This window comes from Methylobacterium sp. DB0501 (genome assembly GCF_011043735.1).
Lineage (GTDB): Bacteria > Pseudomonadota > Alphaproteobacteria > Rhizobiales > Beijerinckiaceae > Methylobacterium > Methylobacterium alsaeris.
The window spans coordinates 1-45635 of the sequence record NZ_JAAKGV010000035.1 but is presented as its reverse complement, the minus strand read 5'-3'; the positions used below and the strand labels follow the sequence as shown (position 1 = coordinate 45635).

General features: G+C 72.1%; 41 protein-coding genes, 1 tRNA gene and 3 pseudogenes. 21 read left to right on the top strand and 24 right to left on the bottom strand.

All coding sequences use genetic code 11. From position 1 onward, the window contains the following. A partial coding sequence (locus tag G4G93_RS32690) for an EAL domain-containing protein (protein WP_165091415.1) occupies positions 1–416 on the top strand: 416 nt, incomplete at its 5' end. Here G4G93_RS32690 and G4G93_RS32685 read toward each other — a convergent pair. Next, positions 341–1360, bottom strand: coding sequence for a TRAP transporter substrate-binding protein (locus G4G93_RS32685; RefSeq protein WP_165091414.1), 1020 nt, complete (start codon positions 1358–1360; stop codon positions 341–343). The two genes, G4G93_RS32690 and G4G93_RS32685, sit on opposite strands and share 76 nt — an antisense overlap. A 275-nt stretch (positions 1361–1635) precedes the next feature. Here G4G93_RS32685 and G4G93_RS32680 point away from each other — a divergent pair, with 275 nt between their 5' ends. From G4G93_RS32680 to G4G93_RS32670, 3 genes are all read left to right on the top strand, one after another. Next, positions 1636–2370: a lysophospholipid acyltransferase family protein gene (locus tag G4G93_RS32680; RefSeq protein ID WP_165091420.1), complete on the top strand. Its 735-nt coding sequence runs from the start codon at positions 1636–1638 to the stop codon at positions 2368–2370. A 147-nt stretch (positions 2371–2517) separates the two neighbouring features. Then, complete coding sequence (locus tag G4G93_RS32675; RefSeq protein ID WP_165091413.1) at positions 2518–2889, top strand: GCG_CRPN prefix-to-repeats domain-containing protein; 372 nt, start codon at positions 2518–2520, stop codon at positions 2887–2889. A gap of 378 nt (positions 2890–3267) precedes the next feature. After that, positions 3268–3627: a hypothetical protein gene (locus tag G4G93_RS32670; RefSeq protein WP_395412836.1), complete on the top strand. Its 360-nt coding sequence runs from the start codon at positions 3268–3270 to the stop codon at positions 3625–3627. A 121-nt stretch (positions 3628–3748) separates the two neighbouring features. Here the strand turns inward: G4G93_RS32670 and G4G93_RS32665 are convergent, their stop codons facing one another. Both G4G93_RS32665 and G4G93_RS32660 read right to left on the bottom strand, forming a co-directional pair. Next, positions 3749–4738 carry an extensin family protein gene (locus G4G93_RS32665; protein WP_165091411.1) on the bottom strand — a complete coding sequence of 330 codons (990 nt, stop codon included), beginning with the start codon at positions 4736–4738 and terminating at the stop codon, positions 3749–3751. 101 nt (positions 4739–4839) lie between these two features. Continuing rightward, positions 4840–5700 carry a DMT family transporter gene (locus G4G93_RS32660; protein WP_165091419.1) on the bottom strand — a complete coding sequence of 287 codons (861 nt, stop codon included), beginning with the start codon at positions 5698–5700 and terminating at the stop codon, positions 4840–4842. A 136-nt stretch (positions 5701–5836) separates the two neighbouring features. Here G4G93_RS32660 and G4G93_RS32655 point away from each other — a divergent pair, with 136 nt between their 5' ends. Next, on the top strand, positions 5837–7228 hold the full coding sequence (locus G4G93_RS32655; protein ID WP_165091410.1) for a PLP-dependent aminotransferase family protein: 1392 nt from the start codon (positions 5837–5839) through the stop codon (positions 7226–7228). A 142-nt stretch (positions 7229–7370) separates the two neighbouring features. Here the strand turns inward: G4G93_RS32655 and G4G93_RS32650 are convergent. From G4G93_RS32650 to G4G93_RS32635, 4 genes and pseudogenes are all read right to left on the bottom strand, one after another. Next, positions 7371–7457 (bottom strand) — tRNA-Leu (locus G4G93_RS32650). Positions 7458–7807: 350 nt separating this feature from the next. Next, positions 7808–8695 (bottom strand): annotated as a pseudogene (locus G4G93_RS32645) (efflux RND transporter periplasmic adaptor subunit); the annotation flags it as partial. A gap of 58 nt (positions 8696–8753) precedes the next feature. Beyond that, a complete protein-coding gene (locus G4G93_RS32640) occupies positions 8754–8948 on the bottom strand; it encodes a DUF1656 domain-containing protein (RefSeq protein WP_165091408.1) in 195 nt (64 codons plus the stop codon). After that, complete coding sequence (locus G4G93_RS32635; protein WP_165091406.1) at positions 8938–10962, bottom strand: FUSC family protein; 2025 nt, start codon at positions 10960–10962, stop codon at positions 8938–8940. The genes G4G93_RS32640 and G4G93_RS32635 overlap by 11 nt, the downstream gene beginning before the upstream one ends. Positions 10963–11094: 132 nt before the next feature. Between G4G93_RS32635 and G4G93_RS32630 the strand changes: the two genes are divergently transcribed. Together G4G93_RS32630 and G4G93_RS32625 are read left to right on the top strand one after the other, a co-directional pair. Further along, positions 11095–12252, top strand: a complete 1158-nt coding sequence (locus tag G4G93_RS32630; protein ID WP_165091405.1) for a zinc-binding dehydrogenase — start codon at positions 11095–11097, stop codon at positions 12250–12252. 64 nt (positions 12253–12316) lie between these two features. After that, positions 12317–12736, top strand: a complete 420-nt coding sequence (locus G4G93_RS32625; protein ID WP_395412842.1) for a DUF2147 domain-containing protein — start codon at positions 12317–12319, stop codon at positions 12734–12736. Positions 12737–12809: 73 nt separating this feature from the next. Here the strand turns inward: G4G93_RS32625 and G4G93_RS32620 are convergent, their stop codons facing one another. Then, positions 12810–13211, bottom strand: coding sequence for a DUF4345 domain-containing protein (locus G4G93_RS32620; protein WP_165091417.1), 402 nt, complete (start codon positions 13209–13211; stop codon positions 12810–12812). Positions 13212–13301: 90 nt separating this feature from the next. Then, positions 13302–13760, bottom strand: a complete 459-nt coding sequence (locus tag G4G93_RS32615) for a MaoC family dehydratase (protein ID WP_165091401.1) — start codon at positions 13758–13760, stop codon at positions 13302–13304. A 281-nt stretch (positions 13761–14041) separates the two neighbouring features. On the opposite strand from G4G93_RS32615, the pseudogene G4G93_RS36315 reads away from it, so the two are divergent. Beyond that, a pseudogene (locus tag G4G93_RS36315) lies at positions 14042–14264 on the top strand (inositol-3-phosphate synthase); the annotation flags it as partial. Positions 14265–14312: 48 nt separating this feature from the next. On the opposite strand, the gene ung reads toward G4G93_RS36315, so the two are convergent. Both ung and G4G93_RS32605 read right to left on the bottom strand, forming a co-directional pair. Continuing rightward, positions 14313–15017, bottom strand: coding sequence for a uracil-DNA glycosylase (gene ung, locus G4G93_RS32610; protein WP_165091400.1), 705 nt, complete (start codon positions 15015–15017; stop codon positions 14313–14315). 6 nt (positions 15018–15023) lie between these two features. Continuing rightward, positions 15024–16535 carry a bifunctional metallophosphatase/5'-nucleotidase gene (locus G4G93_RS32605; RefSeq protein ID WP_165091398.1) on the bottom strand — a complete coding sequence of 504 codons (1512 nt, stop codon included), beginning with the start codon at positions 16533–16535 and terminating at the stop codon, positions 15024–15026. Positions 16536–16758: 223 nt separating this feature from the next. On the opposite strand from G4G93_RS32605, the gene hemH reads away from it, so the two are divergent. The 3 genes from hemH to G4G93_RS32590 all read left to right on the top strand — a co-directional run bounded on the left by hemH (position 16759) and on the right by G4G93_RS32590 (position 19461). Continuing rightward, positions 16759–17835: a ferrochelatase gene (gene hemH / locus G4G93_RS32600; RefSeq protein ID WP_165091397.1), complete on the top strand. Its 1077-nt coding sequence runs from the start codon at positions 16759–16761 to the stop codon at positions 17833–17835. Positions 17836–17893: 58 nt separating this feature from the next. Then, positions 17894–18436 (top strand): methylated-DNA--[protein]-cysteine S-methyltransferase, encoded by a 543-nt coding sequence (locus G4G93_RS32595; RefSeq protein ID WP_165091396.1) that lies wholly within the window; start codon positions 17894–17896, stop codon positions 18434–18436. Positions 18437–18681: 245 nt separating this feature from the next. After that, positions 18682–19461 (top strand): SDR family oxidoreductase, encoded by a 780-nt coding sequence (locus G4G93_RS32590; protein WP_165091394.1) that lies wholly within the window; start codon positions 18682–18684, stop codon positions 19459–19461. A gap of 42 nt (positions 19462–19503) precedes the next feature. Here the strand turns inward: G4G93_RS32590 and G4G93_RS32585 are convergent, their stop codons facing one another. The 4 genes from G4G93_RS32585 to groES all read right to left on the bottom strand — a co-directional run bounded on the left by G4G93_RS32585 (position 19504) and on the right by groES (position 22402). Beyond that, positions 19504–19989 (bottom strand): PIN domain-containing protein, encoded by a 486-nt coding sequence (locus G4G93_RS32585; protein ID WP_165091392.1) that lies wholly within the window; start codon positions 19987–19989, stop codon positions 19504–19506. Then, positions 19989–20231 carry a type II toxin-antitoxin system Phd/YefM family antitoxin gene (locus tag G4G93_RS32580; protein WP_165091390.1) on the bottom strand — a complete coding sequence of 81 codons (243 nt, stop codon included), beginning with the start codon at positions 20229–20231 and terminating at the stop codon, positions 19989–19991. The genes G4G93_RS32585 and G4G93_RS32580 overlap by 1 nt, the downstream gene beginning before the upstream one ends. A 137-nt stretch (positions 20232–20368) precedes the next feature. Next, entirely contained in the window at positions 20369–22009 is a 1641-nt protein-coding gene (groL, locus tag G4G93_RS32575; protein ID WP_165091389.1) for a chaperonin GroEL, read from the bottom strand. A 105-nt stretch (positions 22010–22114) separates the two neighbouring features. After that, entirely contained in the window at positions 22115–22402 is a 288-nt protein-coding gene (gene groES, locus G4G93_RS32570; RefSeq protein ID WP_060850025.1) for a co-chaperone GroES, read from the bottom strand. Positions 22403–22595: 193 nt separating this feature from the next. On the opposite strand from groES, the gene G4G93_RS32565 reads away from it, so the two are divergent. Further along, a complete protein-coding gene (locus G4G93_RS32565) occupies positions 22596–23609 on the top strand; it encodes a magnesium transporter CorA family protein (protein ID WP_165091387.1) in 1014 nt (337 codons plus the stop codon). A gap of 130 nt (positions 23610–23739) precedes the next feature. Here G4G93_RS32565 and G4G93_RS32560 read toward each other — a convergent pair whose 3' ends face one another. Next, a complete protein-coding gene (locus tag G4G93_RS32560) occupies positions 23740–24627 on the bottom strand; it encodes a DMT family transporter (RefSeq protein WP_165091386.1) in 888 nt (295 codons plus the stop codon). 156 nt (positions 24628–24783) lie between these two features. Between G4G93_RS32560 and G4G93_RS32555 the strand changes: the two genes are divergently transcribed. Both G4G93_RS32555 and G4G93_RS32550 read left to right on the top strand, forming a co-directional pair. Then, on the top strand, positions 24784–26025 hold the full coding sequence (locus G4G93_RS32555; RefSeq protein ID WP_165091384.1) for a glycosyltransferase family 4 protein: 1242 nt from the start codon (positions 24784–24786) through the stop codon (positions 26023–26025). An 83-nt stretch (positions 26026–26108) separates the two neighbouring features. Beyond that, positions 26109–27542, top strand: coding sequence for a polysaccharide biosynthesis C-terminal domain-containing protein (locus tag G4G93_RS32550; RefSeq protein ID WP_165091382.1), 1434 nt, complete (start codon positions 26109–26111; stop codon positions 27540–27542). A 223-nt stretch (positions 27543–27765) separates the two neighbouring features. Here the strand turns inward: G4G93_RS32550 and G4G93_RS32545 are convergent, their stop codons facing one another. Both G4G93_RS32545 and G4G93_RS32540 read right to left on the bottom strand, forming a co-directional pair. Beyond that, entirely contained in the window at positions 27766–28869 is a 1104-nt protein-coding gene (locus G4G93_RS32545) for a glycosyltransferase family 4 protein (RefSeq protein ID WP_165091380.1), read from the bottom strand. Then, positions 28856–29632 (bottom strand): polysaccharide deacetylase family protein, encoded by a 777-nt coding sequence (locus G4G93_RS32540; protein WP_165091378.1) that lies wholly within the window; start codon positions 29630–29632, stop codon positions 28856–28858. The genes G4G93_RS32545 and G4G93_RS32540 overlap by 14 nt, the downstream gene beginning before the upstream one ends. A gap of 251 nt (positions 29633–29883) precedes the next feature. Here G4G93_RS32540 and G4G93_RS32535 point away from each other — a divergent pair, with 251 nt between their 5' ends. The 5 genes from G4G93_RS32535 (at position 29884) to G4G93_RS32515 (ending at position 37962) form a co-directional block, all read left to right on the top strand. Then, a complete protein-coding gene (locus G4G93_RS32535) occupies positions 29884–30897 on the top strand; it encodes a GNAT family N-acetyltransferase (RefSeq protein ID WP_165091377.1) in 1014 nt (337 codons plus the stop codon). Beyond that, entirely contained in the window at positions 30891–32210 is a 1320-nt protein-coding gene (locus G4G93_RS32530; RefSeq protein ID WP_165091375.1) for a lipopolysaccharide biosynthesis protein, read from the top strand. Before G4G93_RS32535 ends, G4G93_RS32530 begins: the two co-directional genes overlap by 7 nt. Continuing rightward, positions 32204–33586 carry an O-antigen ligase gene (locus G4G93_RS32525; protein WP_165091373.1) on the top strand — a complete coding sequence of 461 codons (1383 nt, stop codon included), beginning with the start codon at positions 32204–32206 and terminating at the stop codon, positions 33584–33586. The genes G4G93_RS32530 and G4G93_RS32525 overlap by 7 nt, the downstream gene beginning before the upstream one ends. Before the next feature lie 97 nt (positions 33587–33683). Further along, the gene (locus G4G93_RS32520; RefSeq protein WP_165091371.1) at positions 33684–35804 is read left to right on the top strand and encodes a GumC family protein; all 2121 of its coding nucleotides are present in this window, start codon (positions 33684–33686) and stop codon (positions 35802–35804) included. Positions 35805–35919: 115 nt separating this feature from the next. After that, the gene (locus G4G93_RS32515; RefSeq protein ID WP_165091369.1) at positions 35920–37962 is read left to right on the top strand and encodes a right-handed parallel beta-helix repeat-containing protein; all 2043 of its coding nucleotides are present in this window, start codon (positions 35920–35922) and stop codon (positions 37960–37962) included. On the opposite strand, the gene G4G93_RS32510 is transcribed toward G4G93_RS32515, so the two are convergent. From G4G93_RS32510 to G4G93_RS32500, 3 genes are all read right to left on the bottom strand, one after another. Further along, positions 37892–38722 carry a WecB/TagA/CpsF family glycosyltransferase gene (locus G4G93_RS32510; protein ID WP_165091368.1) on the bottom strand — a complete coding sequence of 277 codons (831 nt, stop codon included), beginning with the start codon at positions 38720–38722 and terminating at the stop codon, positions 37892–37894. The two genes, G4G93_RS32515 and G4G93_RS32510, sit on opposite strands and share 71 nt — an antisense overlap. A 2-nt stretch (positions 38723–38724) precedes the next feature. Further along, positions 38725–39972 carry a glycosyltransferase gene (locus G4G93_RS32505; protein WP_246737165.1) on the bottom strand — a complete coding sequence of 416 codons (1248 nt, stop codon included), beginning with the start codon at positions 39970–39972 and terminating at the stop codon, positions 38725–38727. A 574-nt stretch (positions 39973–40546) separates the two neighbouring features. Further along, complete coding sequence (locus tag G4G93_RS32500; RefSeq protein ID WP_165091366.1) at positions 40547–41530, bottom strand: Gfo/Idh/MocA family protein; 984 nt, start codon at positions 41528–41530, stop codon at positions 40547–40549. Between the two features lie 197 nt (positions 41531–41727). Here G4G93_RS32500 and G4G93_RS32495 point away from each other — a divergent pair, with 197 nt between their 5' ends. Together G4G93_RS32495 and G4G93_RS32490 are read left to right on the top strand one after the other, a co-directional pair. Next, positions 41728–41973 (top strand): hypothetical protein, encoded by a 246-nt coding sequence (locus G4G93_RS32495; RefSeq protein ID WP_165091365.1) that lies wholly within the window; start codon positions 41728–41730, stop codon positions 41971–41973. 547 nt (positions 41974–42520) lie between these two features. Next, complete coding sequence (locus tag G4G93_RS32490) at positions 42521–44209, top strand: methyl-accepting chemotaxis protein (RefSeq protein ID WP_165091363.1); 1689 nt, start codon at positions 42521–42523, stop codon at positions 44207–44209. Positions 44210–44265: 56 nt separating this feature from the next. Here the strand turns inward: G4G93_RS32490 and G4G93_RS32485 are convergent, their stop codons facing one another. The 3 genes and pseudogenes from G4G93_RS32485 to G4G93_RS32475 form a co-directional block, all read right to left on the bottom strand. Continuing rightward, positions 44266–44850, bottom strand: a complete 585-nt coding sequence (locus tag G4G93_RS32485; protein WP_165091362.1) for a hypothetical protein — start codon at positions 44848–44850, stop codon at positions 44266–44268. Positions 44851–44949: 99 nt separating this feature from the next. Further along, entirely contained in the window at positions 44950–45219 is a 270-nt protein-coding gene (minE, locus tag G4G93_RS32480; protein ID WP_165091360.1) for a cell division topological specificity factor MinE, read from the bottom strand. Next, positions 45216–45635: pseudogene (locus G4G93_RS32475) on the bottom strand (septum site-determining protein MinD); the annotation flags it as partial. The gene minE and the pseudogene G4G93_RS32475, both read right to left, overlap by 4 nt.

Sequence of the window (45635 nt, the reverse complement as noted above, 5' to 3'; positions counted from 1 at the left end):
TCCACGCCATGGGCGTACGGATCTCGCTCGACGATTTCGGCGTCGGCTTCTCGTCGCTCGCCCGGGTCCGCGCCTTCCCGTTCGACCGCATCAAGATCGACGGCTCGTTCGTGCGCGACGCGGTCGAGCGGCCGGATTGCCGGGCGATCGTCGGCATCGTGTCCGAGCTCGGGCGCCGGCTCGGCATCGAGACGGTGGCGGAGGGCGTCGAGACCCCGGCCCAGCTCGCGGTGGTGCGCGAGGAGGGGTTCACCGAGGCGCAGGGCTTCCTGTTCGGCCGCCCCGTGACCGGTCAGGCCGTCGGGAGGGGCGTCAGGCGGTCAGGCCGTCGGGAGGGGCGTCAGGCGATCGGCCCGGTGTGCTTCTCGAGCAGCGCCCAGGCGTCGTCGCCGAACTTGCCCTTCCACTCCTTGTAGAACCCGGCCGATTGCAGCTTGGCCTGGAACGCCTTGGTATCGACGTCCTGGATGGTGAGGCCGCGGGCGCGCAGGTCCTGCTCGGTCGTGCCGCTGCGCTGGGCCATGTCCGCGCGCTGCGCCACGGCTTGCGTATTGAAGTGCTTGGCGATCACGGTCTTCACGTCCTGCGGCAGGCCGCGCCAGATCTTGCCGTTCGACAGCAGCCAGAAACCGTCCCACATGTGGTTGGTCTTCGAGAGGTATTTCTGCACCTCGTAGAGCTTGGCGGTGTCGATCAGGGTCAGCGGGTTCTCCTGGCCCTCGGCGATCTTGGTCTGCAGCGCCGAGTACACCTCCGCGAAGTTGATCGTCATCGGGGCGGCGTCGAAGGCCTTGAACATCGAGGTCCACATCGGGCTCGGCGGGACCCGGATCTTGAAGCCCTTGAAGTCCTCCGGCTTCAGAATCGGCCGGGTCGACGAGGTGGTCTGGCGGAAGCCGTTCTCCCAGATGCGGTCGAAGGCGAAGAGGCCCGACTTCTCGATCTGTCCCCGCACATGGGCGCCGAGATCGCCGTCCATCGCCGGCCACAGCTTGTCGTAGGAACTCCAGGCGAAGCCGACGCCGCTGATCGAGGCCGCCGGCACCAGGGTGGCGAGGATCAGGGGCGAGAGGGTGAAGAATTCCAGCGCGCCGGAGCGCAGCTGGCTCAGCATGTCGGTGTCGCCGCCGAGCTGGTTGTTGGGAAACAGCTTGATGTCGACCTTGCCGCCGGTCTCCTCCCGGATCCCGTCCGCCGCCTTGGTCATGTAGACCGTGAGGGGGTGGCTGATCGGGGTGTTGTTGGCGGCCTTCAGGCTGAACTCGGCCGCGTGTGCCCGGGTGATGCGCAGCACCGCCGGGCCCGCGACGGCGCCGGAGACGGCGAGATGCAGCGCGCGGCGGCGCGTGAGCGTGGTCATGGCGTCCTCCTGATTGTCCGCGCCTGGCGCGGACCGAATTCCCGTCGCCCGCGTCTCCTGCGCGGGTCCGTCGAGGCTTAAAGCACGTTTTCTCCGCTCCGGCATCCGCCCTCGGCGATCCGTCTGCCCCGGCCCGGCCCATCCCCTGTTCCGCGGCCGCCGAAATGCTCTAAGGAGAGCGCACCGCGTTCCCGCGGGCGGCGCTTCGACCGGGTGCCGCTGTCTCGCGTCCGCGCCCGTGGGGGCCGGCCCGAAGGTTCGCTTTGCCGCCCGTCATGCCGCTCGTCCGCTCGATCCTGTTCACCGTCACGTTCTACCTCGTCACCGCCGCGCTCCTGATCGGCGGCCTGCCGACCCTCGCCAACCGGCGCAGCGTCGTCTGGCTCGCCCAGACCTGGGGCCGGATCACCCTGAAGCTCCTGCACGCGATCGTGGGCCTCAAGGTCGAATTCCGCGGCCTGGAGCACCGCCCGGCCGGGGCCGTGCTGGTCGCCGCCAAGCACCAGTCGGCGCTCGAGACGGTCGCGCTCGTCACGGTGCTCGACGACTTCTCCTACATCCTCAAGCGCGAGCTGATGTGGCTGCCGCTGTTCGGCTGGTACCTCGCCCGCAGCGAGATGGTGGCGATCGACCGCTCGAAGGGCTCCCGGGCGCTCGCGCTGATGAACGAGGAGGCCGCCGCCGCGATGGCCGACGGCCGTCGCCTGATCATCTTCCCGGAGGGCACCCGCCGGGCCGTGGGCGCACCGCCGGCCTACAAGTACGGCGTCGCCCACATGTACGACCGCCTCGGCGTGCCGTGCCTGCCGGTCGCGCTCAATACCGGGGTGTTCTGGGGCCGTCGCCGCCTGACCTACCGGCCCGGCACCGCGGTGATCGAGTTCCTGCCGGTGATCCCCCCGGGCCTGGCCCGGGACGCCTTCCTGCCCGAATTGCAGCAGCGCATCGAGACCGCCTCCGACGCCCTGGTGCGCGAGGCCGGCGCCCCCCGCGGGGCGATGCGGGCGTAAGGGACGTCAGGGTGAGACCTGAACGTCCATTCATCGACTTGAGCGCAGCCGTGGCACGTCTCCCCGGCAAATCGTTAACTCTTCGTAACCTGTGAAACGATTTCGTCCTCTCGTGCATTTCAAGGGCCTCGCAAACAGGAGGCTATGATGCGTTGGAGCATGGTGGCTGGCGCCACGATCCTGTCCCTCGGTGCCCTGGTCGGCACGGGAACGACCGCGGAAGCCCGTGACGGCTGCGGCCCCGGATTCCACCGGAACTGGCGCGGCTGGTGCCGCCCGAATCTCGGCCCGCGGGTCTTCTACGCCCCGGTCGTCGGCTACCGGACGGTCGTCGTCGGCCCGCGCTGGGGTTACGGCTATCGCCGGGTCGGCTGGCACCGGCCCTGGGGCTACGGCTACCGTCGGGTCGGCTGGCACCGGGGCGGCTGGGGGCGTCCCTGGGGCTATGGCGGCGGCTGGCACCGCGTCGGCTGGGGCGGCGGCGGCTGGGGCCATCACGGCTGGCACCATCGCTGGTGAGTGAGCGCGCGGCGGCCGGTTTTTCCGGCCGTCGCGCCCCTGGCGTCTTGAAGCGCCGAACCCTCATCGCCAGATCTCTCATACCGGCGGCTGTAGACAACGACTTTAGTCCCGTCCTCGAATTCTCGATGCCAAGTCCGAGGTTCCGGACTTCCGGGCTTGGCATCGGAAATTCGAGATGGATCAACGGTCCCCCGATCTCGTGCGTGCTCGAGGTCGAACCGAAGCGTCGGCATCCTGGAACGGCGGGATCGAACGTCGATCGTTCGCGCTTGACGGACCTGCGGAATCGGAACTAGGCTGGAACAAATGGCGAACAAACGAGCCCTGTCCTGGTCTGTGGCGATGCGGGACATCCAGAACGACCGCGCGAGGAGAATGGACGTGCGTGAGGAGCGCCTGAGAACGGCCACCGGCCTGCGCGGCACCCCGGCCCTGCCGCTGAGCGCCTGGCGCGGTCAGTCGGGCCGCCGCTACGTGGTGGGCATCCACGCCCTCAACGACGACCCGGCGGAGGTCGGCGAGGCAGTGGTGATCGCGGTACGCCGCGGCGGCGACGGTACCGCCGAGCTGGTGGCGGTGGCCGCTGCCGGCGACAACCCGCGCGAGCGCCTCGCCTGCGGGTGGCTCACCCGTGCGCGCGCCCGCGGCGCGACCGAGATGCACGTCCATCGCCTGGCCGAGAACGCGGCGGCGCGGCGCGCCGTGGTGGCGGATCTGGGCGGCGCGGTGGCGTAACCCCGTTCCCGCTCCGGCGAACCGACACCCTCCCCATCATTCCGGGCGCCGGCCTCGGCTCCGGGATGACGGGGAGGGTGTCACCAAACCGGAAAGGCGGACGGTATCCGCACTCGTCCGGTCAGTAGATCGGCCCCGACGACCAGGTCGGGCCGATCGGCAGCGGCTCCGGCACGGCCCGAGGCTCGGCGGCCAGGGACGGTCGCGGGGCGGGGGAGGGCGGCGGCGCGTAGGCGTGAACCGGCGCGGGACGGGACGCCGGGGAGGGGGCCGGCGTATGCGCGACCTTGGTGCCTGTCTCCCGGGCGCTCGTCGGCGACAGGCCGTAGGGATCGTCCTGCTCGATATCGATCGGCGCCGGGTCGGGGGCGGGCTGCCAGGCCGGCGGCTTCTTGCGGATCGGCGAGAGCGGGGTGCCCGGCGGCGGCAGCTGCGACTCGTACTTGATCAGCGGCTTGCAGATGCGGCGCAGGCCCCGCGGGTCGTGCCGCGCGAGATCGAGGTGCAGGTGGTCGTAGTGGTAGATGTTCGATCCCGGTGCCAGCACCGTGGTGAAGTGGTTGCACGCGCCCAGGAACACTTCGCGCAGGAAGCCCTGCTCGGCTTCGGTGCCGCGCCAGCCGCCTTTCACCGTCACCACGTATCCGTCGGCGAAGCGGAAAGACATCACGTCGACGGCGTTGCCGAACGAGTGTTCCGAGAGCTTCGCCCCGACCTGGTTGTTGCGGCCCCGGCAGGAATAGGAGCCAGAATTGATCTCGGCCACCGGCTGGCCGAAATAGATCTGCGCGGCCGGCTGCACCGTGCCGGCGAGCCAGGCCTCGACCTCCGGGATGATCGGGCAGGCCAGCGTCATGCGCTGCTTGAGCGCCACGGTGCCGCCGGCGAGCCGGGTCACCCGGAACGGATGCACCATGCCGCAGACGCCCGGCCCGTCGATCTCCTTGACCGGCTGGATGTCCTCGCTCGGGCGAACGAGTTTCTGGGCGAGGCAGACCTCTTCGGCCTGATTCCGCCAGGGTTCGCGCTGCTCAAAGCGGTTGAGCGCGCATCCGGTGAGCCCCAGTCCGAAGAGCGTGAGGGCTGAGAACGCTACGATGCCACGACGCATGGTGCGTAAGATGCGCACGATGCCGTAAACGCCGCGTCAATCCTCGCCGTCTGCCCCTGGCCCAGGATGGAGCGATGCCCGCCGCCCCGCGCGATCCCCATTCAGGCGAACCGTTTGGCCCCCGCGACGCAGAGCACGACGAGGCCGGTCACGGCGATCATCGACGGGGCGACCGGCTCGCCGAGCAGCAGCCCGGCGAGCGCCAGGCCGAGGAAGGGCTGGAGCAGCTGCAGCTGGCCCACCCCGGCGATCCCGCCCCGCGCCAGGCCTCGGTACCAGAACACGAAGCCGACCAGCATGCTGAACACCGAGACGTAGGCGAGCCCGAGCCAGGCCGGCGCGCCGACCCCCGCGACGCCCGCAGGCCGGGTGGCGAGAGCGAGGACCAGCATGGCCGGCAGGGAGAGCACCAGCGCCCAGGAGATCACCTGCCAGCCGCCCAACCGGCGCGACAGGGCCGCGCCCTCCGCGTAGCCGAGCCCGCAGAGCAGGATCGCGGCGAGCATCAGGACGTCGCCGGCGAGCGAGGCCGGCCCGCCCTGGACCAGCGCGAAGCCCGCCACCGCCGCACTGCCGACGAGCGAGAAGGCCCAGAACGCCGCCCGCGGCCGCTCCCCCCCGCGCAGCACCCCGAACAAAGCGGTGGCCAGCGGCAGAAGGCCGATGAACACGATCGAGTGGGCCGAGGTGACGTGCTGGAGCGCCAGGGCCGTCAGCAGCGGGAAGCCCACCACCACGCCGAACGCCACGATGGCCAGTGAGGCGAGGTCGGACCGCGCCGGCCGCCGCTGCCGCAGGCCCCAGAGCAGGGCCGCCCCGAGGAGTGCCGCGATCACCGCCCGCGCCGAGGTGAGGAAGAGCGGCGAGAAGCCGCCTACCGCCACCCGGGTCGCCGGGAGCGAGCCGCTGAAGATCACCACTCCGAGGAGCCCGCTGCCCCACCCGTCCGCCGATCGCGGCATCATTCGCTTCTCTCCCGGACAGCGACGTTGCACGGCAACAGCCATACGGCCGTCCGGCTGGCCCACGAAGGCACAATCCCATACGGTTTCCCCGAACTGTATGGGTGGCACGAGCCGCACGATCGAAGGATCTGCAATGACGGAAGGCGGGCGCACGGCCGCGGTGATGCAGGCGATCCGCGGGCGGATCGCGTCGCGGGGGCTGGCGCCGGGGGAGCGGCTGCCGTCGGTCCGGGGGCTCGCCGCCAGCATGGGCGTCTCACCCTCGACCGTCATCGAGGCCTATGAACGGCTGGCGGCCGAGGGGGTGGTGCGCTCGCGCCCCGGCTCCGGCTTCTACGCCGCCTCCGCCGCCCCGCCGCCGACGCTGGCCGAGATTGGTCCGCGGCTCGACCGGGCGGTCGATCCGCTCTGGGTCTCGCGGCAATCCCTCGACGGCGAGCCCGACATCCCGAAGCCCGGCTGCGGCTGGCTGCCGGCGGAGTGGATGCCGCTCGCTTCCCTGCGCCGCGCCGCCCGCCACCTCGTCCGGGCCGAGGATGCGGTGCTCACCGATTACGGCGCCACGCGGGGCCCGCTGCGCCTGCGGCAGCTGCTGGCCCGGCAATTCGCCGAGGAAGGTTTGAGCCTCGGCCCGGACCGGATCCTGCTCACCGGCTCCGGCACGCAGGCGATCGACCTGATCTGCCGCCTGCTGGTCCGGCCCGGCGACACGGTGCTGGTCGACGATCCCTGCTACTTCAACTTCCAGGCGCTGCTGCGCGCCCACCGGGCCGAGGTGGTCGGCGTGCCCTACACCCCGGCGGGGCCGGACCTGGAGCGTTTCGCGGACGCCGCCGCCGCGCACCGGCCGCGGCTCTACGTCACCAACGCCGCGCTCCACAACCCGACGGGGGCGACGCTCTCGCCCCCGGTCGCCCACCGCATCCTCAACGCCGCCGCCGTCCACGACGTCACCATCGTCGAGGACGACATCTTCGCCCCCTTCGAGCCCGAGCCGTCGCCGCGCCTCGCCGCCCTCGACGGGGTGGAGCGGGTGATCCGGATCGGCAGCTTCTCCAAGACCCTCTCGGCCTCGATCCGCTGCGGCTACGTCGCCGCCAAGCCGGAATGGATCGAGGCGCTGATCGACCTTCAGGTGGCGACGAGCTTCGGCGGGGTGAGCCCCGTCGCGGCGGAACTGGTGGCGGGCGCGGTCGGCGACGGGGCCTACCGCAAGCACCTCGAGGCCCTGCGCCGTCGCCTCGCCCGGGCGCGGCGCGAGGCCGCCGAGCGGCTGGCCGATCTCGGCATCCGGCCCTGGCTGATGCCGCGGGGCGGGTTCTATCTCTGGTGCAGCCTGCCCGATGCGCTTGACGCCGCGGCCGTCGCCCGGGCGGCCCTGCGCGAGGGCGTGGTGCTGGCGCCGGGCGACGTGTTCAGCGTGTCGCGCACGGCGTCGCAGCGCATGCGCTTCAATGTGGCGCAGATGGGGGATCCGCGGGTGATGCCGGTGCTGAAGCGAGCGCTCGCCGCGCCGGAGGGGTAGGGCGGCGACGCGATCCCGCGTCCGGCCGGCTCTCGAGCCGAGAGTCTGTCGGTTCCGCACTGGGGACCGATGCGGTGGATGTCGAGCGTGTCGACGGGACGATTTCCAGCCGGGCGAGCGAGGACGCTACGAGCCGAGCTGGTGGTGCGGGCGGTCGGACTCGAACCGACATATCCGTGAGGACGGCGGATTTTGAGTCCGCTGCGTCTACCAATTCCGCCACGCCCGCGCGCGGTGAAGCCCCTCTCCTGTGCCGTGCGAAGCGGGAGCGTGTCAATCCCGTGCGGTGCGGCCGTTGCCCTGGCGATGCGAACCGCGCTGCTCCCTGGGAGGCGCTTCCTTCGCCGGGGCCGTCTCCGGGGCCTCGTTGATGCCCGGCGCGATCCCGGGGGCGATCTGCTCGGCGCTCGGACCGGCCTTCGGATCGGTGACCGGCAGGGTCGAGACGTCGCGCGTGCCCTTCACCGTCGTGGTGACCCCGGCGGGCGCCACGCCCGCGCCCTGCGGCCGCTGCGGACCGATCCGGTCGACGAAGGCGCTGAACACGTCGCGCAGGCGGTCGCCGTGCTCGGCATAGGCGCCGACCGAGACCGTCGCGGTCATGCCGGCGACCAGCGCCAGGTTCGGCGGCACCTGCTCGATGCGGATGCGCACCGGCACCCGCTGGGCGAGCCGGACCCAGGTATAGACCGGATCGACGCTGGGGAGCCCCTGCGTGCTCGCCGCGGCGTTCGGGGTGCTGATGCCGCGGGTGATGCTGTCGACCCGGCCGCGGATCGGCTCGGCATAGCCCATCAGTGCCGCCGTCGCCGGGTCGCCGACCCGGATATGGCCCATCTTGGTCTCCTCGAAATAGCCGTCGATCCAGTACGAATCGGAATCGATCACCGAGATGTTGCGGGTGCCGGCGGTGGCGTAGTCGCCGACGCGCAGGAGCAGGTTGGTGACGTAGCCGTTGACCGGGCTCTTCACCTCGGTACGCTGCAGGTTGACCTCGGCCTGCGCCGCTTGCGCCTGGGCCGCGGCGAAGGCGGCCTCCGCCTGCTTGGCGGTTCCGGCGAATTGCTGCTTCTCCTCGATCGAGGTCGAGACGGTCGTCAGCGCCTCGCGCCGGGCGGCTTGCGCACGCTTGACCTGCAGGTCGGCGGCCCGGTTCTCGACGTCGGCCTTGGCCGAGTCGAGCGCGACCTTGAAGTCGAACGGATCGATCACGTAGAGCACGTCGCCCATGTGGACGAACTGGTTGTCGACCACGCGCAGTTCGGTGATCTGGCCCGAGACCTGGGGGGCGATGCTCGACACCTGCACCCGCACCCGCCCGTCCCGGGTCCAGGGCGCGGTGACGTAGTATTCCCAGACGATCAGGGCGGCGGCCGCGGCCAGCACCAGCACCACCAGCGTGGCGAGGATCCGCAACAGCCGGCGTCCCCGGGTCGTCCGCTTCACCGCCACCGATCCCCTCCTCATGGGCTGTCCGGTCGATCGCTTCGCCATGCGGGAAGCGGCTTCGCCCAGGCGCCGCGTCTCACACCAGCACGATCAGGAGCGCCAGGATACACACGTAGATCCCTGCCTCGGCCAGCGGCGGGTTGGCGAAGACGCGCTCGAACCGCATCAGCCGCAGGAGCGGCCGCACGGCCAGCAGGATCGCCAGGGCGGCCGCGGCGTAGGCGACGAAGGGAGAGACCAGCACCCCGCCGATCGTCAGTTCATGAAACATCGCCAGCCCGCGTCCCGGCCCCCCACAGGCCGAGGCGCCGCAGCACCCGGCCCTGCCCCTCGACGACATAGGACGCGGTGGTGAGGTCGGCCACAACCCTCGTCGCGGTGCGGCGCGATTCCGCCGGGGCCGCACGGGCGGCGGCCAGCAGCGCGGCGCCCGCCCGGCGAAGCGGCTCGGCTTCGGCCCGCCGCAGGGCGGCGCGGGCCTCGTGCACGGCGCCGTCATAGGCCGGTACACCCGCGAGCCGGTTGAGGCCGGCCTGCGCGCCGGCTGCGGCGGTGTCGAGGGCGGCGAGCGCGAAGGCGTGGCGCAGGGTGGCGCGGCGCACGGCGCCCGCGGTGCCGCCCCAGCCGGCGAACTGCACGACGCGGTCGGCATCGAGGTTGACCCGCTCCTCAGCCTCCTGCGGCTCGCCCGACAGCGCCTCGATCACGTCGGCCCGCGCGGCCCGGAGCGACCAGCGCCGGCGCTGGGCGTTCGAGGTCGGCAGCACGATCCGGATCACCAGGAACAGGATCAGCCCGGAGACGCAGAACAGCACCGTCGAGTTGATGTAGGATTCCGGGTTGTACGGTTGCGGGTTCGCCGGCGCCAGCACGACGGGGAAGAATACCAGCAGGATGAAGCCGAGGCTCGCGGTCGCCGGCCGCAGGCTCAGCAGGCAGGCGACGATGATGACCGGCGCCATCGCGATGGCGAGGAGCGGGAAGCCCTGGCCGCCGTCGAGCACGATGAACTCGACGATGCCGGCACAGGCCGCGGCGAGCGGCATCCCCCACAAGGCACCGGTGGCGAAGCCGACCGGGTTCGGGTTGATCGAGGCGAGCGCCGCGAAGGCCGAGACCTGGAGGAGCGCCGCCGAGGTGGCGGGCCAGCCGCTCAGCACGAAGAGCGCGGCGCTGATCGCGATGGTGATCACCACCCGGGCGGCGTTGCGCAGGGCGTCCGGAAAGTCGCGGTGCACCGGCAGGCGCATGTCGCGCAGCGGCTCGCGGCCGGTCTCCAGCGCCTCGATGCCGTCCTCGGCGAGCCGGTCCTGGCGCAGGAGGTCGATGGCGCGCCGGTGCAGCAGCACCGCATCGGGGTCCGCGTCGCCGCGCGCGGCGAGTCCGTCGAGGCGGGCCACCAGGGCGGGCAGGGCGTCGCGGTCGCCGTCGAGGCCGGCGAGCACCCGTGCCCGCAGGCCGTCCGGGTCGCCGGAGCGCGCGACGCAGAGCGCGAAGGAGCGCGCGGCCGCCACCGCGGCGAACAGGGCGGCGACGGCGCTGCGCGCCCCCGCCGCCCGGTTCTCGCCGTCGTGGAACTCCGTCGCGACCACGCCGACCGCGTCGCGCGGGGCCGCCACCAGGCGCATCGTGTCGGCGGCGGTCTCGGGCCCCGGATCGCCCTCGCGCACGGCCCGTCGGACGAAGTCGCGGACTGCGTCGCGAGCCTTGGCCATGCCGGCGCTGAGGTCGGGGAAGACGTAGGGCGCGCCGAGCGCGTCGTTGATGAAGGTGATCGACACGACGCCCAGGGTGATCGCCGCGACGCGGGCGACGCCGGATTCGAACACCGATTGCGGCGCGTCGATGTTGTTGATGGCGATGATCGCCACCGTGTAGCCCGACAGCATGGCGCCGTAGGCCTTGGTGCCCTGAAGGTAGTTGGCGACGAAGACGCAGAGCCCCATCCAGAGCGCGAAGGCCACCAGCATCTCGACCCGGTCCTGGCCGAACAGGGCGGTGAACAGGATCGCCACGGCGAAGCCGACCAGCGTGCCGAGGAAGCGATAGGCCGCCTTCGACAGGGCCTGGCCGCGCCGCGGCTGGGCGAGGATCGCCACCGTCACGGCGGCCGACGACGCGCTCTCGAGCTGGAGCCAGAACCCGGCATAGAGCGCCAGCATCATGGCGAGCCAGATCCGCAGGGCGTAGGCCCAGGAGGAGAGCGGCGGCGGCTCGATCCGGTCGAGGATCGCGTCGATCCAGGTGCGGCGCCCGGTGGCCTCCGCGGCGTTCACCTCGGCCATCGTCCGACCTCGCGATCGATCGCGCCCGATTGGGATGCACAATTCGAATTCGATGATAGGCTGGGGGCAGCCGGGCAGCGACCCGGCCCGCGGCCGCGCGCCGCGCCAGAACGACCAGCCGAGGAAGCGCCGATGAGCAAGCCAGAGATCCGCGTCGCGACGTTCGCGGGCCCCGGGGCGGAACCCGTCATCCAATCGGTGCCCTGGCCGAAGGTTCCGCGCAAGGCGGCGCTCATCAAGGTCGGCGCCTGCGGCGTCTGCGGCACCGACCAGCACATCCTCAAGGGCCATTGGCCGAAGCCCCTGCCGTGGCCCTTCACGCTCGGCCACGAGATCGGCGGCGTCATCGTCGAGAAGGGCGACGAGTTCACGGCCGACTTCATGGAGAAGCCGCTCCAGGTCGGCTCGAAGGTGATGATCCCGCCGCTGATGCCGTGCGGGCACTGCTATTACTGCGTCCATTACCCGGAACAGGCCAACAAGTGCCTGACCCCGGTCTATTACGGGCGCTATCTCGGCTTCGACAAGGCGCCCCACCTGTGGGGCGGATGGGCCGAATACGTCTATGTCGACCTCGAGATGCTGCCGGGCACCAAGGTCTACAAGTTGCCCGACGACATGTCGCTGCGCCTCGGCGCGCTGTCCGAGCCCCTGACCTCCTGCATCCGCGCCTTCAACCGGGCGACCAAGGCGGGCGGCTTCAAGTGGGGCGACACCGTCGTGATCCAGGGCTCCGGCCCGATCGGCATCCTGGCGGTCGCGGCCGCCCAGGAGATGGGCGCCGGCCGGGTGATCTGCGTCGGCGCGCCGGAGGAGCCGCGGCTGGCGCTCGCCCGCAAGTTCGGCGCCGAGGCCACCGTCGACATCACCGAGGTGACGACGCCCGAGGCCCGCATCGCGGCGGTGCGCGAGATCGTGGGCGGCTTCGGTGCCGACCTCGTCATGGATTGCTCGGGCCACCCGAGTGCCGGCCCCGAGGGCATCGAGTTCCTGCGCGACGGCGGCACCTATGTCGAGATGGGCCAGTTCACCGATGCGGGAAAGATCGAGACCTCCTGGCACCGGATCTGCTCCAAGGACCTGAACGTGCTCGGTTCCTGGGCCTTCACCGGCAACGACCTGCCGCTGGGCGTCGACATGCTCTACCGCGCCCGGGACAAGTATCCGTGGCTCGAGATGCAGACCGTCTATCCCTTCACCCAGGAGGGCGTGTCGCAGGCGGTGAAGGACGCGATGGCGATGAAGACCGTGAAATCGACCATCGTGCCGTTCCCGGACCTGGTCGCCTGAGCCGATGGCGGGACGGGCGCGAAGGCGATAGGTCAGGGCTCCCGATTCGTGGTTGCCGGAGCCCATGCCGTTGCGTCCCGTTCTCCTCGCCGCCCTGTTCCTCGCCTGCGCGCCGGCCCTCGCCCGGGCGCAGGTGGGTCCCCAGCCCACCGGGACCTGGCTGACCCCCGGGCGCGATTCGCAGATCCGCATCGCCCGCTGCGGCGCCGGGTATTGCGGCACGATCGCCAAGGTGATGGCCGGCGAGACCAAGGACGTGAACAACCCCGACGCCTCGTTGCGCGGCCGCAGCCTCGTCGGCGTGGCGCTGACCCGCGACATGCGCCCGGCCGGCGAGGGCTGGGAGGGCTCCCTCTACAACTTTCGCGATGGAAAGACCTATTCGGGCAAGCTCGCCATGAAGGGGCCGAACGTGCTCGAATTGTCGGGCTGCGTGCTGGGGGGATTGATCTGCAAGAAGCAGCTGTGGACGCGGGTGGACTGAGGGGCGCCACGCCCCCGAACCCTCCCTCCCCTCCGCGGGGGAGGATTGATGCGCGGGCGCCGACCGCCTCGATCTACAGAACCGCCGCCCCCGCCCGGTTCGCCACCCGGATCTGCCACAGGCACAGAAGCGGCGTGACCACCAGCTCCATGCCCAACGCCGCCAGCATGGTCAGCGACGGCACCCCGGTCAGCCACAGCCCGAGGAGCCGGGACAGGCCACCCAGCACCACGATCATCGTCAGGAAGCGGAACAGCGACATCCTGGTCTCGATGCCGGGGATCGTCGACCAGAACAGCAGGCCGATTCCGAGCAGCAGGCCCGACAGGTAGCGGAAATGGCTGTCGGTCGAGACGTCGAAGGCGCCGCCGCCGAGGCCCGCCTGGCCGAACAGCACGCCGTAGAGCCCGCCCAGAACCGGCACCAGCCCCGCCACCGCCACCACGCGCTGCAACGCGCGCCGCTCCGTCTCCAAGGTCATCCCGACAGCCTCACCGTTGTCCCCGGACAATCCGTCAAGGGACCCTCGGTTCAAGAGCACGCGCGGTTCAAGGGGACGTGTGGGTCACCAGTGGTGCAGCACCACCGCCTCGGCGAGGCAGGCCGGCTTCTCGGCGCCCTCGATCTCCACCGTCACCCCGTAGGTGGTGCGCAGGCCCCGCGGCGCCACGTCGAGGGCGGCGGCCACCCGCACCCGGCCGCGCAGGCGGGAATTCACCACCACCGGCGCGGGAAAGCGCACCCGGTCGAGGCCGTAATTCAGGCTGAGGCGCAAGCCCTCCAGGCGGCGCACCCCGGCGATGAAGCGCGGCACCAGCGACAGGGTGAGGTAGCCGTGCGCCACGGTGGCGCCGTAGGGCGAGTCGCGCGCCGCCCGCTCCGGATCGACGTGGATCCACTGGTGGTCGTCCGTCGCCTCGGCGAAGCGATCGATCATCGCCTGGTCGACGGTGATCCACTCGCCGACCCCGATCTCCTGCCCGATCGCCGCCCTCAGGGCCTCCGGCCCGTCGAAGATCTCCATGCGTCCTCCTCCCGTTCGCCGCCACCTTAGGCCGGGCCTGCGCGCACGGCCACGCTCGATCGGGGATTGATACTCCGGTGGCGTGTTCCGCCCGGTCCCGGAGTCGATTTGTCCGAAGGAGGGCCGGCAGTGGGCCAGGAGAGCCTGTAGGTCGCGATCGCGGGCATCGGCAACTGCGCGTCCTCCTTCGTGCAGGGCCCGACCCATCACCGCGAGGCCGGCCACGGCGAGACGGTGCCGGGCCTGATGAGCCCCGATCCCGGCGGCCACCGGGCGCGGGCGGCGGCGTGCCGCTGAACCTCGAGCTGACGCCGCAGGTGTGGGATGCGCCGATATTCCGCCGGCGTCGTCGCCGATGCGGTGCGCTGCCCTGGCGCGGGAGCGCGGCGTCGGCGGGGCCTGGTCGGGCCGTCCGCCCGGCCGATGAAGTCGCCGCCGGAGCAGTTCGCCGACGAGGAGGCGCACCGGCGGATTCCGGCCTTCGTGGCGGGGGAGGGACGGTAGGAGGAGGTTCGCGTCACGCCACGAAACCGGACCCCCGAGCATCTCCCGCTACGTCAACCGCCAGTCGATCGGCTCCAGACCCTTCTCCTTCAGCCACGCATTCGCCCGCCCGAACGGCCGGCTGCCGCGAAAATCCGCCTTGCGGTTGAGGGGCGAGGGGTGACCCGCTTCGAGCACCAGATGCTTGTCGCCGTCGATCAGCGCGGCACGCTGGCGGGCCGGTGCGCCCCAGAGCAGGAAGGCGACCGCCGGGCGCTCGGCGGAGACTGCCGACACCGCCTGGTCGGCCAGCGCCGACCAGCCGAGCTTCATGTGCGCGCCGGACTTCCCCGCCTCGACGGTCAGCGCCGAGTTGAGGAGCAGCACCCCCTGGCGCGCCCAGGGGCTGAGATCGCCGGTGGCGGGCAGGGGGGAGCCGGTCTCCTCCGCCATCTCGGCGAGGATCACCTTCAGCGAGGCCGGCAGCCGGCGCCCGCCGACATACGAGAAGGCGAGGCCGTGGGCGTCGCCCGGCGTCGGGTAGGGGTCCTGGCCGAGGATCACCGCACGGACCTGGTCGAGGGGCGTCAGGGTGAGCGCGTTGAAGATGGCCTCGGGCGCCGGCAGCACCCGGGTCCCGGCCTCCCGGCGGGCATCGACCGCCTCCGCCACCCGCTCGGCGCTGCCGTCCCGGAAGAACGGCAGGGCGAGCCAGGGGGAATGGCTGGCGCGGAAGCGGGCGAGGGCGCCCGCCACGGACTCGTCGGTCGGCATCGAACCTCAGGGGCGGCGGATGGTGAGGCGCCCCGTCGCGATGGTCAGAGGCGCGTTGGCCCGGATGTAGGACATCACCACGTTGGCGACGAGCGTGCCGTCGGTGGCGCCGACCAGGGTCTTCCCGTCCGCCAGCATCCCGTAATCGTTGCCGCCGGCGAGCATGAAGTTGTTGGCCGCCACGGTGTACGTGCGGGCCGGGTCGAGGGGCGCATCCCCGACGCGGACCTCCACGACACGCTTGCCGACGGGCGCGCCCGCATCGACCGTGACGGTGATCCCGGAGACCTGGGGGAAGCGGCCGGCGGAGCGGCCGAGTTCCGAAAATCCGTTCTCGAGGGCGGCGAGCACCTGGGCGCCGGTGATCTTCACCAGCACCGAGGTGTTGCCGAAGGGCAATTCGGTCAGCACGTCGCGGCGGGTCAGGTCGCTGTCGGCCGGATAGGTCCGGTTGCCGCGGATGCCGCCGCCGTTCATCAGACCGATCTCGGCCTCGGCGGCGTGGCGGAGCGCATCCGCTACGAGGTCGCCGAAGGCCGCCTCGCCCCGGCGTACGGCGTCGATGCGCGTGTCGAGGGGATTGGTCACCCGGCCGAGCGGCACGTCGAGCTCGCGGGCGAGGTCGGCCTCCTGGCGCTGCACCACCGCCAGCACCTCCGGGTCGGGCTCGATCTCGGCGGTGTCGTGGATGCGGAAGGCGGCGGTCCAGGTCAGGGCCCTGCCGGTCCCCTCCGCCTTCACGTCGATGGCGGTGACGTATTCGGCGTCGTGGCCGGATTCGGCGAAGACCGTGCGGCCGTCGTAGCGGAGGGCCAGGTCGTGGTCGTGGCCCGAGAGGACGATGTCGGCGTGGCGGCTCGCCACCAGGACGTCGTCGGTCGCCCGGTCGGTGTGGCAGACCGCCAGCACCATCTCGGCGCCCGCCGCCCGTAAGGCAGCCGCCTCGCGGGCGAGCGTCGAGAGGGCCGGGGCGAAGGTCCAGTCGCCCGATTGCGACTTCGCCGGGGTGTCGGGCAGCGCGATGCCGACGATGCCGAGCTTGATCCCGCCGATCGTCAGGATCGTGGATTCGCTCGTGCCCGGGACCGGCGTGCCGTCGGGCCGGCGCAGGTTGGCGGCGAATACCGGAAAATTCGCCTCCCGCATCCGCTCCAGGTAGACGTCCTGGCCGAAGTCGAACTCGTGATTGCCCGGCACGAACACGTCGGGCTCGATGAGGTTGGTCAGCTCGATGATGTGGCGGCCCTTGTCGATGCCCGACATCAGCGAGGGCGAGAGCGTGTCGCCCGCGTGGCAGACCAGGACCGGCCGGCCTTTCGCCCGCTCGGCCCTGACCACCGCCGCGAGCTTCGGAAACCCGCCGCGGCCGTCGACCGCGCCCATGCGGTAGATGTCGTTGACGAGGACCAGGGTGACGTCGACGTCCGGCCCCCGCGCGGCGGCAGGTCCGCCGGCAAGCCCCGCAAGGCCGGCACCGAGGCCAAGGGCGAGGGTCTGGCGGCGGCTGGGAGCGGTCATGCGGGTCTCCGAGGGGCGAGGCGCGCCCGGGGCGCGTCACTGTCTCACGGTCATCTTGACCGTTGCATGTCGCGCGCGCACCGCGGTGCAGCGTCACGACGCGTTGGTTCGGGCGGCCATTGCGCTATGTAAGCGGGCACCCGGGGCGACGACGCACGGGCCGAAGACGCCCGGACCCTGGCGCGCCAGCCTCCGGGCCACCACGAGAGCAGACCGGACGATCATGAACGAGGTGACCCCGAACGCCGCGCTCTCCCGCGGCGCCACCCCCGTCGCGCAGGCTGGTGCCCTGCCGGCCGGCCACCCGGCCGTGCGCTGGGGCCGGGTCGGCGTGCTCCTGATGAATCTCGGCACGCCGGAGGGCACGAGCTACTGGCCGATGCGCCGCTACCTCAAGGAGTTCCTGTCCGACCGGCGGGTGATCGAGGTGCCGCGCGCGATCTGGTGGCCGCTGCTCAACCTCGTGATCCTGACCAAGCGCCCGGGCCCGAAGGGGCGCGACTACGCCTCGGTCTGGAACAACGAGAAGGACGAGGGCCCGCTCAAGACCATCACCCGCGGCCAGGCCGAGAAGCTGCAGGCGGCGATGGGGGATCGTGTCGTCGTCGACTGGGCGATGCGCTACGGCAAGCCGGAGGTCGACCAGCGCATCCAGGCCCTGCTCGACCAGGGCTGCGACCGCATCCTCCTGGTGCCGCTCTATCCGCAATACGCCGCCGCCACCTCGGCCACCGCCTGCGACCAGGCGTTCCGGGCGCTGATGAAGATGCGCTGGCAGCCGACCGTGCGGGTCTCGCCGCCCTATCACGACGACCCGGTCTACATCGAGGCGGTGGCGAGCGCGATCCGCCGCGACCTCGCCGCCCTCGATTTCGAGCCCGAGGTCATTCTCACCTCGTTCCACGGCGTGCCGAAATCGTACCTGATGAAGGGCGATCCCTATCACTGCCAGTGCGTGAAGACCGGCCGCCTGATCCGCGAGGCTCTGGGCTACTCGCCCGAGCGGATGCGGACGACCTTCCAGTCGCGCTTCGGCAACGAGGAATGGCTGAAGCCCTATACCGACGAGACCGTGAAGGAGCTTGCAGCGCAGGGCGTGAAGCGCCTCGCCATCGTGGCGCCGGGCTTCACCGCCGACTGCCTCGAGACCCTCGAAGAGCTGGACGGCGAGAACCGGCACTATTTCGAGGATGGCGGCGGAACGCACTTCGCTTACCTGCCCTGCCTCAACGACGGCCCGGAGGGCATGCGGGTGATCGAGCACGTCGTCGCCCGCGAACTGAAGGGCTGGATCGACTGAGCGGTGGACGGGCCGCCCCGTCCGTCGCGGCGGCCCCGCACCGGGGTTAAGGTCGGGCATGACCGCGACCTTCCTTCTCGGCACCCTGCCGACTCCGATCGGCACGATGCTGCTGGTCTTCGACGAGGACGCAGCCTTGCGCGCTCTCGACTGGTCGGACCACGAGGCGCGGATGCGGCGCCTGCTGCGGCTGCATTACGGCACCGCCTTCTCCATGAGCGACGCCCCCCTGCCGCCGGCGCTCGCCGAGCCGATCACGGCCTATTTCGCCGGCGCTCTCCGGGCGATCGACGGGCTCGCGGTGCGCACCAACGGCACCGTGTTCCAGCGCGAGGTCTGGGCGGCGCTGCGGGCCATTCCGGCCGGCGCCACCCTGAGCTACGGCGCCCTGGCTCAGCGCCTCGGCCGCGACAAGGCGGTGCGGGCGGTCGGCCTCGCCAACGGCGCCAACCCAGTCGGCCTCGTGGTGCCGTGCCACCGGGTGATCGGGGCGAATGACAGCCTCACCGGCTATGGCGGCGGGCTCCACCGCAAACAGTGGCTGCTTGCCCATGAGGGGGTGACGCTCGGCGGGCGGCAGGGGCGGCTGGATCTGGAGTAAGAGATGTACGAGCCATGGACGGTCTTGAAACTCTCCATCGTCATCCTGGGGCCGCGAAGCGGAACCCGGGATCCATAAACGCTGACGACGAGGAATGAAACGGAACGCCTCTCGCCTGATCCTGAACCGTCAACGATTATGGATCCCGGGTTCTCGACGTCGTCGAGCCCCTGGATGACGTCGAGAAGCGTTCGCGTTTGTAATTAGATCAACGCCGCAGATTTTCTTTCGTCTGTGAGACCACCATGCAGCGACTGACCGGCAAGACCTGTGTCATCACCGGCGCCGCAAGCGGCATCGGGCAGGCCATCGCGGCCCGCTTCCGCCAGGAAGGCGGCGACGTGATCGTCACGGATATCGACGAGGCCGCCGGCACCACGACCGCCGCGGCGATCGATGCACGGTTCATCCGGCTCGACGTGTCCCGCGAGGAGGACTGGCTGCGCCTGGCGGACCTCGTCCCGCAGGCGGACGTGGTCGTCAACAATGCCGGCATCACCGGCTTCGAGACCGGGCCGGTCGCCCATGACCCCGAGCACGCGACCCTGGCGGACTGGCAAGCGGTCCACCGCGTCAACCTCGACGGCACCTTCCTCGGCTGCCGCTACGCGATCCGAGCGATGAAGACGCGCGGCACAGGCTCGATCATCACCATCTCGTCGCGCTCCGGCCTCGTCGGCATCCCGGCGGCGGCGGCCTATGCCTCCTCGAAGGCCGCGATCCGCAACCACGCCAAGAGCGTGGCGCTCTACTGCGCGCAGCAAGGCTGGGCGATCCGCTGCAACTCGATCCACCCCGCGGCGATCCTGACCCCGATCTGGGAGCCTATGCTGGGGGAGGGGCCCGGGCGCGAAGACAGGATGGCGGCTTTGGTGGCCGATACCCCGCTCAAGCGCTTCGGAGCGCCCGAGGAGGTCGCGGCGGTCGCCGCGATGCTGGCGTCGGACGAAGCCGCCTACATGACGGGGGCCGAGCTGAGTTTGGACGGCGGGTTGCTCGCGGGGTCTGCGGCGAGCCCGGGATAACACGCGGGGGACTTTGACAGCGCAGAGCGACCCCCGGTTTCTTCAGTCTTCTCGATCCGGACGACGTTCATGCCCCGTGGGAATCGGGGGCAGGCCGGACTCGTAGGGATTGATGAAGGCGACACCCATCGGCACGAAGTCCTTCGCGTTGCGGGTCAGTACGCGCAAGCCGTGCAGTTCGGCCGTCGCAGCGATCGCAGCATCGGCAAGCCCTGGTGAAGCTCCTGCCATCCGGGCACGTGCCGACAGGATTCCGGACAGGCGGGCGGCATCGCGATTGAGAGGCAGGATGCGGGGGGCATAGAGGTGTTCTACGACCTCCAGCCAAGCGCGCAATCGTGCCGCCTTTCGCGCTTCGCCCTTGATGACTGATCGTTCGATCCCGGCCGCGATTTCAGCGATCGTGACGACCGACAGCCAGAGGTGATCCGCGGCGGCCTCAAGCCAGTCAGCGAAATCCCCAAATCCAAGATCCTGCCCCTTCGTCGGCGCTCCTTCTGACAGGATGTTGGTGTCGAGGAGGTACATCAAAAGTCGATGTCGCGCAGAGGTGTCCGGTCTCTCTCTGGTAGATCGCCGTCACGCAGTCCCGACGACGCGAGGAGCCTGCCGAAGTTCGGCACAGTCGAAAGTCGCTGCCATTCAGCGAACGACAGTACGACGGCTTCAGGTCTGCCGTGGCGCGTGATGACGCTCGGCTCGCCACGGACCGCATCGTCGACGACGGCCGACAGGGTCGCCTTCGCGTCCCGAAGCTGGATCTCACGCATGACACCCTCGCGTGACTACAATGGTCACATTGTACGCTTGCTCGCCAAATCGGCAAGCAGGCATCGTCCTTAGGCGCAAAAGAAAAGGGGCCGCCTTGCGGCGACCCCTCTCGTCTCTCAGAACCGAGTGGCTGGACTTAGAAGTCCATGCCGCCCATGCCGCCGCCCGGCATCGCCGGAGCCGGGGAGTCCTTCTTGGGCGCGTCGGCGACCATCGCCTCGGTCGTCACCAGCAGGCCGGCCACCGAAGCGGCGTCCTGCAGGGCGGTGCGCACGACCTTGGCCGGGTCGACGATGCCGGCCTGGATCATGTCGACGTACTCTTCGGTCTGGGCGTTGAAGCCGTAGGTCTCCGAGTCACCCTTGTCGGTGATCTTGCCGACCACGATCGAGCCCTCGACGCCGGCATTGCTGGCGATCTGGCGGATCGGGGCCTCAAGGGCCTTCAGGACGATCTTGATGCCGGCCTGGACGTCCGGGTTGTCGCTCGTGAGAGCGGCCACGGCCTTCTTGGCGCGCAGGAGCGCGGTGCCGCCGCCGGGAACGATGCCTTCCTCGACCGCCGCGCGGGTGGCGTGGAGGGCGTCGTCGACGCGGTCCTTCTTCTCCTTGACCTCGACCTCGGTCGCGCCGCCGACGCGGATCACCGCGACGCCGCCCGCGAGCTTGGCCAGACGCTCCTGGAGCTTCTCGCGGTCGTAGTCCGAGGTGGTCTCCTCGATCTGCGCCTTGATCTGGGCGACGCGGGCCTCGATGTCCGACTTCTCGCCGGCGCCGTCGATGATCGTGGTGTTCTCCTTCTCGATGCGGACGCGCTTGGCGCGGCCGAGCATCGGGAGGGTCACGTTCTCGAGCTTGATGCCGAGGTCCTCGGCGATCATCTGACCCTGGGTCAGGACCGCGATGTCCTCGAGCATGGCCTTGCGACGGTCACCGAAGCCCGGCGCCTTCACGGCCGCGACCTTCAGGCCGCCGCGCAGCTTGTTGACCACCAGGGTGGCCAGCGCCTCGCCCTCGATGTCCTCGGCGACGATCAGCAGCGGCTTGCCGGTCTGAACGACGGCCTCGAGCACCGGCAGCATCGCCTGGAGCGACGACAGCTTCTTCTCGTGGATGAGGATGTAGGGGTCCTCGAGCTCGGCGATCATCTTCTCCGCATTCGTGATGAAGTACGGGGAGAGGTAGCCGCGGTCGAACTGCATGCCCTCGACGACGTCGAGCTCGGTCTCGGCGGTCTTCGCCTCCTCGACCGTGATGACGCCCTCGTTGCCGACCTTCTGCATGGCATGGGCGATCATCTCGCCGATGTCCTTGTCGCCGTTGGCCGAGATCGTGCCGACCTGGGCGATCTCCTCCGAAGCCGACACCTTCTTGGCGCGGCTCTGGATGTCCTTCACGGCGGCCTGGGTGGCGAGGTCGATGCCGCGCTTCAGGTCCATCGGGTTCATGCCGGCGGCGACGTACTTGGCGCCCTCACGGACGATCGCCTGGGCCAGCACGGTCGCGGTGGTGGTGCCGTCACCCGCGATGTCGTTGGTCTTCGAGGCCACTTCGCGCACCATCTGGGCGCCCATGTTCTCGAACTTGTCGGCGAGCTCGATCTCCTTGGCGACGGTCACGCCGTCCTTGGTGATCCGCGGGGCGCCGAAGCTCTTCTCGATCACGACGTTGCGGCCCTTCGGGCCGAGCGTGACCTTCACCGCATCCGCCAGGATGTCGACGCCGCGCAGCATCTTCTCGCGGGCGTCGGAGGCGAAACGAACGTCTTTCGCTGCCATGGTGATTCCTCACTTTAGATCGGTGTTGCAGGGGAAAGCCGTCCGGCGTCAGCTCCCGGGAGGGGCGCCGCCGTCGGGCTTCAGGGCTTCTTCAGGGAGCGGCGATTACGCCAGCACGCCCATGATGTCGGACTCCTTCATGATGAGGAGGTCCTTGCCGTCGATCTTGACCTCGGTGCCGGACCACTTGCCGAACAGGACGCGGTCGCCGGCCTTGACGTCGAGGGGGTTGAGCTTGCCGGACTCGTCGCGGGCGCCGGGGCCGACGGCGACGATCTCGCCCTCTTGCGGCTTCTCCTTGGCGGAATCGGGGATGATGATGCCGCCCTTGGTCTTCTCCTCGCTCTCGATGCGACGGACGACGACACGGTCGTGCAGCGGACGGAATTGCATGTGCTGCCCTCTTGCTTCGCAGAACGCATTGCGGTTGGTGCTGGCGCCGAAGCCGCCTGCCAACCCGGGCATTAGCACTCCCATGAGGTGAGTGCTAAGGCTGGCGTGGAGATAATCGGGGCGCGGACCCGAGTCAAGGCGCTGGCCTGTGGCTTGCGGGAAACATTCCAGGGCGCGAGGGGGCCCCGAGGTCATGATCACGCTGCACGGCGCCGAGGGTGTCGTCGCCGAGGGGCAGGCCTGCGCGGCGCCCCCGGCCCACGGGACCTGGCTCGACCTCGAGGACCCGAGCGAGGCGGAGACGGCCCTCGCGCAATCCGTGACCGGCCTCGCGGTGCCGTCGCGGGCGGCGCTCAGCGAGGTGCAGAATTCCCGCCGGCTCAACCGGCGCCGGGACGCATTCTATCTCAGCACCCCGATGGTCGCCTTTCGCGACGACGACCTGAGCTTGCGCCCGCTCGGCTTCGTGCTCACGCCCGAGCGGCTCCTGACCATCCGGTTCCAGCCGCTCGCCGCCTTCGACACCGTCAAGGCGCGCCAGGCCGAGCGCGACGGGCCGGCCTCCAGCGTCGAGACATTCCTCGCCCTGATCGAGGAACTGATCGACCGCATGGCCGACACGCTGGAGACCACGAGCGACGAGCTCGATTCGCTCTCGACCCGCGTCTTCACCTTCGACGTCAGCGCCAACGGCAACGCCAACGCCCGACGCGACGCGGCTTCGCCCCCGCCCTTCGCGCCGAAGCGCCGCGACCTCGCCCTGCGACGGTTGCTGCGCGCCATCGGCCGGCGCGGCAAGGCGCTGGCGAAGCTGCGCTCCTCGCTGCTCGGCCTCGGCCGCATCGTCCCCTACGTCGCCGGCGAGGCCGAGAGCTGGCTCAAAGCCGAGGAGAGGGCCCGCTTCGAGAGCCTGCGCCTCGACATCGCCTCCCTCGACGAGTTCGAGACCCGGCTGTCCGAGACCGTGCAGTTCCTCCTCGACGCCACCCTCGGCCTCATCAACATGGAGCAGAACAACACCTTCCGGGTGCTGACCGTGGTCTCGGTGATCGGCATCCCGCCGACCCTGATGGCCTCGGTCTACGGCATGAACTTCAAGCACATGCCGGAGCTCGACTGGGCCTGGGGGTACCCGTACGGACTGGCGGTGATCGCCCTGAGTGCGCTGGCGCCGGCGGTGTATTTCAAGATGAAGGGGTGGTTCTGAGAGTCTGTTCGATCGATCTGTAAAGATGTTAAACCCACCGTGTCATTCCGGGCTCCGCTCATGCGGCGCCGGGATGACGCGGAGCTCATGAACCCCGTCGGCCGGATCGATCACGGAGTCCCGACCTGCCTCACCGCCGCGCCGCCAGCGCCGACCCGACGAGGATCAACCCCGCTCCCGCCAGCGTCGCCATCCCCGGCACCTCTCCGAAAGCGAAGTAGCCGAGGCCGATTGCCCAGAGGAGCGCGGTGTATTCCATCGCGGCGAGCCGCGACGCCTCGGCCTTCGCGTAGGCGCGGCTGAGCACCAGGTGACCGGCGACCCCGAGCACGCCGACCAGGACGAGGAGCGCCCAGTCCGGGGCCGCGACCGGGGTCCAGGTGAAGGCCGCGGGGGCGGCCAGCATCGCGGCCGGTCCCGCATTCTGGATCGCCACGATCGTCACCACGGGGTCGTGCCGGGCTCGGGCGCGCAGCAGCACCATCGAGAGCGCGTAGGTGAGGGCCGAGGCGAGGATCGCCGCGATGCCCCAGGCCGAGCCGGCGCCCCGCACCGGATCGTCCGCCCCGATCCCGCCGGAACCCACTTGGCCCGCAACCACGATCCCGACGCCGACGAAGCCGACGACGAGCCCGGCCCAGACCGGCGGCCGCACCCGCTCGCGCAGGAGGAGCGCGGCGAACAGCGCGATGAAGATCGGGCTCAGGAAGGAGAGCGCCAGCGCCTCGGCGAGCGGCAGCACCGACAGGCCGTGGAAGAAGCAGAGCGCGGTCACCACCACCAGCACCGCCCTGAGGCCGTTCGTGCGCCAGGTCTCGGCCGACGGCCAGCCGGGGCGCAGCACCGCGAGGACGGCCGCCATCACCAGGGTGCCGACAATGTAGCGCGCGAAGGCGATGCCGGTGACGCCGTAGCGGTCGGACAGGCCCTTGATGGTGGCGTCCATCAGCGACAGGAGCCCAATGCCGAGGGCGGCGAGCAGGATGGCCGAGGCAGGGGAGGTGGGGCGGGCGTGCATGCGCAAGGCGGATGGCCCGCCGGCGGCCGCCGCGCAAGGGGGGATGCGAGCGGCGATGCACCCTGCCGCTTAGGCGTTTCCTTAAGGGGTCGGACCCATCCTGGCCCCCGATCCGCGCGAGGCGGCCAGGGACGCGGTCATCCCAGGGAAGCGGTCATGAAGGTCATCCTCGTCGCCGACCACGCCTACATCAACGGCGGCCAGGCCAAGGTCTCGCTCGAGAGCGCGATCGGGCTCGCCCGCCGCGGGCACGAGGTCGTGCTGTTCGCCGCCGTCGGCCCGGCCGATCCGCGCCTGGAGGCGGCGGGCGTGCGGGTCGTGCTCCTCGGCCAGACCGACGTGACCAAGGCCCGGTCCCTCGCCGCGTTCGGTGTGCAATGGCTGTGGAACGCCCCCGCCGCCGCGCAGCTCGGCGCCCTCATCGCCGGGTCCGACCCGCGCGACACGGTGGTGCATGTCCATGCCTGGGCCAAGGCCCTGTCGCCCTCGATCGGCCCGGTGCTGCGGGGGAGCGCTGCGCCGGTGGTCTACACCGCGCACGAATACTACCTCGCTTGCCCGAATGGCGGTTTCTACGATTATCCCGTCGCCGCGACCTGCCACCGGGTCCCGAACGGACCGGCCTGCCTGACCCACAACTGCGATTCGCGCACCTATCCGCGCAAGCTGATGCGGGTCGCCCGCCACGCCCTGATGCGCCGCACCGGCCTCGTCGAGGGCATCGACGCGATGATCACCATCAGCCGGCTGCAGCGCGATGCCCTTGCCCCCTACCTGCCGGCGGACCTGCGCTACTTCGACGTGCCGAACCCGGTCGATGCCGAACCCCTCGGCCACAGGACCGGGGCGCCCGGCGACTTCGTCTTCGTCGGCCGCCTCTCGCCAGAGAAGGGGCCCGGACTCTTCGGGGAGGCCGCGCGCCTCGCCGGGGCGCGGGCGGTCTTCGCCGGCGACGGGCCGATGCGGGCGGAGCTGGAAGCACGCTTCCCCGAGGCGTCGTTCCTCGGCTGGCAGAGCCCGGGCGAGGTGAAGGCGGTATTGCGGGCGGCCCGCGCCCTGGTCTTCCCATCGGTCTGGTACGAGGGCCAGCCCCTCACGGTGCTCGAAGCGTTAGGCCTCGGCACGCCCGTCCTCGTCAGCGACGTCTGCGCCGGCCGCGAGGCGGTGCGCCACGGCGAGAGCGGCCTGTGGTTCCGCTCCAACGATCCCCGCTCGCTCGCCGACGCCATGGCGCATCTTGCCAACGACGCGACCGCCCTGCGGATGGGGCGGGCGGCCTACGACCTGTTCTGGGCCGACCCGCCGACCATGGACCGGCACCTCGACGGGCTGGAGCGGGTGTACCGGGAGGTGGCCGGGCAGGGGGACCAAGCCCGGCCGCTGGCGCGGGCGGTGTGATAAGGCTGGCGCCGCCGCTTCGCCACGAGGCGTGAACCACCCCGGACACGCCGCGTCCGGCCTTTCGACGAGCATCCACACCAATGGCGATCATCGCGGCCTTCGTGGTCAATGCGGCCCTCAACCTCGCCCTCGGCCTGCTGGTCGCGCAGATCCTGGGGCCGGCGGATTTCGGCCGCTTCGCCCTCGGCACGGCCGGTGCCGTGGTGCTCAACATCCTGCTGTTCGAGTGGCTGCGGCTCTCGGCGACCCGGTTCTATTCCGCCCGGGTGCGGGAGGCGGAGCCGTGGATCCGCGCCATGCTCGATCGCGCCTATGCGGCGACGGCCATCGGCCTGGCCGGGGCGGCGCTCCTGGCGCTCGCCGGCACGCCCTTCCTCGGCGGGCCGGCCCTGCTCTCGGCCGCCGCCGCCGGGGCGGCGGTCGGGATCGGACTGTTCGACTACCAGGCGGCGCTGGCGCGCGCCCGCTTCGTCGGCGGGCTCTATCTCCGCCTCGTGCTGGTCAAGAACGGCCTCGCCCTCGTGATGATGGTCGGCACCGCCTGGGCGACGGCCGATGCCGCCGCGGTGATGCTCGCCGGGGGCCTGAGCCAGTTCCTCGCCGCCGCGATCGTGCACCGGGCCCTGGCCGACCCGCCCGCCGCCCACCACGCCGCGCGCCGCCGCGACTCCCTGCGCCTGTTCATGGCCTACGGCCTGCCGGTGGTCGCCGCCAACGTCGTCTACCAACTGATGCCCTTCGCCAACCGCTCGGCCGTCGCGGCGGCTTCGGGCTTCGCCGAGGCCGGCTACTTCTCGCTCGCGGCCGATATCGGCGGGCGGATCTTCAGCACGCTCGGCGCCGCCCTCGACCTGCTGCTGTTCCAGATCGCCGTGCTCGCCGCCGAGACCCACGGCCACGAGGCCGGCGAGGAGCAGGTCGCGCGCAACGGCGCTGTGGTGCTGGCGCTGATCCTGCCGAGCGCCGCCGGGTTCTGGGCCGTCGCCCCTTCCCTCGAGGCGATCGCGGTGCCGGAGGCCTATCGCGGCCATTTCGTGCACTACACGCTGCTGCTGCTCCCGGGGCTCGTCGCCCTGGCGGTGATGAACTTCGCCATCAACCCGATCTTCCAGATCCGCCGCCGCACCCTGCCGCTGATCGCCGCCGGGTTCATCGGGGCGTTCGTCAACCTCGTCGCGGCGCTGGCGCTTGCCGGCCCGTTCGGCCCCTCCGGCATCGCCGCGGCGCAATCCCTCGGCTTCGTCGCCGCCCTGCTGTTCCTCGGCCTGCGCGCGCTCGCCGGGCCGGCGCGCCTGCGGCTGTCCTGGCGTGACCCGATCGCCGTGGTGCTCGCCACCGCGGCGATGAGTGCGGCGATCCTGCCCCTGCGCGGCCTCGCGCCCTGGCTCGCCCTCCCGGCCTGCATCGCGGCGGGCGGGCTCGTCTACGGGGCGCTGGTCTGGCGCTTCGACATCGCGGGATTGCGGAGCGCGGTGACGGCGCGGTTCGGGCGGGGCGTGCCGGCGGCGGAATGATACCATGTCAGGACGATGACTTCCGGAAACGGGATCGCCAGCCCACGCGGCGTCTGAGCGAAGCCGAAATCCGAATGGCGAACGCGATTGCGCAGCGATCGCCGAGCAATCAGTCGGATTTCGTAAGAGCGGAATCGTCCTGAAAGGCGCCTTCTGGATCGGCGTCGCGCTGTCCTTCTCCCCGCAGAGGGGGAGGGGTCTCCCGCGCGCGGCCGTCTCCGCATCACCCGATCGACGCCAGCCCCGCCCGGTAGCCTTCCACCGCCCGTTCCAGCGAGACGTCCGGCAGCGCTCGCTCGGCCGCGCGCCGCAGGGCCGCCCGCCGGTCCGGGTCGTCGAGGAGCGCCAGGGTCGTGCGCGCCCAATCCTCGACTGCGAGGGGGCGCACCACCCCGCAGCCGCGCGCCTCCAGGAGTTCCCGCGCCGCGCCGGAATGGGGCGAGGCCAGGACCGCCGTGCCGCTCTGCAGCGCCTCGTTGACGACGATGCCCCAGACGTCGCCGCGGCTCGGGAAGAGCAGCATCCGGGCCGAGGCGTGGGCCTCGGCCAGGGCCTCCTGGCTCAGGTAGCCGTCGAACCGGGCCGGGATCCCGGCATCGGCGAGCCGGGCCGTCATCTCGGGCCGCAACGGCCCGTCGCCGGCCACCCGCACCCGCAGCGAGCGCCCGGCGGCGGCGCAGGCCCGCATCACGTCGGTGAAGAAACGCGCGCCCTTCACCTCCTCGTTGAGAATGCCGCAGAACAGCGCGTCGTAGGGCCGATCCTGCGGCGCGGGCAGCGCCCCGCGCGGTGTCCAGGCCGGGAAGAGCGGCGCGCGAAAGATGCGGTCCGGCGCCAGCCCGTAGGCGGAGAGCAGCGTCCGGCTGCCCTCGCTGGGCGCGAGGCCGAAGGCGGCGCCCGGGACGATCGTCCGGCGCAAGAGACGGTGCGGGCGCGAGCGCGCCCCGGGATCGGTCTCCGGCACGCCGTCGGTGCGGATCCCGTAGGGGATCCCGAGTGCCCGGGCGGCGAGCGCCGCGATCGCCATGGTGGGCGAGAAGTCGTTGAGGATCACCGCCGCCGGCCGTAACCGCGCGAGACGGGGGACGACGCCCGGATTGACGTAGAGGTTGCGCACCGCGTCGCGGTGCCAGCGCAGGCCCGGCAGCACCGCGAAGCCGTAGCCGTCCGCCGCCGCGAGCTGCCATTGCCGCGCCGGCTCCCGGGCCGCGCAGGCGAGCACCGTCAGCGGCCGGCCGAGGCCGGCGGCCAAGGCCCGGTAGAGCACCTGCGTGTAGGGGGCGAGCGCCCCGGTGACGACGACGACCGGGCGCTCAGCCTCTCGCAAGGCGGGCTCCCATCAGGGCATTGAGCTCGTGCAACGGCCATTCCGGTTCGAGGACGTGGCGCGGCATCGCCGCGAGGTCGGCGGCGCCCGTGGCGACGCCGCGGCGGGTGGTGAAGAAGGTGGCGTAGCCGCCGGCGAGGGCGAGGCCCGGGTCGCGCCCGGGCCGGTAATCGCGCCCCATGACGCCCCAGGGGCAGGCGAAGTGCCGGATCGGCCGCCCGAGCGCGGATTCGAGGGCGGTGCGGGAGGCCGCGATCTCCCGCGCGGCCCCCTCGTCGTCGAGCGTCGCGATGCGGGCATGGCTGAGGCTGTGCGAGCCGACCTCCATGCCGGCTGACAGCCACTCCGCCACCAGGGCGCGGTCCGCGTAAGGGCCGGGCGGGGTCTCGGGTGGCGCGTCGAGCCAGCCGGCGACGAGGAACAGGATCGCCGGCACGCCGGCTTCGCGCAGGACCGGCAGGGCGACCTCGACGGTGTCGGCGTAGCCGTCGTCGAAGGTGACGAGGAAGTGGCGCTGCGCACAGGCCGCCCGATCGCGCAGCAGGCCCACCGCCTCGTCGGCGCCGACGAAGCGGCCGTGCTGCCTGAGGAACGCGACCTGGGCCGCGAAGCCGCCCCGATGGCGTTCGGGAACGTGGTGGTAGCACAGGGAATAGAGGCCCGGCGGCGCATGGGCGAGGCGGCGCACCCGCGCGAGCGCCCGCAGCACCAGCGCCCGAACCACGGGATGGTCGCGGGCCAGGGTCTTGAAGGGGTGCAGCATCCCGTCCGCCGTCGCGCAAGAGCCAGGCCTCGACGGTGAGACCGGTTCACCGCGGGAGAAAGCCGAGAGAGGAGTACCGGGATCCGAGAAGACTACCGAGATCCCTGTCGATCGCCCCCCGGATCCCCCACCTGTCCTCGCATCATCGCAGCTCCGGCCTAACGGAGACTTAGCGCCTGCCGCGACCGGCGCGTCGCTTGCGAGGCAGGCGCCAGGGCGGCGAGATCCGTCGCATCCTGGCACGGGGATTCATGACCGGACCGAACCACGAGACGGGTTTGCGGGTGGCCTCGATCGGCGATGTGCCGGAATGGGATGCGGCCGTGTGGGCGCAGGCGCGGGGCAACATCTTCTGCGCCGCCGGCTGGGGCACCTACAAGGCGCGCCGCGGCGCTGCGATCGCCCGGCTCGGCATCGCCGACGAGGACGGCGACCTCCTCGGCCTGGCGCAGGTGCAGGAGCGCCGCCGCGGCCCGCTGCGGCTGGTCTACGTCCAGGGCGGGCCGCTCCTCACCGACAAGGGCGAGCAACGCGGTGAGGCGGTGATGCGGGCGCTCCTCGCCCATCTGGCCCTCGGGCCGCTCGACCTCGCGGTGGTGGATTTCGCCCGTGCCGAGAGCCCCGGCGCCGTGCTCGGCCTGCTCGCGACCGGCTTCCGGCCGGTGACGACGGCCGCCCGCCACACCCTGGAGGTGGATCTCACGGCCGGGCTGGACGCGGTACAGGCGGATGCGGATCCGCGCTGGCGCAAGCGGCTGCGCAGGGCCCGGCGCAACCCGGCCCTCGCGGCGCGCTTCCTCGACGATCCGGTCGAGCGCCTTGCCGCCTTCGACGCCTTCGCGAGGATGTACGCGGCGCTCAAGGTCCGGAAAGGCTTCACGAACGATTTCGACGCGACCGCCTACCGCGATCTCGCGGCCTCCGATCCGCGCCACGTCATCCTGGAGATCAGGGACGGCGACGAGCCGTGCCTGGTCAGCATCGCGCATGTGAGCCGCGACCGCTTCACCGCGTTCTTCACGGCCGCCACCGAGCGGGCCGGCCTGAACGGCGCGGCCTACCTCGCGGTCTGGTGCTGCCTGCGCCGCGCCGCCGAGGCGGGCTACCGGGTCTTCGATGTCGGCGGCATCGATCCGGCGGCCAACCGGGGCGTCTACGACTTCAAGCGCAGGTTCGCCCGCCAGGTGGTCGCCTGCGGCCCGCTTTGGATCTACGGCCGCAGCCGCCTCGTCGTGGCGGCGGCCGGGGGAGTGCTCGCATGGTGATGCGGCCCGCCTCCCTTCTCGCGCGCCTGCGCGGCCCGGCCCTGCTCTCGCTCCTCGACCAGGGGGCGGTGAGCGGCTTCGGCTTCATCGCCGGCATCGCGGCGGCCCGCCTCGTCGACATGGAGGATTTCGGGCGCTACGCCCTCGTGCTCATCTTCGGAAGCGTGGCGCAGGCGTTCCACAACGCCCTGGTCACCGCACCGCTGATGACGCTTGCCGGCGCGACGCGCAACCCGCGCCGCTACGCCGCCGCCGTCCTGGCCGGGGCCCTGGTCCTCGCGGCCCTCCTCGCCCTCGGCGTCGCCGGCGCCCTGGCGCTCTACTTCGTCGTCCGGGGCGAGGCGGTCCCCCTCGACCTCGTCACCGCCGCCGGCGCGCTGACCGTGGCGCAGAACCTCCAGCTCACGGCCCGCCGGCTGCTCTTCGCCACCGAGGCCGGCCCCCGGGCGCTGGCGATGGACCTGGCCCGGGCGGCCTCCTTCCCGGTCGCCGTCGCGGGGTTGTGGGCCGTGGGGATTCCCCTCGACGCGGCCCGGCTCGTCGGCCTTCTCGCCCTCTCGGCGCTTCTGACGACGCTGCCCGTCATCGTCGGGCGGGCGATCGAGCCCGGGCGCCGGAACCTCGCCGCCGCGGTCCGGCGGCACTGGCAGATGTCGTGCTGGCTGCTGCCGGTCGTCCTCGTCACCTTCGGGCAGGAGCAGCTGGTCTGGATTCTCGCCGGCGGTACGCTCGGCGACGAGGCCCTCGGCGGCCTGCGGGCGGCCCAGTACCTCGTCGGCATCGTCCTCCTGATGCTCACCGCGACCGAGAACGTGGTGCCGACGGGGGCGGGACGCGCCTACGACACCGGCGGCGAGCCGGCGCTCAGGGCCTATCTCCTCGGCGTCGCCGGCCGGCTCGGGGTCCCGGTCGGCTTCCTCCTCGCCGTGGTGGCGATCCCGGCCGACTTGTGGCTGCGCCTCGTCTTCGGCGCGCCGTACATCCCCTATGCGCCCTGCCTGCGCTGGCTGGCGCTGGGCGTCGTCTTCATCTTCCTGCGGGACATGGTCGGGCAGATCTTCCGGGCCCGGCGCCGCACCGACGTCATCTTCCGCGCCTTCCTGGTCAGCCTTCCGGTGTCGCTCGTGCTGATCCGCCCGCTGCTCGATCATTACGGGGTCGTCGGCGCGGCGGCGGCGGTGGCGATCGGGCACGGCGCCTCCCTGGTCGCCCTGCTGGCGGCGCTCACCCGGAGCAAGGCTCCCGCCTCGAAGGCTTCCTTGCCGAATCCCACCGGACCGGGCACGCCCGAAGAAAGGCCGGATCGATGCTGAACGCCCTGATCGCCGTCGGGGTCGCGACCTGGTTCACGGTCGCCTACCCGGTCCTGCGCCGGCGCCTGGAGGCCCGGATTCCGTCGGGCGGTGCGCCGGTCTTCTGGCCGCTCGCCCTTACGGCGGTGTTCGCCTTCATGCCGCTGGTCTTCACGGTGCCGCGCGAGGACGGCAACGCCGTGCTGGATCAGGGGCTGACGGCCTCGAACGTCGTCACCATCGTGCTCACCGGCCTCACCGCCCTCTACCTCGTCGTGAAGGTCGCGGCCGACCGGCGCATCCTGCTGCTTCCCTTCGCGATGCCCTACCTGCCGTTCACCCTGATGATCGGCATGGACGGCCTGAGCGCCGCCTGGTCGATCGTGCCGGCCTACACGCTCTACCGCACGGCGGAACTCGCGGTCTTCACCCTCTCCTCCATCCTGATCTTCGACCGGCCTGACATCCGGCACCGGCTGGCCGACCTGCTGGCGATCGTCACGCTTGCGTGGCTCGTCGCGGTGACGCCGGAGATCCTCCAGAGCCTGGCCTCGGGCATCGTGTTCTCCTCGGCCAAGAACAACATGATGCCGCTGGTCTGCGCGCTCCTCGGCTTCGCGGCATGGTTCGGCCCGCCCAACCGGCGGCGCGGCCGCTACCTGATCCTGGCGGCGGCCGGCTTCGTCATCGCGGGCTCCGCCGCCTCGACGGGGGCGCTGATCGGGATCGGGCCGGCGCTGATGATCGCCTCGCGCCGCCCGGGCCTGCGCTTGGCCGGAATCGTGCTGGCGCTGGCCTCGATCGTGTTGTTCCTGTTCCTGATGGTCGGCCTGTCGAGCTTCCCGGCCCTGCTCGACGCCCTCTCGGTCATTCTCCAGAAGCCCCGGGTGGAACTGGCCAACGCCACCGGCCGCGGGCAGTTCTGGCCGACCTTCATCGCGGCGACGCAGGACCGCCTGCTCGGCTCCGGCTTCTCGGCCGCCGATCGATTCGTGCAGCTCCTGATTCCGACCACCGCACTCGCCGACGAGCTCGGCCGCGACGCGGTGTTCATCACGAGTTCGCACAACATGTTCCTGAGCGCCTGGGCCGGCACCGGGATCATCGGCCTGTCCTTCGCCGTCCTGGCCCTGATCGAGCCGATCCGCTTCGCCGCCCGCGCCGACCGCGGCACCCGCCGCATCGTCGCCTGCCTGATCCTGATGCTGGCCCTCAACGGGATGACGACGCCCGGCCTGTTCCAGGACTGGAACGTCAACGTGCTGGCCTACGTGGCGGTGCTCGCCACGGCGCGGGCGGCGCGGCGCGAGGCCGAGGCGACGGCGCGGTTCGCCGCGCCCGCCGACGAATCCCCGCCGCCCCGGCGCGGGACGCGGCCCGCCTGGCCCGCGGCTTGAAGACCTCGCGTCAGAGGGAACATCGTCCGCTCCGGTCGTCCCGGAACGGGCCATCTCCGACCCGTAACGAGAGCCTTCGGGAGGCCTTGGACCCATCATGACCATGGTCGAGAATGTCCGGAACGGCCTGCTGATCGGCGCGGGCCCGCGCGGGGAGGAGGGGAGGGAGCCCTGGTTCCTCGACCCGCGCGAAATCCTGCGCTCGGTGCGCCTGCGCTGGCTCACGGTGCTGCTGCCGGTGCTGCTGTTCCTCGCCGCCGCCGCCGCCTGGACGCAGGTGAACCCGCCGCAATACACCGCCTCGACCCAGATCCTGATTGATCCGCGCGGGCTCCAGGTGGTCAAGGACGGGCTGACGCCGCCCGACCAGGCGAGCGACGCGAGCCTGCTCCTCGTCGACAGCCAGCTCCGGGTTCTGACCTCCGACGACGTGCTCGGCCGCGTCGTCGACCGGTTCGACCTGGCGAGCGACCCCGAGTTCCAGGGCCGCAAGACCCTGGCCGCCGAGGTCAGGGCGCTGGTCGCGCGGCTCACCGGCCGCACCGAGCCGCCGGCCGATCCGCGCCTGACCGCGCTCCGCGCCCTGCGCGACCGGGTCGGGGCGCGGCGCCTGGAGCGCAGCTTCGTGCTCGAGCTCGGCGTCACCTCCGAGGACCGCGAGAAGGCCGCCCGTCTCGCCCGCGGCGTCGCCGAGACCTATCTGGCCCGCGACGCCGCCACCCGCTCCGACACCACCCGCCGGGCCGGCGAAGCGATCGAGAGCCGGCTCGCCGAGCTGCGCGGCGACCTGCGCCGGGCCGAGGACAAGGCGCAGGCCTTCCGGGCCAGGCACAACCTCGTGGGCACCCGCGCGCAGCTGGTGAGCGAGCAGCAGCTGACGCAGCTGAGCGAGCAGCTCGGCGCCGCCCGGGCCAAGGCGCTCGAGGCCGGTGCCCGGATGCGCCAGATCGAGGGCGTGCTCGCCGGCGGCCCGTCCGATTCGGTCAACGAGATCGTCCAGAACCCGACCATCGCGGCCCTGCGCGGGCAATTGGCCGGGGTCGAGCGCCTGCGCGCCGATGCCGAGGAGACCCTGGGGCGGCGCCACCCGACCTACCAGGCCGCCCTCGTGCAGGAGAAGGCCCTGCGCGGCACGATCCAGGCCGAGATCCGCCGCATCGCGGCGGCGAGCCGCAACGACTACCAGGCGGCGCTCGCCAGCGCCCGGACCCTCGCCGACACCCTGGAGCGGCGCAAGGCCGACGCCCTGAAGGTCGGCGACGACTTCGTGCAGCTGCGCGAGCTGGAGCGCCAGGTCGAGGCGAACCGCGCGGTCTACGAGGCCTTCCTGGTCCGCGCCCGGGAGCTGCAGGAGCAGCAGCGCCTCGACACCTCGGCCTCGCGGATCATCTCGCCGGCCTCGCCGCCGGAGAGGCACGTCGGGCCGCCGACCGCCGTGCTCTTCGCCGCCGCCCTGGTGGCCGGGCTCGGCGTCGGCCTCGTCGGCAGCCTCGCCCTCGAGCTGCTGGCCGGCCGCGTCCGCTCGCGGCGGCGTCTCGAAGGCCATCTCGGCCGCAGCGGCCTCGACGCCGTGCCGCGGGCGCCCCGCGCGATGGTCGGCGCGGCGTCCCTACGCGGGACCTTCGGCACCGTCCGGGGCGACGGAGCCTACGAGGTCGCGGTCGCGCGCCTGCGCCACCGCCTGACGGCGGCTTATCCCGGCCAGAAGCCCCTCGTCGTCCTCGTCACCGCGGCCGACGACCGTGCCGGCAAGTCGGCCCTCGCCCGGGCGCTGGCCCTCTCGGCCACGGCCGACCGCGAGCGGGTGATCCTGGTCGATGCCGACCCGAAGGGCCTCCTGACCCGCGACCTCGGCGCGGCCGCGCCCCGGGACCTCGCCGCGTCCCTGCGCGAGCGTGCCCCCCTCACGGAGGCCCTCATCACCCTGCCGTCGGGCCTGCGCGTCCTGCCCCGCCCGGCCGAGCTGCCGCGCGACCTCGTCGGGACGTTGGCCGACGCGCTCCTGCGCAGCGACGCCGACCTCGTCGTCGTCGATCTCGGCCTCGTCGGCGGCGACGTGGTGACCGAGCGCCTGATCGCCGACGAGCGCATCCCGGCGCTCCTCCTCTCCGCGAGCGCCCGCCGCAGCCGCCTCGCGGCAGTGGACCGGGCGCTCAAGGCGATCGGCGCGGGCCGCCGGGCGCGGATCGTCGTGACGGATGCGGGGGTAAAGGAGTAGGACGACGACGACGGACGGCTCGGCGCAGCCGTCGCGCTGCGCGATTTCCGATACTCCTCCTTCTGGTCGTTCCGGGTTCCGCTGCGCGGACCCGGGACGACGTGGTGAACCGGCGATGCGGGCAGCAGATCGGGAGACTTCTTCGGGAGAACGGGCTCGGGAGGACGCCTCCCGGCGGACATGGCTGTTCGTCGCCGCCGCGGCGGTCCTGGCCTCTTCGCCCGCCCACGCCGCCCCGACCGAAATCCCGGTTGCGGCCGAGGGTACGCACCTGAGCCCCGGCGCCGTCGCCGGTCTGCGCGACGCCCTCGCCGAGGCGCGCCGGATCCGCGCCCGCGACCCGCACGCGCCGATCGTCATCGCCCTCGGCTCCGGCACGCACCGCCTGGCCGAGGCCGTGCGCCTCGGGGCGAAGGACGGCGGCAGCGCCGAGGCCCCGCTGGTGATCCGCGGACCCGCCGACGGGTCGGCCCGGCTCGTCGGCAGCCAGCGCCTCGTCCCCGTTCCCGTCCCGCCCGCCCTGGCCGCCCGCCTGCCGGCGGCGGCGCGGGGCCAGGTCCGCGCCTACCGGCTGCCATCCTCCGTGCGGTCGGCGCGGATCCAGGCACCGATCGTCCTCAACGGCCCGCCGGCGCCTCCCGCCTTCGAGGTCTATGACGGCGAGGGCCCGATGCATCCGGCGCGCTGGCCGTCCGAGGGCTTCGCCAAGGCCGAGGCCGGGGAGGGACCGAGCTTCACCCTGGCCGGCGCCCCCGCCTCCGCCCGCGACGAGCCCGACCTGTGGGCCGAGGGCACCTGGCGCTGGGGCTGGCTGTTCGAGGCGATGCCGGTCGTCCGCACCGCCGCCCGGGGGCCCGACACCCGCCTCACCCTCGACCGCCCGCCCTTCGACGGCTTCCGCGCCGGCGCCCCCGTCCGCCTCGTCCACCTGCTCGCCGGCCTCGACCGGCCCGGCGCCTGGTGGCGCGACGCGCGGAGCGGCACCCTGCTCGCCTGGCCGCGGGGCGGCGACGAGGTCGAGGTCTCGGTCGCCGATACGCTGCTCGCGGCCGACGGCGCGTCCCACCTGCGGATCGAACGCCTGCGCCTCGCCATGGCCCGCGGCGATCTCGTGAGCGTGCGCGGCGGGCGCGACGTGGTGATCGCGGAGAGCGTGCTCGGCCCGTCCGGCGGCCGCGGCGCGGTGTTCGACGGCGCTCGCGACAGCGGCGTCATCCGCAGCGACATCGCCGGCACCGGCGCCGAGGGGGTGGTGCTCGCGGGCGGCGACCGGCGCACGCTCACCCCCGGCGGCCTGTTCCTGCGCGACAGCCGGCTGACCGGCTATGCCCGCCGGGAACGGACGCAGCACCCGGCCGTCGCCCTGGCCGGGGTCGGCGGCGAGGTCGCGGGAAACTACATCCACGATACGCCGGCCTACGCGGTCCATCTCCGCGGCAACGACCACAAGGTGACCGGCAACGAGGTCGCCCGACTCCTTCAGGGCGCCACCGATGCCGGCGCGATCTATTCCGGCCGCGACTGGACCGCGCGGGGCACCCTGATCGCCGGGAACTTCCTGCACGACATCCGGGCCGACGCCGATCACGAGATCAAGGGCGTCTATCTCGACGACATGGCGAGCGGCTTCACCGTCTCCGGCAACCTGTTCCTGCGGGTCGACCAGCCGGTCTTCCTCGGCGGCGGGCGCGACAACCGGGTCGAGGGCAACGTCTTCGTGGCCTCCAGCCCGGCCATCCACGTCGATTCCCGCGGCCAGACCTGGGCCCGCGACGCGATCGAGGACCCGGAATCGGAGCTGCGCGGCGCCTACGCGTCGATGCCGGTGGAGTCCGCGCCCTGGCGGGCGCGCTACCCCCGGCTTCCGGGCCTGCTCTACGACCGCCCGGCCGTGGCGACCCGCAACGTCCTCTCCGACAACCTCGTGGTGCTGGCCGAGCCGTTCCGCTTCACCGACGGCGGGAGCGAGGCGGAGCAGACGCTCGCCCGCAACCGCGGCCCGGTGAATCCCTCGAAGACCCTGCCGGAGCTCGCCAGGAACTCCGACAGGCCGGAGGACTTCGCCGCTCTCGCCGAGGGGGCCGGGCTCAGGCTGCCGACGATCCCGTCCGACCGGATGCGCCGCTCCCTGCGGGCCGGGGCGCCTTTCGGGCGTTGAGGGCATCGCGGGCGGCGATCAGCAGGAAGCGCGGGATCGTGTCGAGGTAGCGCCGCCACAGCCGCCGCGGCTCGCGGGCCAGCCGGTAGGCCCATTCGAGCCCGGCGACCTGGAGCATCTTCGGCGCCCGCGGGATCCGGCCGGTCGCGACGTCGAAGGCTGCGCCGACCCCCATGGCGATCGTCCCCGGCAGGTGCGGGGCATGCGCCGCCATGAACAATTCCTGCTTCGGGGTGCCGAGGCCGATCCAGACGATCTGCGCCCCCGAGGCGCGGATGCGCTCGCGCATCGCCGCGGTCTCGGCGGCGTCGAGGGGACGGAAGGGCGGCGTCTCGACGCCCGCGACCTGCAGGTTCGGCACCCGGGCGCGCATCGTCGTGGCGAGGAGGTCCGCGACGCCGTCCGCGCCGCCGAGGAAGTAGTGGCGCCAGCCCTCGGCCGCCCCGGCCCGGCAGACCGCCTCGACCGATTCGATGCCCGGCACCTGCTGCATGCCGGTGAGGCCGCGCCAGCGGCCGATCCAGCTGAGCGGCCGCCCGTCGGCGCAGACGAGGAGCGCGTCGTGGTGGGCAGCGCGCAAGCTCGCATCCTTCTGCGCCCGCACCACCCCGTGGGCATCGCGAAAGACCACGAAGGTCCCGGGCTGCGCCGGCCCGGCGGCGAGCCGGCGGTCGACCGCCGCGATCAGCCCGGCCATGTCGGTGGCCGAGACCGGGATGCCGCCGATCTCGAAGGAGGGGACGAGGGGATCGTGGGCCATGGTCAGGTTCCTGTCGGTGCGAGGGACGGCCCGGCCGCCCGGGCGGCGACGGCGTCGCGGTAGATCTCGATGAGGGCGCGCGTGGTGACGTCCTCGCGCCACTCGCGCTCGTAGACGGCGCGGGCCCCCCGCCCCATGGCGGCGGAGGCCGCGGGATCGCCGGCGATGCGGGCGAGCGCGGTGCCGAGGTCGGTCGCATCGCCCGGCCCGGCGAGGAAGCCGGTCTCGCCGTCGGCGACGAGGCTCGCGAGCGCCCCGATCCGCGAGGCGACGACCGGGGTGCCGGCGGCGTAGGCCTCCGCCACCACCATCGGCAGGCCCTCGTACCAGAGCGAGGGCACCACCACGGCGGCGGCCCGCGCCATCGCGTCCTGGACCGCGTCGGGGGCGCAGGCGCCCCGCAGGTCGAGGCTCGGGTGGCCGGCGAGCGCGCCTGCGAGCGGGCCCTCGCCGATCACCGTGACCCGCGTCCCGGCTCGGGACGCGGCCTCCGCGAGGACGAGCACGCCCTTCTCGGGGCTGAGGCGGCCGACATAGAGCAGGCCGCCGCGCGGGCCGGCCGAAGGCGGTCCCGGATCGGGCAGGCCGTTCGGGCGGATGCGGATCCTGCCCTCGGGGAAGCCCGCCGCGATGAAGCGCTCGCGGGCGAACGGCGTCAGGGCGACGAAGCGGTCGACGTCCCGCCGCCAGGTCCCGGCCCGGCGGTGACGGTCGACCATCCGGGCGACGGCCAGCGAGCCGATCCGCGAGCCGCGGTAGCAGGCGAAGCGCACCGCCTGGTAGGGCGAGCCGGTGACGCAGGCCTCGCAGGGGGCACCGTCCCGCATCAGGAAGGCGCCGGGGCAGATCAGGCGATAATTGTGCAGCGTCTGCACCGTGGCGTAGCCGGCCGCCCGCGCCGCCGCGTGGATGCCCGGCGAGAGCAGCGGGAAGAAGTTGTGGACGTGGACCACGTCCGGCCCGAAGCGCCGGGCCGCCGCCATCACCCGGGCGATGCCGTCCGGCGCATGCGTCGCCGCGAAGGCCGCCCGCAGGCGCGCGAGGCCGGAATCGATCGCGCCGTTGTCGAGGAACACCGCCTCGACGGCGCAGCCCGCCCGCTCCAGGGCGGCGAGGTCGCGGGCCACCGCCGCATCTTCCCCGCCGCGGACCTGGTAGCGGTTATGGGCGACGAGGACGCGCAGGGGAGGGGCGCCGGCGATCACCGGCGGCGCCCGCGGGCGGGCATGCGCTCCCGGCCGATGATCCATGCCGTCCCGCCTCTCATCCTGCCTGCGCTCCCTCACGACCGGCCGGAACCGGTCGTTCACGGCCGAAGTCCAGTGCCCGCCTCGCCCCGCCGGAGCAACCCCGTTCCGAGACCTCGCGGCCTCCGCGGGCCATCGCCGCCCTGGACAATCAGGACAAGGCGCGACGAGCTTGCGTGGAGCTAACGTGTGATGGGAGGATCTTCATTCGCGGAGGACTACTGATCCCGACGGTCCGGCTCGGTTCGACATCGTTCGTCACGCCGGATCATGTCGGGAAGACGATTGTTCTGCACCTGACGCAGAACCGAACAGCGATCGGGATTCTGTAGCGATCGCAGCGGCCTACCCGTCGCCGGGAGCGGTCCCGGCGGCGCACGGACCCGCCTGACCGATCCTTGTCGCCGGGGCCGCCGGGTGTGACGCGATGTCCAGGGACCGTGTCACACGAGATCCTATCGATGGCGTCCGGCGATCCTGTCGGGTCGCTTCCGCAATGCGGGTTTCGGCTTCGCTCGGCCGTGCGGGCAAAGCTCCCCCCGTTGCGGCCCCCCGATACGCGTTTCCGGACGGCGGATCAGCGGCCCTGCGCCAGGATCGCCTCGACGACCTCCTGTACCTCCAGCGCCTCCGCCAGGGTGGCGAGGTGGTGGGGTTCGCCCTTCGTCATCCGCACGACGCCGTCGAGCTGGCGGCGCAGGGCGATCGGGCGGGCGCGTTCGTTCGGCATGGCGTCGGGGGCGGGGGCGAAGGTGCCGTCGGGCGAGCGGCGCTCGGCGATGGCCCAGTCGCGCAGGCGGACGGTGCCGGCCTCGCCCTCGAGCGTCCAGGTATTGTGGTCGTCGAGCGCCGTCTCGCCGACCCGGCCGCGCAGCACGACCGGTACTGTGCCGGCCTGGAACGTGGCGTCGACCGCACGCTCGGACCGGTCCGCCTCCGGGAAGTCGGCCCGCGCCGCGAGGGCGTGCAGCGGCCCGAGCAGACGGCGGCTGAGGAACAGGAAGTGGGACACCACCTCGCGGGTGAAGCCCCCCTCCCGGCGCCCGTCGAGCCAGCCGGCGGCGTCTTCCTGCCATCCCCGCGGCCAGCGCGCGAAGGCGACCTCGATGGTAAGGCGGCGCGGCGTGCCGACGGCGCCCCCGGCAATCCATTGCGACAGCGTCGCGACGCCGAGCGAGGAGGCGAACGGGAAGTTCACCGCCCCGCGATCCCCCGCGCCGGCCACGAAGTCCCGCGCCTCGGCGAGGTCGACGGCGAGCGGCTTCTCGCAGAACACGCTGCGGCCCGCCGCGAGCGCCGCCCGGGCGTAGCCCAGATGCGAGGCCGGCGGGGAGGCGATGTAGACGCAGTCGCTCGCCGCCACGACGGCGTCGGCATCGGCCACCAGCGGCACCGACGGGAAGCTCGTGGCGATGCGCGCCCGCGCCGCCGGGCTCGGATCCCACAGGGCGGCGATCCGGACGGGGGCACCGTCCTCGGCGAGGACGGCATTCAACATGCGCTCGCCCATGATGCCGGCGCCGATGAGGCCGAGGGCGAGGGGGGCGGTGGGGTTGCGCATCGGGGAGTTCCTGGAGATCGGTCGCGCTCTCTCTAAGGCCGAACAGACGGGAGGGGAACGCGGATCGGCGCAGGGCTCGGCGACCGTGCCTCGACGGGATTCCGGACGCGACGGCCACCGGCCGCGCGGCCGGCACGCCGCTCGCACCGTCTTCCCGTGAACGGGGCACGATGTCCCAAATCGGGAGAAATGGTCACATGTGGCACAGCGCGGTCGGCTTCGTTGCGGTCGCGGTTTCGGCCGCGCTGATCGTCCGGCATTTCGGGGCGCCCCGCGTCGTGCCGGTCGCCTTCGTGATTGCCGGCCTCGGGGCCTCGCTCGCGATCCTGCTGCTGGCCGACGTCAACACGGTCGATCCGGGGGTGAGCCGCGCCCCGGCCTTCACCGCGCAGACCGCACCGGTCCCCAGCCGCGACGCGCGCGACCCGGGCGTGTGGCGCTGAGCCGGCTCAGACCCGCGGGATCAGCCGCCACCCCGGCGACCGTCAGCCCGCAGCCGAGGATGCGCCCGAACCCGGCCGGATGCTGCGCGGAGCCGGCCCAGCCGCCATGGTCGAGCAGCCCCGAGATGACGAGGCCGACGGTGAGCCCGGTGAACACGGCTGCATAGGCCTTAGTCCCTGGAGGGCGCCAACGTCCCGGCCGTGCGCGACGGCACCGTGGCGCCCCTCGGACTGCGACCCCTTGCCTCATTTCCACGACCGCCACGCCCGATCGGCCGCTGGATCGTCGGCGATACCCCCGCCGGCCCGTGCGGGCGCCGAACTCATGACACCCGACCCGCCCGCCGCGTGCCGCAGGTCATGAGCGATGAGCGCAGCGCAGGGTCATCGCCCCCTCTCAACGCAACGGTTGTAGCGGTTCTGAGTTCCGCAGCGCATGCGATAGTATTCCCAACTCTCGCCAAGCCGGAAGAAACCTTTCGTCAACCCGAAATTCCTAGCTCTATCCGACAGAGAGTGTCTCCGTTCCAGGGCGATGGGTCCTTCGATGATCAAGCTCAGCATCGGGCGCAAACTGGCGTTGTCGTCGGCCGTCACCGCGTTGTTCGCCGGCGGCGCCATGGTGAACCAATGGTCCAGCAACACCGAGATCCGCGCGGCGAACGAGGCCGTGTCGCGAGAGGAGACCATCCTGCGCGGGATCTCGCAGGCCCAGCTCGCGGTCAGCCGGATCCAGCTCAGCCAGAAGACCGTCGAGCTGGCGCGTGACGCCGCATCCGCCGACGCCGCCGTGGCGACCGCCCTCGACCAGGCCAAGGCCGCCGCCGCGGGTCTCGCCCGCCCGATCGCCATCGCCCTCAAGCCCGACGTCCTGCGCGACAGCGAGCGCAACGTGCGCAACCTCGCCGCGGCGGTGAGCCGTTACGCGCAGATCGGCCGCGCCGACCTCCACGGCCGACCGATCGATGCCGCAGCGGCGGCGGCGGCCCGCGGGGCGATCGACACCCTCACGGCGCAGGCCGACAGGACGATCGGCGAATCGGTCGCGAACGCGAACCGCTTCACGGAGGCGGCGATGAGCGACGCCGCCGCCCGGATCGAGTCGGCGGCGAAGCTCGGGCTGCTGGCCGGCGCGGCGATGCTGCTGAGCCTGCTCGGCGCCGCGGTGGCCCTGATGCTCAACATCCAGCGGCCGATCACCCGGCTCGTCGCCGTGCTGGAGCGGATGGCCGCCGGCGAGATCGATGCCGAGATCGCCGAGAGCCGGCGCGGCGACGAGATCGGAGCGCTCGGCCGCGCCGTCGAGAGCATCAAGGCGATGGTGGCGCGCAAGGCCGCCGAGGAGGCCGAGCGGCGCCAGATCGCCGATTCGGCCGCCTCCGCCGCGCGCCGCCACGCGATGATGGAGCTCGCCGACGGCTTCGAGACGTCGGTCGGCGGCATCGTCGGATCGGTCTCGGCCTCGGCCACCGACCTCCAGGTCACCGCCCAGTCGATGACCGCGACGGCGACCGACACCGCCGCGCGATCGACGAGCGTCGCCGCCGCGGCTGAGGAGGCGGCGGCGAATGTCGGCACGGTGGCGGTGGCGGCCGAGGAGCTCGGCGCCTCGATCACCGAGATCGCCCGCCAGGTGTCCGGTTCGGCCGGCCTCGCCCAGCGGGCGGTGGTGGAGGCGAACCAGACCACGCACTACGTCCAGGCCCTCGACCGGACCTCGGCGAAGATCGGCGACATGGTCGGACTGATCTCGTCGATCGCCGGGCAGACCAATCTGCTCGCCCTCAATGCCACGATCGAGGCGGCCCGGGCCGGGGAGGCGGGACGCGGCTTCGCGGTGGTCGCCGCCGAGGTGAAGGAACTGGCGAACCAGACCGCCCGCGCGACCGAGGAGATCGCCCGCCAGATCGGCGAGGTGCAGGGCGTGACCAGCCAGACGGTGACGGCGATCGGTACGATCACCGGCTTGATTCGCGAGATCGACGCGGTGGCGACCTCGATCGCCTCGGCGGTCGAGCAGCAGGGCGCCGCCACCCAGGAGATCGTCCGCAACGTCTCGCAGGCCTCGATCGGGACGAGCGCCGTCACCGGCACCATCGCCGGCGTGGCCCAGGCCTCCGAAACGACCGGGGAGGCCGCCGCCCACGTGCTCGCCTCGGCCTCCGCGCTGTCGCGTCAGTCGGGGCACCTCGCGGCGGAGGTGCACCGCTTCCTGGCTACCGTCCGGGCAGCCTGACCGGGCCGGATTCCGGGGAACCGGGATTTCGGGCAGGGATGTGGGGGCCTTGGATTTCAGGATTCGGGCTCGCCGCCCTCGGGCGGCGGGACATCCGACGGCGGCGTCGGGTCCGGGGACGCGGGCGGGTCTGCGGAGGGCGGGGCCGGCGGGACGTGGTCCTTGCGCCATTGGGCGAAGAGGCTGCGTAACACCGCGACGGTGTCGCGCACCGCCTTCGCCTCGTCGTCGACCGAGACGCCCTCGGAGACCGAGTTGCGCGTCGTCAGCACGGCGCGCTCCTCGATCTCGGTCAGGCGCTCCAGGAAATCCGGGCGCGAGGCCAGCAGGTCGAGGGCGTCACCCATGGCGGTGGCGAGCGTGGTGGCGAGGAGCCCCGCGGTCGCGACGTCGCCGACCGAGGCCTCGTAGGGCTCGGGCGTCTCGTCGTCCTCCTCGTCCTCGTCGGCCGCCGCCTGCAGGCCCTCGACCAGGGCCTCGACGATCTCGACCGCGGTATCCTCCGGTACGGCGAGCCGCACCGCGACCTCGACGTCGTCGCCGCTGAAGCCGGCGGTGCCGAGGGTGACCTGAAGGATGCCCGGCCGGCGCAGGCTGAGGGCCATCAGGGTGTTGGCGTAGATGGTGGGCGCGTCCGACATGACCTCGACCTCTCGCGGACCGGCGCGGGAATCAAGATTCCGCGCGCCGGTCCGGCCTGTAGCGCATTTCCGGCGCCCCTCGCGACCGCCCGGGTGCGTTCACGCGCTGGCGAGACGGGCGACCTTGTTGTCGGGCAACTCGATGTCGACGCCGAGGGTCGAGACGGCGTCGCCCCGCTCCATCGTCACCTTCACCTTCTCCTGGTCGATCGCCACGTGCTTGGCGATGACCGCCAGGATCTCCTCGCGCAGGACCGCCACCAGGTCCGAGCGCCCGAAGGCGGTGCGCTCGTGCGCCAGCAGGATCTGCAGGCGCTCGCGCGCCACCGGCGCCGTCCCGCGCCGCGACAGGAAGTTCAGCAGGTTCATGCCGCCCTCCGGGTGAACAGCTTGCCCAGCAGCGAGCGCTTCTCGCTCGGCACCGTCATCGCCACGGTCTCGCCCTTGAGGCGGCGCACCGCATCGGCATAGGCCCGGGCCGGCGCACTCTGCGGCGCGTTCAGCGTCACCGGGCTGCCGAGGTTCGAGGCCTTCAGCACCTCCTCGCTCTCCGGGATCACGCCGAGCAGGGGGATCGACAGGATCTCCAGCACGTCGTCGATCTTCAGCATCTCGCCGCGCTCGGCCCGGCCGGGGTCGTAGCGGGTGAGGATCAGGTGCTTGTCGAGCCGCTCGCCCTTCTCGGCGCGCTCGGTCTTGGAATCGAGCAGCCCGATGATCCGGTCCGAGTCGCGCACCGAGGAGACTTCGGGGTTGGTCACCACCACGGCGATGTCGGCGTGGCG

Coding starts and splice junctions, on each gene's coding strand:
- G4G93_RS32685 (WP_165091414.1), bottom strand. CDS start 1,360: ATGACCACGCTCACGCGCCGCCGCGCGCTGCATCTCGCCGTCTCCGGC.
- G4G93_RS32680 (WP_165091420.1), top strand. CDS start 1,636: ATGCCGCTCGTCCGCTCGATCCTGTTCACCGTCACGTTCTACCTCGTC.
- G4G93_RS32675 (WP_165091413.1), top strand. CDS start 2,518: ATGCGTTGGAGCATGGTGGCTGGCGCCACGATCCTGTCCCTCGGTGCC.
- G4G93_RS32670 (WP_395412836.1), top strand. CDS start 3,268: ATGGACGTGCGTGAGGAGCGCCTGAGAACGGCCACCGGCCTGCGCGGC.
- G4G93_RS32665 (WP_165091411.1), bottom strand. CDS start 4,738: ATGCGTCGTGGCATCGTAGCGTTCTCAGCCCTCACGCTCTTCGGACTG.
- G4G93_RS32660 (WP_165091419.1), bottom strand. CDS start 5,700: ATGCCGCGATCGGCGGACGGGTGGGGCAGCGGGCTCCTCGGAGTGGTG.
- G4G93_RS32655 (WP_165091410.1), top strand. CDS start 5,837: ATGACGGAAGGCGGGCGCACGGCCGCGGTGATGCAGGCGATCCGCGGG.
- G4G93_RS32640 (WP_165091408.1), bottom strand. CDS start 8,948: ATGTTTCATGAACTGACGATCGGCGGGGTGCTGGTCTCTCCCTTCGTC.
- G4G93_RS32635 (WP_165091406.1), bottom strand. CDS start 10,962: ATGGCCGAGGTGAACGCCGCGGAGGCCACCGGGCGCCGCACCTGGATC.
- G4G93_RS32630 (WP_165091405.1), top strand. CDS start 11,095: ATGAGCAAGCCAGAGATCCGCGTCGCGACGTTCGCGGGCCCCGGGGCG.
- G4G93_RS32625 (WP_395412842.1), top strand. CDS start 12,317: ATGCCGTTGCGTCCCGTTCTCCTCGCCGCCCTGTTCCTCGCCTGCGCG.
- G4G93_RS32615 (WP_165091401.1), bottom strand. CDS start 13,760: ATGGAGATCTTCGACGGGCCGGAGGCCCTGAGGGCGGCGATCGGGCAG.
- ung (WP_165091400.1), bottom strand. CDS start 15,017: ATGCCGACCGACGAGTCCGTGGCGGGCGCCCTCGCCCGCTTCCGCGCC.
- G4G93_RS32605 (WP_165091398.1), bottom strand. CDS start 16,535: ATGACCGCTCCCAGCCGCCGCCAGACCCTCGCCCTTGGCCTCGGTGCC.
- hemH (WP_165091397.1), top strand. CDS start 16,759: ATGAACGAGGTGACCCCGAACGCCGCGCTCTCCCGCGGCGCCACCCCC.
- G4G93_RS32595 (WP_165091396.1), top strand. CDS start 17,894: ATGACCGCGACCTTCCTTCTCGGCACCCTGCCGACTCCGATCGGCACG.
- G4G93_RS32590 (WP_165091394.1), top strand. CDS start 18,682: ATGCAGCGACTGACCGGCAAGACCTGTGTCATCACCGGCGCCGCAAGC.
- G4G93_RS32585 (WP_165091392.1), bottom strand. CDS start 19,989: ATGTACCTCCTCGACACCAACATCCTGTCAGAAGGAGCGCCGACGAAG.
- G4G93_RS32580 (WP_165091390.1), bottom strand. CDS start 20,231: ATGCGTGAGATCCAGCTTCGGGACGCGAAGGCGACCCTGTCGGCCGTC.
- groL (WP_165091389.1), bottom strand. CDS start 22,009: ATGGCAGCGAAAGACGTTCGTTTCGCCTCCGACGCCCGCGAGAAGATG.
- groES (WP_060850025.1), bottom strand. CDS start 22,402: ATGCAATTCCGTCCGCTGCACGACCGTGTCGTCGTCCGTCGCATCGAG.
- G4G93_RS32565 (WP_165091387.1), top strand. CDS start 22,596: ATGATCACGCTGCACGGCGCCGAGGGTGTCGTCGCCGAGGGGCAGGCC.
- G4G93_RS32560 (WP_165091386.1), bottom strand. CDS start 24,627: ATGCACGCCCGCCCCACCTCCCCTGCCTCGGCCATCCTGCTCGCCGCC.
- G4G93_RS32555 (WP_165091384.1), top strand. CDS start 24,784: ATGAAGGTCATCCTCGTCGCCGACCACGCCTACATCAACGGCGGCCAG.
- G4G93_RS32550 (WP_165091382.1), top strand. CDS start 26,109: ATGGCGATCATCGCGGCCTTCGTGGTCAATGCGGCCCTCAACCTCGCC.
- G4G93_RS32540 (WP_165091378.1), bottom strand. CDS start 29,632: ATGCTGCACCCCTTCAAGACCCTGGCCCGCGACCATCCCGTGGTTCGG.
- G4G93_RS32535 (WP_165091377.1), top strand. CDS start 29,884: ATGACCGGACCGAACCACGAGACGGGTTTGCGGGTGGCCTCGATCGGC.
- G4G93_RS32530 (WP_165091375.1), top strand. CDS start 30,891: ATGGTGATGCGGCCCGCCTCCCTTCTCGCGCGCCTGCGCGGCCCGGCC.
- G4G93_RS32525 (WP_165091373.1), top strand. CDS start 32,204: ATGCTGAACGCCCTGATCGCCGTCGGGGTCGCGACCTGGTTCACGGTC.
- G4G93_RS32520 (WP_165091371.1), top strand. CDS start 33,684: ATGACCATGGTCGAGAATGTCCGGAACGGCCTGCTGATCGGCGCGGGC.
- G4G93_RS32515 (WP_165091369.1), top strand. CDS start 35,920: ATGCGGGCAGCAGATCGGGAGACTTCTTCGGGAGAACGGGCTCGGGAG.
- G4G93_RS32510 (WP_165091368.1), bottom strand. CDS start 38,722: ATGGCCCACGATCCCCTCGTCCCCTCCTTCGAGATCGGCGGCATCCCG.
- G4G93_RS32505 (WP_246737165.1), bottom strand. CDS start 39,972: ATGGATCATCGGCCGGGAGCGCATGCCCGCCCGCGGGCGCCGCCGGTG.
- G4G93_RS32500 (WP_165091366.1), bottom strand. CDS start 41,530: ATGCGCAACCCCACCGCCCCCCTCGCCCTCGGCCTCATCGGCGCCGGC.
- G4G93_RS32495 (WP_165091365.1), top strand. CDS start 41,728: ATGTGGCACAGCGCGGTCGGCTTCGTTGCGGTCGCGGTTTCGGCCGCG.
- G4G93_RS32490 (WP_165091363.1), top strand. CDS start 42,521: ATGATCAAGCTCAGCATCGGGCGCAAACTGGCGTTGTCGTCGGCCGTC.
- G4G93_RS32485 (WP_165091362.1), bottom strand. CDS start 44,850: ATGTCGGACGCGCCCACCATCTACGCCAACACCCTGATGGCCCTCAGC.
- minE (WP_165091360.1), bottom strand. CDS start 45,219: ATGAACCTGCTGAACTTCCTGTCGCGGCGCGGGACGGCGCCGGTGGCG.